The following is a 57,671-nucleotide window of genomic DNA, read 5'->3' as shown; positions in this document are numbered from 1 at the left end:
GCCGACACCGACCTCGGACACGAGTTTCACGTGAATCCGTGCACCGGGGTTGGCGTTCTTCAGATCGTGGATCAGCTGAGCGAGGTCCTCGATCGAGTAGATGTCGTGGTGCGGCGGCGGCGAGATCAGACCGACGCCGGGTGTGGAGTGCCGGACCTCGGCGACCCACGGGTACACCTTGTGCGCGGGCAGCTGGCCACCCTCGCCAGGCTTGGCACCCTGGGCCATCTTGATCTGGATGTCCGTGCAGTTGGTCAGGTAGTGCGACGTGACACCGAAGCGTCCCGACGCGACCTGCTTGATCGCACTGCGTCGCCAATCGCCGTTCTCGTCGGGCTCGAAGCGCGACACACTTTCGCCGCCCTCACCGGAGTTCGAACGACCGCCGAGGCGGTTCATCGCGATGGCGAGCGTCTCGTGCGCTTCGGCGGAGATCGAGCCGTAGCTCATCGCACCCGTCGAGAAGCGTTTGACGATCTCCGACGCGGGCTCGACTTCCTCGATCGGAATCGACTCGCGGGTCTCGGTCTTGAACCGGAACAACCCACGAAGCGACGCCAACTGCTCCGACTGATCGTCGACGAGCTGGGTGTACTCCTTGAAGATGTTGTACTGCCCGGTGCGGGTCGCGTGCTGGAGCTTGAACACCGTGTCCGGGTTGAACAGGTGATACTCGCCCTCGCGGCGCCACTGGTAGTCGCCGCCGGTCTCGAGTTCGCGGTGCGCGCGCTCCTGCCGGTTCTCGAGGAACGCCGTCGCATGCCGTGCCGCGATATCGGTGGCGATCTCATCGAGTCCGATGCCGCCGAGGTGGCTGCGGAGTCCGACGAAGTACTCGTCGACCAATTCCTGCGACAGTCCGATGACCTGGAACAGCTGTGCACCGGTGTACGACGCGACGGTGGAGATGCCCATCTTGGACATCACCTTCAGCACACCCTTGCCGGCAGCCTTGATGTAGTTGTTCACGTAGGTCTGGCGAGCAGACGATGCGGCTTCGCCCTTCGGCAGATCGATCGCTCCGCGATCCAGCATGTCTTCGATCGATTCGAACGCCATGTACGGGTTGATCGCAGCGGCGCCGAAGCCGACCAGCGTCGCCATGTGATGCACCTCGCGGGCGTCACCGGCCTCGATGATCAGACCGACCTTGGTGCGGGTCCGCTCGCGAACAAGATGGTGATGAACGGCGGAGGTCAGCAGCAGCGACGGGATCGGGGCCAGCTTCTCGTTCGACTCCCGGTCGGACAGCACGATGATGCGCGCGCCGCCGTCGATCGCTGCGGAGACCTGAGCCCGAATCGCCTCGAGGGAAGCGCGGAGCCCGTCGCCACCTTCGGCGACCGGGTACAGACCGCGGACGACAACCGAACGCAGACCTTCCTGCGTTCCGTCGTCGTTGATGTGGACCAGCTTCGACAGGTCGTCGTTGTGCAGGATCGGCTGCGGCAGCACGATCTGCTGACACGCTTCGGGTCCCGGGTTCAGGAGGTCGCCCTCGGGTCCGATCGTGCCGCCGAGGCTGGTGACGACCTCTTCGCGGATCGCGTCGAGCGGCGGGTTGGTGACCTGGGCGAACAATTGCTGGAAGTAGTCGAACAGCAGCCGTGGCCGCGTCGACAGCACTGCGACGGGAGTGTCGGTGCCCATCGAGCCGATTGCTTCGGCACCGGTCTTCGCCATCGGCGTGACCAGCAGGTTGAGTTCTTCGTTGGTGTAACCGAAGATCTGCTGGCGGATCAGCACGCGATCGTGGGACATGTGCACGTGCGGACGATCGGGCAGGTCGGCGAGTTCGGTCAGACCCTCGTCGAGCCACTGCTGGTACGGCTGCTCCGAGGCAAGCTGGGCCTTGATCTCGTCGTCGCTGACGATCCGGCCCTGCTCGGTGTCGACCAGGAACATACGACCCGGCTGCAGACGAACCTTCTTGATCACCTTCGCGGGATCGATGTCGAGAACGCCGACCTCGGACGCCATGACGACCAGACCGTCGTCGGTGACCCAGATCCGGCTCGGACGCAGACCGTTGCGGTCCAGCACAGCGCCGACGAGGGTGCCGTCGGTGAAGCAGACCGATGCCGGTCCGTCCCACGGCTCCATCAGCGAGGAGTGGTACTTGTAGAACGCGCGGCGAGCCGGGTCCATGCTCTCGTGACGTTCCCACGCTTCGGGGATCATCATCAGGACCGCGTGCGGCAAACTGCGCCCGCCGAGGTGCAGCAGTTCCAGCACCTCGTCGAACCGGGCGGTATCACTGGCGCCCGGCGTGCAGACGGGGAAGATCTTCTCGAGCGAGTCCTCGCCGAACACACTGGTCTCGATGAGTGCCTCGCGGGCACGCATCCAGTTCTCGTTGCCGGTGACGGTGTTGATTTCGCCGTTGTGGGCGACGCGGCGGAACGGGTGCGCGAGCGGCCACGACGGGAACGTGTTGGTGGAGAAGCGCGAGTGAACCAGGCCCAACGCGCTTTCGAGCCGATCGTCCTGCAGATCCAGGTAGAACGCCTTCAGCTGCGGCGTCGTCAACATGCCCTTGTAGACGAAGGTGCGTCCGGACAGGCTCGGGAAGTAGACGGTCTCACTGCCGGTGGCACCACGGCCTGCGCCGTCGGTACCGAGTTCGTGTTCGGCACGCTTACGGATGACGTAGGCACGGCGTTCGAGTTCCATGCCGGTGACAGGGGTGCGCGAACCAGGCTTGGGGCCGATGAAAACCTGCCGGAACGTCGGCATCGCGTCGCGGGCAAGGGCGCCGAGCGAGGATTCGTCGGTCGGCACTTCGCGCCAGCCGAGAACGGCCAGGCCTTCTTCGACGACGATCTGCTCGACACCGATGGCGGCCTTGGCCGCTTCTGCGCGGGCCTGCGGCAAGAACGCGATGCCCGTTGCGTAGGAACCTTCCGGCGGCAGCTCGAAGTCGAGGATCGCACGGAAGAACGTATCGGGGACCTGCAGCAGAATTCCTGCACCGTCACCGGTGTTGGGCTCTGCGCCTGCTGCGCCACGGTGCTCGAGGTTGACCAGGGCCGTGATGGCCTTGTCGACGATGTCTCGGCTGCGACGTCCATGCATATCGACGACAAACGCGACACCACACGAATCGTGCTCGTTCGCCGGGTCGTAGAGGCCTTGACGGCCTGGAGGTTGCTTCATACCTAGCCTTCGTATGGCATCGACGACCAGCGGCTCTGATGGTCATCCCAGTGCAGTTATGGCCCTGAGTTCTTCACGCAGGGGCAATGCGGGGTGTAGACACGCGTCACGCGCTCGACACCTCCGATCAGCTTTCGGCCGCTCGGATGCCGGACTACCTGATTCCGGCGTAAGAGGAAACGATAAGTCAGAACAGGGGCCCAGTACCAACTTAGGGCCGCCTTATTACCCGCGCGAGCTGGGGCTACTCGACGCGAGATCGCATTTTGTGCGACCCAGGGGCAAGTGTAATGCGCTATTGTCCCCGCTTCTTACCGTGACTTCGTAAGCAAGGACGTCGCGAGGTCGGAGATCAACGGTCGTGGGTCGAAATCCGGCGCAGGCATCGTCAATTGATGGAGGATCGCACCGTCCAGGTAATCCATCAAGATCACCGCGTGCGCGGCCGGGTCGTCGGACAACTCGCCGAGGAGTCCTTCCACCCACTCGACCAGGGCTCGGCGGGCAAGAAGAAGCGGCGCCTGCATCGATTCGGTCGTCGCCGATTCGAGCATCAGGGTGTAGCGCGCCGTCGTCCGGACCCTGTCCGCCTCGACGGAATGCAGTGCCCACGCTGTCGTGGCGTCTATCAACTCGCCGATCGATTGTGGCGTCGGTAACCGACTCAGGCGTTCCCAATCGACCTTGTCCCGCTCGACGAGGCGATCGACCACTCCGACGAGGAGCGCCTCGCGCGTACGGAAGTAATTGGAGGAGGTTCCGGTCGGAACGCCGGCAACATCGTCGACACCGCGATGGGTCAGCCCTTTGCTTCCTCGTGTGCCGAGGACTTCGATCGCTGCGTCGACGACGATCTCGCGCTTTGTTGCCATATCCGAAGACTACATAAGTAGTAGGGACGTAATTGCGACGGTGACCACCGACGACGCCTAAGGTGAGCACGGTGAACGATCGCCCCCACACGGCCGGTCGGCCCGCGACCTGGCGCGGAGTCGCATTGGCGATCGTGATTCTGTTGGTCGCCGCGACTGTCGCGGCGACCTGGCAGGCGCGGCAGCAGATCCGTGCAGCCCAGGATTCCCGACTCGCCTACGAGGCGACCCGGATCGACGACGCCCTGGAACAGCGGATGCGCGCGTACTCGCAAGTTCTCCTAGGCGGTTTTGCCTTGTTCCGCGGATCCAAAGCGGTCACGCTCGACGAATGGGTTGCGTACGTAGCTGCGCTCAACCTGTCCGAGCGGTATCCGGGCGTCAAATCGTTGTCGTTCGCCCCGGCGGTGCCCGCTGACCGACTCGATGCGTTCGTCGCGGACGTCCGACGCACACCGGTACCGCCCGAGTTTCCCGATCCGAAGGTGTTCACCGAGTTCACCCCGCGCTCCCCGACCGGTATCCCGTCGTCGCCGCCGGTGCACTCACCGATTCTGTATGTAGCGCCGACGACTCCGGAAAACGTCCGAGTGATCGGCGTCGACATGATGCAGGACCCCACGCGACGCGCTGCGATGGAGAAGGCCGCCTCGACCAACAGGACGACGCTGACCCCCAAGTTGCGGCTGGCCGGAGAGGTGGACGAGTCCGCCGGCTTCATCGTCTATCTCGCGGTCAAGCGGAAGGGCGAGCTGCTCGGCTGGCTCACCGCCGCATTCCGGGCGGAGGAATTTATGGGAGGACTGCTCGGCGACGCGCTGCCACCCATCGATTTCGACATCAAGGACGACGCGGGCAAGTTGCTCTATTCCACCGCAGGTGTCTATGCCGACGGCGCACCGCGCCCCTTGCCCGACTCCGACGGTCGGCCGTCCCTCACCAGGGCACAGAATCTGTCCGGGTATCCGTGGACGGTCCGCTACGTGGCCTCCACCACGTTTGCGACAACGGCGGACAAGGTGACGCCGTGGGCGACGGCAATCGCGGGTGGGGTCGTCACTCTGCTTGTTCTAGCGGTCACGCTCACCGGCGCTGGTTGGCGTCGCGAAGCTCTTCGTCTCGCGTCGCAGACCGAGGCTCTGCAGAAGTCGGAGGCCGCCGTTCGGCACCTCGCCACACACGATCCGTTGACCGGACTGCCGAACAGAATGCTGTTTCTCGAACGCCTCGAGTCGGCTTTGCAATCGACCGAGCCAACGGCCGGATTCACCCTTGCCTACGTGGATATCGACGGGTTCAAGGCTGTCAACGACACCTACGGTCACCGCGCCGGCGACGAGTTGCTGCAAGCCATCGCCGGACGTCTGCTTTCGCGGGTCCGCGATACCGACACCGTCGCGCGGATCGGCGGCGACGAGTTCGCGATTCTCATCGTCGACGACAAGTCCGGCAGCGATGTTGCGGACGTTGCCGGCGATATCGGCAACGACGTCGTGGCTCGGCTCGGCGAGCCGTACGCCCTGGAAGCGATCGGGGACGGCACGACCGTGTCGATAGGTGCGAGCGTCGGCATGGCGTTGTATCCGTACGACGGAAGCGTCGGCGACGACCTCGTCCATGCGGCCGATTCTGCGATGCTGCGAGCCAAACGCTCGGGCCGAGGACGCGCGGCGTTGGCAGGTTCGGAGCAGTTGCCGAGCTCACTCTGACGTCTTCACTACATCGGTAGTATTTCTACTACAAAAGTAGTATCCTGGTGTTCATGACCAGATCAGCAGCAATCATCGGCGGCGGCATCGGCGGACTCGCCACCGCCAACTATCTCCACCAGCACGGCTGGACCGTCGACGTCTTCGAACGCGCCGATGCACTGCCGACGTCGGGAACCGCTCTCGGCATGTGGCCGGAGGCGCTGACCGCACTCGACGGCATCGGGCACGGAGACGCCGTCCGCTCGATCGGAAGCCGGCAACAGCACGGCCAGTTCCGGCGCCCGGACGGGTCCGTCATCGCCGACATCACCACCAGCGAGGGCACGTCGGTACTGATATCCCGACCGCCGCTGCTCGCCACCCTGGCAAGCGGCCTACCCGATGGGGTCGTGAAGTTCTCGACCACGATCGAGTCCGTCGCCGACCTCGGCGGCTACGACGTGATCGTCGGAGCGGACGGAGTGAACAGCCGCGTCCGGACCGCGGTCGTCGGGCAGCGCGTCGATCCGATCTACGTCGGAGTGAGCGCATTGGTCGGTCGAGCTCCTGGCACGACGGATACCGTCGCCGAAACCTGGGGTGAGGGCAAGATCTTCGGTGTCTCGCCGCGCGACGGCAACCTGACGAACTGGTTCGCTGCCTATCGCGAGGATCCCGACGCCGAGCCGCCGACGGAACCTCTCGAATTTTTGAAGGAGAACTTCGGCCGCTGGCACGCCGACGTGACGGACGCACTCGGCCGTATAGACGCGACGTCGATCATCCACTACCGGATCAAGCGGATGCCGAAGTTGGGCTCCTACATCAACGGCAACGTGGTCCTGATCGGCGACGCCGCACATGCGATGCCGCCCAACCTCGGCCGCGGTGCCTGCGAAACGATCATCGACTCCATCGCGCTCGGGCGCGCACTCGACGAGCATGACGTCGAGAAGGGTCTGCGGCGGTACGACTCGGAGCGACGTAAGGCGACTCAGAAGCTGGTGACAGGCGCGACGTTGATGAATCACGTCGCCATGAGCACCCGCTTTACCGCGGCACGCGACGTTGCGCTGCGGATAGCGACGCGGTTTGCATGAGGCGCCCAAATTCAGCGCGCAGACAACCTCCAGCATGCGTCAAGTAGGTGTTTACGCGCACTAACAGGCACTGTGAAGCTGCCCACAAGACAGTTCGATGACTTCTGCCTCGGGATTGCACCTGTCACCCTGAGACAACCGCAGACGATGATTCGGAGTCACGAATGAGCAGACACAAGGCAACGCCCGAGCCTGGCTCGACAGTGCTCGGCAACTCGCTGACCTGGCTCGGAGGCGGGCACGTCGATAGCTCGAGCAGCGCACACGAGCGGTCGTCGTACGAGGTCGCAGGCTTGGTCGTCGTGCTGAACGCACTTCTAGCCTGGCTCGTCACGACCGTCGCCGTCGCCGCTTCGACAACCGTTTCCGTCTTCGCGATCATCCCTTTCACCCTTGTTGTCGGACTGCTGGTCGGCGCCCTGGCACGATCGCTCGCCAGCGGTCGCCAGACTCGGATGGTCGGCCTGATCGGCCGCGGCGTCGTCGCGCTTTTCATCGGCGTGATCCTCGGCGAACTCGCAGCTATCGCAATTTTCAGCGGCGCGGTCGACCGTGAACTCGACCAGCAGGCCGTCGAAAGAACCGCAACAGCTCCGGCAGTCGTGCAGTCCGCTGCCGCGCTCGACCAACTTCGTGACGAACGCCGCAACTTGGACAGCAACGTCGATGCCGCCCGTAACTACATGAACGAGGCGTACGTCCGAGCGCAGTGCGAATTCAACCCAGCACCGACCTGCCCGCCCGGCATCACCGGCGTCCCCGGCGTAGGCCCCGAGACGCGCACCGCCAACGAAATCTTCGTCGACGCCCGCGATGCGCTTGCACTGGCCGAATCCAATCGCGATCGTCAAGCCTCCTCGCTCGACACCGAAATCGCACAGAACGAGACAGCACTCTCCGCTGCCAAGGCCGCTGCGCCGTCCGACGTCGATCGTGGACTCAGCGGCCGCTGGACGGCGATGCACGACTACACCGCCGCCAACGTCGGCGCCTTGCTGCTACGCCTGCTGACCATCGCGTTCTTCGCGATCATGACGCTGCTCCCCCTGATCCTGAAGCTGTGGCGCGGCGAAACGACGCTCGACCGCCACTCCGCTGCCGACGAAGTTCGCCAACGCGCGGAACTCGAAGCCGACACCGAGATCGCCCTCAAACGCGCAGCGGTCCGCGCCGAGGCCGAAAAACTTTGGGCAGAACAGAAATTGACGTCGGCACGGTTCGCCGCAGAGGCCGAGACCGCCATCGAGCGCGAACAACAGCGCCGCCGCGTCGCCGCCGTGTACGACGATCAGCTCGACGCGCCGTACTCACGCAACGCACCACTCCCCTCGGCGTTCGATCGCCCGCTCGCGGCACTGCCCGTCGGGACGCCGATCGCGGACAGCATCGAGGCCGAGCTTGCCGAAGAGTCCGCGGCCGCAGCGCCTCTCGACTACGTGCCCGGACGCGAACCCGTCCGAAATCTGCCTGCGGTGCTACCGCCGGCAAAGCTCGAACCGAAGCGCGCCGAACCCGCAAAGCCGCCGTCGGTCGGACTGCCGAGCTTCAACCCGATTCCCGACATCACGCGTGCCGTCACCGGCATCGTCAAGCCGTTCGTTCCGCCGGTGCTCTCGCGGACGTTGTCGACCGCGAACCGCATCCGCACGTCGCGCTCGGTGTTCGAGGAGTTCGAAGAGATCAAGTTCTCGTTCTCCCGCAAGCGCACGGTCACCATGGACGAGCAGCAGCCCGAGCCGGAACCCCAGCAGCTCTACTCGGAGGCGCCCGAACAGGTTGCCGCCCAGACGAGCACGGCGCTTCCTCGCATCGTGACCCATCGAGTCGAGCAGCCTCGCCAGGACGCGCGCTACGGGATCGGCCAGCGTTCCTGGGATGCCGACCCGCTCGACGCCGGCTACCCGGAGGACTTCTCCCGCTCACTGAGCGGGCGGGACGGCGGTCGCCATCGCGAGTTGGTCGAGCGCGACGGTCCGGCGGCACTCGACGAACGTGAGGGTCCGCGCGAGTTGCATTAGGTTGTCGCGTGGCGAGGTCTGGACCGAGGAGCGAAACGGCGAAGCCGGAGCGACGAGGGAAGACATCGCCGAAAGGCGCACCAAACCCCGACCGAGCGAAGGCGAGGTCCAATGTCTTTGGCGCGAAGGCGAGGTCAAATGTCACTGCCCCTGCGGTAGCTTCGCACTCCCCTTCTTGGCGGGCTTGCCCGACGGCGGCGGAACCATTGGACCGATGTCGCCGTCGGGTGCGTCGTCGAGGTCGACCATGACGGGTGCGTGGTCGCTCGGGCCGGTTCCCTTGCGTGCCAGCCGGTCCACCCAGGCAGCCTTGACCCGATCTGCGACCGCCCCGGAAGCCAACTGCAGGTCGATCCGCATACCGAGGTCTTTGTGGAACATGCCCGCGCGGTAGTCCCAGTAGGTGAAGACGCGCTCGTTCGGCCAGCGTTCCCTGACGACGTCGCGTAGGCCGAGGGCGTGCAGGTCGGCGAGTGCTTGCCGCTCGGGTGCGGTGACGTGGGTTTGCCCGATGTAGGCCTCGGGATCGAAGAGGTCGGCGTCGGCGGGCGCGATGTTGATGTCACCACACACCAGTACGTCGGTCGGTCCCTTTTCGACGACGTCACGCAGGGTCGCGAGCCAGGCGAGTTTGTATTTGTAATGGTCCGAGTCGGGGGTCCGGCCGTTGGGCACATAGAGCGAGTGCACTCGGATGCCGCCGCACGTTGCGGAGACGGCGCGCGCCTCTGGGTGCGGAAAGCCGGGCGCACCGGGTAGACCGACTACGACGTCGTCGAGTCCGACCTTCGACAGGATCGCGACACCGTTCCACTGCAGTTCGCCGTTGAGTGCAACTTCGTAGCCTCGACCTGCGAGTTCGTCGCCGAGCAGCGCCGTGAACGCGTCGTCGGCAAGTTTCGTTTCCTGCAGACACACGACGTCGGGTTTGCGTTGATCGAGCCACGGGAGCAGGCGCGGGACGCGCTGTTTGACCGAGTTCACATTCCAGGTAGCAATTCGCACAGCCTCAACGGTAGTGGGAAGTTTTCGGCCGGCAAGATCGTTAGCACTGCATACAACAGGCGGACCCGCATGGTTTCTGGGATCATCACGTCGGAAGAAGGGGGTCGGAATGTCGAACACGACGTTCACGAAGTTTGTCGCGCTCGGCGATTCGTTCACCGAGGGCGTCGGCGATCTGTCGCCGGAGAGTCCGAACGGGGTGCTCGGCTGGGCCGATCGGACCGCGTACGAACTTGCGCGCACGATGCCGGACCTCGGCTACGCGAACCTCGCTATTCGTGGGCACGTCTTGGCCCAAGTCATCGACGCGCAGCTGGAACCGGCGTTGGCCATGCAGCCCGACCTCGTCGCCATTTCTGCCGGCGGCAACGACATCCTGCGACCGAGCGTGGACCTCGATTCGTTGATGGAGCGCTACGACTCGACGATCGCCAAGCTCGCCGGCACGGGCGCTCGGGTCATCGTGTTCACAACCTTCGACGGTTCCTTCGACGCGCTGTACAAGCGGCTGCGTGGTCGAGCGGCGACGTACAACGAATACCTGCGTGGGATCGCGGACGACCACGGTGCCGAGATCGTCGATTTCTGGCGGATGAAGGATTTTTCGGATCGGCGGATGTGGTCCACGGATCGGTTGCACCTCAACGAGATCGGTCATACCCGGATGGCGGCCGAGGTGCTCGACGTGATCGGTGTTCCACATGACCTGCGGCCACCCCCGTTTCCGCCTCTGACCGAACGGACTCGCGGCGAGATTCGGCGTGAAGATCTCGAGTGGACGCGCGACACGCTCATTCCATGGATCGGACGCCGAATCCGAGGCGTCTCGACCGGCGACGGCCTGCCCGCGAAGTACGCGGACCTGTTCCCAGCGATGCAGTTGCCGGTCGGACAGCGCGAACTCCGAACCGAGCAGGCGACTGCGTCAGCTGGGTGAATCCCGGTGTTGACGTAAGATCGGAATCGGTGTTCACTTCTTGGTGTGGCGTATAGACGTACCCCGGAGGTCCAGCGAAACCTGGATGCCAAACGTGATCGGCTGATCGAGTCCGCGATTGCGCTCGTTGCCGAACACGGCTACGGCGAATGCTCGATCGCAGCCGTCGCGCAGCGGTCCGAGGTCGGCACGGGAACCGTTTATCGCCATTTCGCAAACAAGGGCGAACTTTTCGCCGAGGTTTTCCGCATCGTATGTAGCCGGGAAGTCGCGGCTGCGATCGCAGCCGGTACCGCGGCGCACGAAGTGCACGGAACCTACGTCTCGTCCGTCACCGCGTCGGTCGCCACCTTCGCCGAACGCGCGCTTCGGGCGCCGACCCTCGCCTATGCGCTGCTGGCCGAACCGGTCGATCCACAGGTGGACGCAGAGCGGTTGCTGTTTCGCGAGTCGTACCGGAACGCGTTGGCAGTGGCCATCGACGCGGCCGTCGGCGCGGGCGAAATACCACCGCAACCAGCGCAGATCACAGCGGCGTGCATCGTCGGCGCGATCGGCGAAGCGTTGATCCTTCCGCTCGCGATCGGCAACGCCGAACCAACAACTGTCGAGTCCTTTCTCACCTTCACCCTTCGCTCACTTGGGAGTTCTTATGAAAACAGCGTCGAAAGCAACACACGAGGTCTTCAACCAGGTACCGCAGCTGATCGACTTCGACGCGGCTGACTACCCGCCGCTCTTGGAGGCGTTCGCGCGGGAAGGCGCGCAGAACGCAGTCGAGGAACTGCACAAGGTCGGCCGCCTTGCCGGCAGCGCGGAGGCAATTGCCTGGGGCGACCTCGCCGAAGCACATCCGCCGGTTCTGCAGACGCACGACCGCTACGGTCACCGCATCGACGAGGTCGCCTACGACCCCGCGTACCACCGGCTGATGACGACCGCGGTCGAACTCGGCTTGCACGGCGCCCCTTGGGCGGACCCGGATCCGAACGCACACCTCATCCGGGCGGGCAAGATGGCCGTCTGGGGGCAGACCGATGCGGGGCACGGCTGTCCGATCTCGATGACCTACGCCGTCGTCCCAGCGCTTCGGCACAACTCCGACCTCGCGTCGCAGTACGAGCCGCTGCTCACCAGCCGCACCTACGATCCGAAACTGCGCGCGCCGCTGAGCAAGTCCGGCCTCATCGCCGGCATGTCGATGACGGAGAAGCAGGGCGGCTCGGACGTTCGCGCCGGGACGACACAGGCCGTCCCGCAGTCCGACGGCAGTTACCTGATCACCGGACACAAGTGGTTCACATCCGCTCCGATGTCCGACGTCTTCCTCGTGCTCGCCCAAGCGCCCGGCGGCCTGTCCTGCTTCTTCCTCCCCCGGATCCTGCCCGACGGCACGCGCAACGCGATGTACTTGCAGCGGCTCAAGGACAAGCTCGGCAATCACTCGAACGCGAGCAGCGAGGTCGAATACGACGAGGCCGTCGCGTGGCTCGTCGGCGAAGAAGGGCGCGGCGTTCCGACGATCGTCGAGATGGTCAACATGACGCGCCTCGACTGCACGATCGCGTCGGCGACATCGATGCGCGTCGGCACCGCGCAGGCCGCGCATCACGCGACGCATCGCAGCGCGTTCGGTGCAAACCTCGTCGACCAGCCACTTATGCGCAATGTGCTCGCCGATCTCGCCGTCGAGGCCGAGGCGTCGACGACGGTCGCGATGTGGCTCGCGGCGCTGACCGACCGCGCAGAGTCGGGCGACAAGGACGCCGCGGCACTGCGCCGGATCTCGCTCGCCGTGAGTAAGTACTACGTCTGTAAACGCGGACCGATCCACGCGGCCGAGGCGCTCGAATGCCTCGGCGGCAACGGCTACGTCGAAGAATCGCGCATGCCGCGGCTCTACCGCGAGGCACCGCTGATGTCGGTGTGGGAGGGATCGGGCAACGTCGCGGCGCTCGACACCCTCCGCGCCATGGCGAAGCAGCCGGAATCGTTGCAGGTTTTCCTCGACGAACTCGACAGCACGGCAGGTGTCGATGCCCGACTCGATGCCGCGGTCGCCGGCCTGAAGCAGTCGTTCTCCGACTTCGACACGATTCAATACCGTGCCCGACGTGTTGTCGGTGAGATGGCGCTGGCCTTGCAGGGATCGCTTCTCGTCCGGTTCGGTCATCCCGCCGTGGCCGACGCATTTTGTGCAACGCGGCTCGGCGCCGATTGGGGCAGTGTGTTCGGCACCTTGCCGACCGGCATCGACGTCGCATCCATCATCGAGCGGGCGACCCCGAAGGTCGGCTCCTAGCTCCTGGCCGAAACTGCGGAGCCAATGTCGCAGCAGTACCGCTATGCGGAACGAATGTCACATCGGCTCCGCACCTTCGCTGCTAGAGTGCTTAGGCAAGCCTAAGGTAAACTTCACTCTCGTGAACCGATCAGTTGCGACGCGCCATCAGGACGTCTATTCGTTTCGACCGGGCGCGACGTGCGTGACGACTCCGCGAGCGGCGATCCTGCTCGCGCCGCCGCACAAGGAGAAGTTGCCGGGGGTGACGCCGGCGCAACTGCAAGCACTCAAAACGCTCAACCTCGGGCCGGCCACGCTCGACGACCTGTCCCCTGCCGATGCCGACGTCGACACACTTGTCGGATCCCTCGCAGGGCGTGGTTGGCTCGCGATCACGGTCCGCTTCGACGGCGCCGACCTCTATACGATCCGCCCCTTCGCAACACCGCCCCCTCGACCCGAGTTCGTCGAGGAAGGCCGCACGCTGTCGAAGTTCACGATCATGCGACGCGACACAGGCAACATCGTGGCTGAGAATCCAATGTCGTGGTGCGACATCGATATTCACGATCCGCGCGTGCTCGAAGTCGTATCGGGTCTCGCGTCGCCCGCGGAACCCGCTCTGCCTGAGGATGTTTCGACGCGCCTCGCGTCGGACCTGAAATGGGCACGGCATACCGTCGTCGACGCCGAGTCCGAGGACGACGAATTTCGTACGCGCAGCTGGAATCCGCACGAACTGTGGTTTCACCGGCGCAGCAATCTCAGCGAGCGCGTCCTGACGTGGGAGACATTCGGCCCGACGCGCTGGGCCGACGGTGAATTCCCACCACTGCCCGCGCGCAAAGACAACTACCCGGGCGAGGCGATCGAACTCGCCACTCCCGACATCGAGGACCTCCGAGCCGTCGACCCGAGCCTCACCGACGTCCTCGAGGACCGAGTTTCGTGCCGAGACTTCGACGACGCCGCACCGATCACGCTCGACCGGCTCGGCGAGCTACTGTTCAGGACGGTCCGCACCAAGAGCGTCCGGACAGCCAAGGGCGTCGAATATCTTTCTCGCCCTTACCCTTCCGGCGGTGCTGTACACGAACTCGAGTTCTACCCCGTTGTCCGAAACGTCGCCGGTCTGGCGTCGGGGATGTATCACTACGACTCGTTCGATCACGTCCTTCGGCCCGTAGCCGACGACCAGGTGGTCGAACGGTTGCTACGGACGTCGTCGCTGACGCTGTCGCAGGGCCAGTTGCCGCAGGTACTGATCGTCATCGCCGCACGGTCCGGTCGTTTGATGTGGACCTACGAGCAGGTTCCCTACGCGATCATCCTCAAGCACGTCGGCGTCGTGTTGCAGACGATCTACCTGGTCGCGACGGCGATGGGACTCGGTGCGGTTGCGCAGGGCTACGGCGACACAACAGCTTTCAACGAAGCTGCCGGCGTCGACGAATTGGAAGAATGCAACGTCGGCAGCATCGTGATCGGCGCGCCGAAGCGCTAGTTTCGTGGCCTCAATTGGCTGGAAAGACCGTCTTGTCCCACGTGATCGAGCCGTCCGCATCGGTGACGAACTGCCCGTCGCACGTTCCGTCGAGCGCGGTGACAACTGCGTTCTGCACACGCTCGTCCGACGGTTCGACGATGTGCGCCAAGTTGGGGATCGGGGTGACGCGGCACTGTCCGCCGTCGAGGCGACCGTCCGCGAACTCCTCCGCACTGCGAATGGAGTAAAACTTCGTCGCGCCAGGGGTGTCGTCACCTTTGTTGAGGTCGGCCATGAACTGCGTGAACGGGCAGCCATCGAAACCGAAGCCGGGCAACTGAAGGCATCCACCCGGCGTCCCGTACTGCGGTGACCCGATGGCGATGTAGTTGTCGACGACATCGGCCCCACCCAGATTTTTGATGTAGTTCCGGGAGTTGAGGCCGCCGTAGCTGTGCGCGACGATCGACAGTGATTCGACCTCGACGCCCGCCGTCGCACGGTCGGCAGCGGCCTTGATCTGCTGGCTTTCCTTCACGAGATCGAGCCCGCCCGTCGGCACCGGATAGACGGTGTAGCCGAGCGCGGTGAGTTTGGCGTCGAGGCCATTGTACTGGTCGAGCGACGTTGTGCCGGGCACTGGCTCCTGGCCGGGGACGAGCAGCACGATTCGTTGACCCTCGGGCGCAGCGGTAGCGACGGGCGCGGCGAGTGCCGTTGCGCACCCGACAACCGCAACCGTGAGGCAGGAAGTTAGTGCAGCCTTAGTAAACGTCATGGCGCGAACGATAGCGAGTGCGGGCGCGACTTTCAATATGGACGAAACCGGCACCTGAACTGGTGTTTCAGCGGACGATAAGACGTCGGACAGGACGGAAACGGAAGCTTGATCGCACAACCCCCGACCTGACCGAACAGCCGTCGACCCAAGAGGAACTCCCATGTCCACAATCCGAATCAGACTGCGTCCCATCATCTTCGCCCTCGTCGCGCTCGCCGCTGCGCTGGCGTTGATCGGCACTGGAACCGCCGCCGCGCAGCCGACGCTCGACCGTATTCAGTTCGCTCCGGGCGCGAACGGCGCGTCCGTCGCCGGCTCCATCGTGCGCGGGGACACCAACGCGTTCCTCGTCGAAGCATCCGCAGGTCAGACTATGACGATCGATATCTCCTCCGTCGAAGCCAACGCCGTGTTCGCGGTCTACGGCCCGAACGGCGACGAGCTGCGCTTCGAGCAGGTCAGCGCCACGATCGTGTTGCCTGCATCCGGCGACTACCTGATCGACGTCGGATCGGTTCGCGGGAATACGACATACGAGCTGTACGTGACGATCACCTGATTCGACCGACGCGGTTCATCGCGGGCGCACCCGATCGATTAAGATAGGCTGTCCTTAGTCCAGATCGAATCGGAGCTTCCCCGCGATGAACTTGGGTACAACACACGTCCTCAAACGTGAACTGGTCGACGTGCCCGCCGCTGTACGTGCTGCACCGGCACCGTGCGTGCCCACCTTCGCGGACCCATTCGCCCTTCGACTCGTCGACCCCGACACCGACGATCCCGAGCTGATCGCGTCCTGGATGTCGCGCCCGCATCTGGCGGAAACTTGGGAACAGCCCTGGTCGGCAGCGCAGTACCGCATCGACAGCCAGGCGCGGTTGGCCGGAACCTACTCTCGCCCATGCATTCTCAGCTACGACGGCAACGAGATCGCGTACGTGGAGTTGTACCGCGCGGCAAAGGACGAATGCGGTGCCATCTACAACTCCGACCCGTGGGACATGGGTTTCCACATCGCGACCGCAGACACGACGTTGCTCGGCAAAGGCATCGTAAGCGAGTGGATGGCCGATCTCGCGGAACGGATCTGGGCGCTGGAACCCCTGTGCACCCGCATCGTCGTCGACCCCGACTACCGCAATATGCCCATGCGCAAGGCACTGACCAAGCGTGGCTACGAGGATCTCGGCGAGTTCGATGTCCGCCCTGACCGCCGAATTGCGCTCTTCGCAAAATCGAGGCCGCTCCGCGGCTCGTGAGTCCTTTTGGAGGGCAGAACCACCGAAAAGACTCACGAGCGGCGTAGCTGCCTGCGGTAGGGTCGGGCCAAGGAATGAACGCCTACGGGGTCAGGAGAGTTCATGAAGGTCATCGTCGCCGGCGCTAGCGGAACAATCGGAACGCCTTTGGTTGCGGCACTTAAACATTCGGGTCACGACGTGCTCGGCATCTCCCGCACCGAGGGCGGCGCCGAAGCAGTCCGAGGACTCGGTGCCGACGCGGTCGTTGCAGACGTGCTCGACCGCGACGCTCTGCTGCGGGTACTGGACGGCACCTCGGCAGACGCCGTGATTCACGAGGCGACAGCTCTGAAGCATCCGCCGACCCACTATCGCGGCCGTGGCATCACCGACACGAACAAGCTACGTACAAGCGGCACAGGCAATCTCGTCGAAGCCGCACGGTTGGCGGGCGCCAAGAAGTTCGTGACGCAATCGATGATCTTCGGATACGGCTTCGTCGATCACGGCACAACGACCATCACCGAGGACGCGCCGTTCGGTGAACCGCGCGGCACGAAGTCCGATCCCGCCACGGCCGCGTTCCGGTCCGCTGAGGAGCAGGCGTTTTCGGCGCCGGGCATCGATGGCGTCGCGGTCCGCTACGGCTTCGTCTACGGCCCTGGTCCCGCCTCGGGAAAAATCATGAAGATGCTGCGCACCAGGATGTTTCCCATTCCACGCGGCGAGGGTGGCACGTTCGGTTGGATCTACGTCGACGACGCGGCGGCCGCGACGGTGGCCGCGCTCGAGCACGGGCGGGGCGGGGCGGCGTACAACATCGTCGACGACGAACCAGCGACGTGGGGCGACGTCTTCGACGCGATGGCGTCGGCCATAGGCGCACCACGGCCGCTGCGTCTCCCCCAGTTCATGCTGAGAATGTCGACGCCGTTCTTCGCCGAGCAGATGATCGACACGTCGATGCGCGTGTCCAATGCCAAGGCCAAGGCAGACCTCGGCTGGACGCCGTCGAAACCGACGTTCCGCGAGGGTGTAGCAGCGCTGACCTGACCTAGCTCACCGGCCGCAGCACTCGCGAAACTCGCACCGGCAGACCCCCTTTCGGATGCAGCGCGGGTATTCCCACTGGCGTGAGTGCATCGTAGTCCGGGGTGATCGCGACCGTACGGAGCAGTTCGACCAGCAGCACCTTCAGTTGTTGCACCGCGAAGATGAAGCCGATGCAACGCCTGAATCCGCCGCCGAACGGCACGTACGCATAGGGATCCGGCTTCGCTTCGAACCACCGCTCCGGTCGAAATACCTCGGGTTCGTCCCACACATCGGCAAGCCGGTGTGTGACGTACGGCGAATAGAGGATCATCGTGCCCGCCGGAACCGTCGAACCGGCAAAGTCGAAGGCATCCACCACCTTTCGGGCACTGATAGCAGTGGGTGGCCACAGGCGCAGCGTTTCGTTGACTATCGCGTCCAGGTACGGCATTTGCGTGAGTAGTTCGATCGTCAATCGTTGCGCACCGACGACCCTGTCGATTTCCGACAGTGCTGCCTCGCGAACAGAACTGCTCGACATCAGCTCGTGCAGCGCCCACACAGACGCGCTGCTGATCGTGTCGTAGGACGCTGCAACGAGACTGACGACCTGATCTCGGATCTCGATGTCGGTCAAAGCTGGTTGGCCCGCTTCGTTTTCGGCCTCCAGCAAGGCATCGAGCACGTCGTTCGATGCTCTGCCTGTCTGCGCGCGTCGTCTGGTGATCTCAGCGTTGACGATGGCGTCCGTGCGACTCCGAGCCTGTTTTGCGCGGTGCCAACGCGTCCACGGCAAGTCGATCTTGTACTGGTTCCACATCGGCTGATTGACGAATGCAATCGTGATGTCGAGGGATCGTCCGAGTTCGCCTGCGGTATCCATGGCATCACCGAACAGGCAGCGGACCGTCGTACTTCGGATCGGGCGTCGCAGCGCCTCCAGGGCGTTGATCGTCGTGCCCGCCTGCCAGGTCCGGAATTCCCTGCCGAACTCGTCGATCATCACGTCGAGATAGGCGTGAATTCGCTTGGCGGCAAACGCTGCCTGCACTGCGTGCCGTCGCCGACGATGCTCCTCGCCGTCGCTGACGATCATCGCCGTCTCACCGTCGACCGGAATCAGGATCGACATGGCTTCGCGATACCGGAGCGAGTCGATTCCGTCGGACAGCACGAAACGATTGGCTTCCGGCCCGAGCATCGCGATGTACTTGAACGGACCGAAACCGACTCGTGCGATCGGCCCGTACCGAGTGTGGACGTCCATCAGTCCGTCGGTAGGTGAGGTCGCCATCGAGCGCGCGTCTCGCACGAACTCCCACGGCCAACGTGGCCCGGCCAATTTCATCGCTTCAATCCTGACGTCGTAGCGGGTTGTTCTGTTCAGCGTGCCTGCGAATGCTCTCGCTCGAGCTTGTCCTTGGCCAACTGCAGCTCTTCACGTACCAACCGCGGCATCGTTCGCCGCAGAAACGGTTCCATGAACCAGCGGAACGGCGTGCGAATCGCAAAGCGCTCCGACCTCAGTACTTCGGTACCGCCGGGCACAGGGGTGCATTCGAAACTCCCCTCGTAATGCGTCACCACTCGGATCAGCCGATTGTGTGGCGCGGGTGACATCACTATGTCCACGCGTTCGCCGGGTGTAAGTCGCTCTTGGGCAACCATTTTCGTGCCACGTAGGCCACCGAGCCGCGGCCGGAAGGCGAATTCGGTGAGGTTGCGCTCGCGCCGCACCCACAGGACCGGTCGAATCTTCTCGTCGATCTCGGCGTATCGCTCGATGTCCATGACGAAGTCGAGGACGACCTCGGGCGGCACCGCAATGAATTGCGTTGTGTGTGCATCGAATACCCGCGTCGGTGTCGTCATGCGGACACCGGACTCACCTCGATGTACGCCGCGTCCGCGTACACCTTTGCAACGGTCCGGTCGTAGATCTTGCGCCCGAGACTGTAGCGGGAGACGAGGAGGGCTTCGGCTGCGACGTTCTCCGATGGCTCCATGATTCGCGCTGTCGCCGCCAACGCCTGACCGATCGGTTTGCCTCGCATCGTGCACGCCGCGATGACCACGTCGGGGTTGTTGAGAATTCGCTTGACCTTGTAGGAATCGAGTCCTGTCCGGATGATCGCCCGCCCATCGTGCAGTGCGAACCACATCGGCGACGGCACCGCTTCACCGTTCTTCCTGAAGGTGATCAGCAGTCCATACTTGTGTCGGGCGAGGCTTGCCAGGGTTCCGGCAGCAACGGCCGGACCTGGTTCGAACGATCCCGGGTGCCGCCACCAGTCGTAACTGCGCAGCACCCATTCTTCGAGTTTTGCGCGATCGAAGCGCGGTGGACTTTTGGTCGGTCGTGTCATTGCAGTGCTCCGTTCTCGAATGTCGCCGGGTGCCGGCGGTAGGTCTGTTCCTCAGTTCGATGCCGTGACGACCTCGATCAGGTCGTAGCTGACCGCGCCCTCCGGCTCGTCGACCGTTTTCGACCGCACGTCGACAAACTTCGCGCCCTCCTGCGCGGCCAGGTCTTCCAGCTCACGCCGCCCAGCGCGACTGCTGAGCGCAAGCAGCACCCGTCCGCGATCGGACACGAAATTCCTTGCTTCCCTGAGGAATCTGCGATGCGCGGCATAACCGGGGTCGACATAGGCGAGTTCGTGAACACTCTGCAACGCAAGCGTCGGCGGTGCCCAGACATTGTTGGAGTGCCAGTAGATCGTGTCGAAGCGAAGGTCGGGAGACAGACCATCGAAGAGATCGCTGTGCACGGTGGTGACTCGGTCCGCCACCCCGAAACGTCGTACGTTGCGTTCGGTGTTCGCGACCGCAGCGGGGTTGATGTCCGTCGCAACGACCGAGCGGCAACCACCGAGTGCCGCTTTGACGGCGATCATGCCGATACCGGAACCGATTTCGAGAAAGGTCTCGCCCTCCGTGAAGTCCAGAAGGTCGATGTGCGCAAGGGTCGACCTCGTGTCTGCCGGCGAGAAGACATCTTCGAGCAGGGTCCACTCGTCACCGCCGACGACGATCTCGTTGTCGCCCGAATTGCGTTCGCGGCTGAACTTGCTGCGCTCGAGTGACTTCGTGTAGTCGTACATCGTGTTTGAGCCTTTCAGGTGGTCGAATTCGAGATGCTCATCCCGGAAGAACGTCGAACTGGTTGGGGAGTCCGGCACGGAACCTGTCCTCGTCGATTCGGCGTAGCGGTTCGAGTTCCGGAGGGTGGTAGTCGGGCCAGATGTGCGCACGTGGCGCGTCCGACCCCGACGCGTCGAGAATCGCGTTGACAGCGACTCGGGCCGATTCGTTTGCCCCCTCCATCGAGCGAGCGTCCGCATTGGTCTTGACATAGTCACCGGCGAGCAGCAGGTTCGGAACGGCCGTGCGTGAGTTGGGCCGAAGCTCCCACGAGCCAACGGAATTGAGCAACATCGGCGTCTCGTTGGTGAGTTGCCTACCATCGAAGACGATGGCCGGGTCGAGATGCCACGAGTGCAGATCGCTGTCGCGCAACAGAATTCGATCGCCTTGGTTCAGGTGGGCCTTCACCTGCTCGAAGACGTCCCGCGCAATTTCCTCCCTCGAACATTCAGCAGCAGGCTTTCCATACACGATCCCCGGTGACCGCCAGTCGGAAATGTTGAGCGACAGCACGTCGTTGACCTGGCCGTCGCCGTAGTCACGGGCGAGGTCGCGGTGCGGCCAGAACTGCGCCTGATGCAGCGCTCCCAACCCCCACGGCGAATCGAGAAACCCGATGTGCCCCGGACTGAAGGTATTCCGATTGCGCAGGAAGAACTGAATGCCGCACTCCCATGCGAACTTCAGTCGGCTCATGCGCCCGAGGTCGGGATCGGCCGCGAGAACATCGGCCGACCACAGTTTCTGCACCCGGTCGGCGGGTATGGCCGACACGTAGTAGTCCGCCTCCACTCGGGTCGTGCCGTCGTCCGCGCCGTGCACGGCGGCGCCGACCACGCGGCCGCCGGCGATATCGAGTGCCTCGACGGAAGTCTTCATTCGAAACTCGACGCCGAGGGAGCGCAGATGTTCGACCCACGGATGGATCCAGGCTTCGTTTGTCGGGCCGTCGAGCACCCGGTCGGGTGGACCCTCGGCGCCGCGTCCGAGCAGGTTGAGCATAAATCCGACGACCCACCGCGCGACGGTCCGCGAACTCGCGAAGTATTCGTCGGATCCGAAGATCTGCGGTGGAAACCGCGATGCGAGATCCTGATACGCGCGCGGTTTACCTTCGGCGTGAACGTATTCCCGCCAGGTGACGTGCTCCCACTGCCCGAGTCGCCGGGCCTCCGAGCTGGTTAGGTAGACCCAGATGCGCGCGACGAAGCCGACGAATTCGGCGGGCACCGTCGACCCGAGTCCAAGCAATTGTGCGAGCGCCGATGCCATCGTGACCGGATCGAGCAGGCGGGTGTCCTTCGACAGATATGGGACCGGCACCGTCGCGTCGTCGCGTCCCATCCAGGACAGCTGCACCGACGAGGTGGCCAGCAAGTTGTCCCATACGCCGTTCACGTTCGTGCCGTACGGAATTCGGCGCATGGTGTCGGGCACATGATTGAGGAAGCCCTGGAAGATCCGTAGCCCGTGCTCGCCGGGCAGCGGCCTTCGACCGTCTCTCCCGGTGTCGGGCACTTCCATACTTCGTGCTTTGCCGCCGAACTCGTCCGTCCGTTCGTAGACTGTCACGCGGTAGCCGCGCTCGGCCAGCTCGTGGGCAGTGGTCAAGCCCGCGATGCCTGCGCCGAACACCGCGACCCGACCCACCCCACCTGTCGACCCCGGTGCGGCGGCGGCACGCCCTGTGGGCAGCAACAACCCGAGTCCGGTTGCCGCAGTCCCGGCGAGTACCGCCCTTCTGCTGACCTGCTGCGGATCCGCTCCGCTCATCCCGACACGCTTTCGGATCGAGGTAGCTCGTGTCTGTTTCGGACGACGTCGTAGTTCTCGACATCGAAGTGAGCCAACGACTTTCGCAGCTTGGCCGTCGACCACGGCCACGTGACGAAGTTCTTGCCGTGCTCGTCGATGTAGAAACTGGCGCAGCCGCCGGTGTTGTACACGCTGTTGCCGAGATCGCGCTGAACACGTTCGTTGAATGCCGCGAAGTGCTGTTCGATCACCTCGAGCGCCTCGACGCCACTGGACCGCGTCAACCGAATCGCGTCGATGACGTAGTCGATCTGCGACTCCGCCAGAGACAGCAGCGAGTTGTACATGACGATGTTCGGTCCGAGCAGCAGATACGCGTTCGGTGCGCTCGGAACGGTTGTGGCGAGGTACGCCTCGGGGCTCGTCCGGTCCCACTGCTCCGACAGCGTCGACCCGCCGCGAACCCGAATTCGCTTCGCTATCGGCGGATACCGTAGTTCGAATCCAGTGGCGAAAACGATGACGTCGACGAACTTCTCGGTGCCGTCGGCAGCGATCAATTTATCGCCATCGACCGCCGTCAACGCGTGCGGAAGCAGCGTGACATTGGATCTGGACAAAGCCGGTAGGTAGGTGTTGGACAACAGCAACCGCTTGCAGCCGATCGTGAAGTCCGGTGTCAGCATGGCGCGCAGCGTTGGATCGGGAACTTGCGATCGCAGCTGGCCGCGGCCGACCGGACCGAGCAGTCGAGCGGTCCGCTCCCGCCGCATGACGAGCGCGAGCGTGCGCAAGATGACGTCGCACACGAAACGCAGGAACCATTGCGCCGCGGGAACCAGCCGGAAGAACGTCTGTACGAAACTCGGGATCGGGAAATCGAGCCGCGGGATAACCCACGCGGGAGTGCGCTGAAAGACGATCAGCTCGTCGACGACGGACGCGATCTCGGGCACGATCTGCACCGACGAACAACCCGTGCCGATCACCGCCACCCGTTTGTCGGCAAGATCGATGTCGTGATTCCAGGTGGCGGAGTGGAATTTCGTACCGGTGAAGGTCTCCAGCCCCGGCAGCGGTGGGAACTTCGGCTCCGTCAGTAGACCGGTTGCGAAGACGACGTGTCGCGCGAGATAGGTGCCGCGGGTCGTCTGCATCGTCCACTGTCTGTCTGCGTCCGACCAGCTTGCGTCGAGCAGCTCCGTTCCGAAGCGGAGCCGCTCGGCGATACCGAATTCGACTACGGTGTCCTCGATGTAGGCCAGCACCTCGGGCTGGCTTGCGAAGTTCCTGCTCCACTTGGGGTTCGGGTTGAAAGTAAAGCAGTACACGGCCGAGGGGATGTCGACGCCACATCCGGGATAGGTGTTCTCCCGCCACGTTCCGCCGACTCGATCCGCCTTTTCGAGCACGACGAAGTCGTCGATCCCTGCCCGATCCAGCTTCACCGCCGCAGCAATACCGGAGAGCCCCGAACCGACGATGACAACTTCGTGCACCTGCAGACCCAGGGAGTCCTCGAATTCTGCTGTGCTGCTGCGGTTATCGGGCACGCTCCACCTCCGGTTCAGCTTCGGACAGGCCGATCTTGTCGTGCAGACGCGCAAGCGGCGCGGGCGCCCACCAGTTGTAGCGGCCCATCAATTGCATAAATGCCGGCACCAGCACGCTGCGCACAAGGGTTGCGTCCACCACAACCATGAGCGCGAGGCCAAGGCCGAACATCTGAATGAACGACACCTGCGACGTGACGAGCGCAGACAGGACGACAGCCATCAAAATCGCTGCAGCAGTGATGATCCTGCCCGTCCGTGCCATGCCCAAAGCGACGGCGCGGGAGCTGTCCTGCGCCGAACGTGACGACTTCAGCCATTCCTCCCGGATCCGCGACAGGATGAAGATCTCGTAGTCCATCGACATGCCGAAGGCGAGGCAGAACATCAGCACAGGTATGACGGTGTTCAAATAGCCGGTCGGTGTGAAGCCGAGCAACCCTGACAGGTGCCCTTCCTGGAAGATCCACACCAGGGCACCGAACGTCGCTGATAGCGAAAGCGTGTTCACCACAATCGCTTTGATCGGCAACACGATGCTGCCGGTGAACAGGAACAGGACGACGAAGATTGCAAGTGCGATCCATGCGAGAGCCAGTGGCAGGCGCCCCGCGATCGCGGCGATCGTGTCGTCGTTCTTGGCTGCCGGACCGGTGAACAGCACCTCGGCCGGCGGCGGCACCGCGCGCAGCCGCTCGAGCAACTCGCCACCCTCGGCGCCGAACGGGGGCACCTTCGTGGCTACCGTAAGGAACGTTCCTTCGGCGTCGCGCAAACCTTCGGGCGCCGACGCAGCACGGAAACCGGAGACGTACGTACCTGCCGCCGATGCCACACCTACCACGCCGTCCACTTCCGACAGCGCCTGCGCGTACGGTCCCGGGTCGCCGGTGAAGTCGGGCAGTAGAGCCAGCGCCGACGCCGTAGCGTCCTGGTTGAAGTCGGTTCGCAGACTGTCGCCGACCTGCCTGCTCGACGCTTGGTCCCCGATGGCTCGATCGTCGGCGAAGCCGAGCTGAACCGACAGGAACGGGGCGCCGAGGAAGAGCAGGACGATAATCACTGCGACGGCAGCGACAGCAGGAAATTTGTTGACACGCATGACGATTCGATACCAGAGGCTCTCCTCGGGTACCACGGTGCGTTTCGGCGATCGGCCGAACCACTTCAGCGCCGGAGTGCGCAGGTCGAGAGCGTTCACTCTCGTTCCGAGCAGTTTGAGAATGGCAGGCATCAAGACGAGCGCGGCAACCGCCGCCGCGCCGACGACCGCCATCCCGGCGTAGGCGAACGACCTGAGGAAGTAGAGGGGGAAGATCAGCAGTGCCGACATCGACAGCATGACCGGCAAGGCCGAGAAGAGCACTGTGCGTCCCGCGGTACGAACAGTGCGCTCGATTGCGGTATCGACGTCGTGACCGGCCTGGAGCTCCTCACGGAAACGGCTGACCATGAACAGGCTGTAATCGATGGCGAGCGCCATGCCGAGAGCGGTCGTCATATTCAGCGCATAGAACGACATGTCGGTGAATACCGAAAGGCCGCGCAGGATTCCGACGGTAGTCAGGATCGAAAAGATTCCTATAGCGAGCGGCAGCATGGCTGCGACGAGGCTGCCGAAGATCCAGACGAGCAGTATGCCGGTGATCGGAATCGCGACCGCCTCGGCGACGAGCAGATCCTTGGTGACCTGATCGGTCACCTCTTGATAACCGACAGCTTCACCGCCCGCTCGCACGGTGATGCCGTCTCGCACCCCGGAGAGTTCGTCGGCGATCTTCTCGGCTCGTGCCATCGCAGTCTTGTCGTCGCCGTCGATCTTCGCAGCGATAATCGCACTCGTCGAATCGGTGCTGCGCAGTGCGATCGCGAGATCCGGCGGCGCCTCCCAGTAGGACTGGACGCTGGAGACGCCATCGCTCGCACGAAGCTCGTCGGTGAGTTCGTTGCCGAAGCTTCGGGTCTCCGCGGTGTCGAGGCCTGCGGGAGCGTCGACGAGAAGCACCAGGTTCGGAGCTCCGATTCCGAAACGTTCGTCGAGAATCTGCGACGCGCGGGTCGATTCCGCATCGGGATCTTCGAAACCACCCTGGCCGAGGTGATCCATGACGGTCGCCCCGGCCACACCGCAGAGGATCGCGATGGCGAACATGAAAGCCAATACGTATTTGGGCGCCCGGATCGACAGCCTCGCAATCTGATTCAGCATGGTCGGCCGACCGAGTCCCGCACCGCAACGCTGCCGTCGCGATAACGTGCGACCAGTGGGTCCGCACAGTCGTCGCCGGGCCCGCAGAGCAGACGACGGACCGCTGCCTCGAGTATCGCGGAGCCGTCCCGGGAGAGAATCGATTCGGCGTGGAACTGAATGGACTCGAACGTGTCGCCACGCAACGCGTGCACCTCTTTCGTCTGAGCTTTTCGGCTGACCTGAACCCTGCCCGCGAGATCCGAGTCGAAGCTGTCGGTGTCGCATTCGGCGACGAAAGTGTTGTAGAAGCCGACGCGCGCGGGCACGCCGAACAGCGAAATATCCCGTCCAGCACCCTGATTCGGCTCCGGGAGCCTCCCTAGCCGCAGGCCGAGCACCGAGCAGAGGATCTGGTGGCTCAAGCACACGGCCAAGAGCCGATCCGAGCGTGCGAGCGCGTCGGCAACCAACCTGTGCATGGCTGCGATACGCGGATTGCTCAGTGCCCGTGGGTCGCCCGGACCAGGTCCGAGTACCACCAGGTCGTAGTCCTGCACCGCGAAAGTGTCGTCGTAGCGAAGAAAAGTCACTGCCAACCCGAGTGCCCGCAGTTCGCTCGCCAACATTGCGGTGAAGTTGTCTTCCGCGTCGATCAGCAAAGCGTGATTGCCCGCGATCCCGGACAGCTCCGCCGAACGCGTCTCCGGGTCGGCGAACCAGAACGGTGAAGCGAGCGTGTTGCGCTCCCGCAATGCGTCGCGCACACACGTCTGACCTGACAGATGCGAGTGCGCTGCCGCAGTCACCCTGCCGAGCAGCGCGGCAGCCTTGACCCGGGTCTCGTTCATTTCTTGACGCGGATTCGAATGGCGCACGAGCGTCGATCCGACCGCGATCCGCGCCCGGCCGAGCTCGTCCAGCATCGCGGTCCGAATGAGAATGGTCGAATCCATGCGGATCGCACCTGCCGGATCGTGGTCGACGAGCGCCATTGCTCCGCTGTAGTAACCGCGACCCGACGTTTCGTACTTCTTGATCACCCTGCTCGCGTTCTCCAGCGGGCTGCCCATCACCGTCGGTGCGAACATGGTCTCCCGCAACACATCCGCGACCGTTCGCGAGGTTCGGCCGCGCAGCAGATATTCGGTGTGCGACAGATGCGCCATCTCCTTGAGGAACGGGCCTGCGACCTTGCCACCGGCGTCGCACAGCCTCGACATCATCTTCAGTTCCTCGTCGACGACCATGAACAGTTCGTCGGTCTCCTTGTTGTCGGAGAGAAAATCGAGCACGCCTGCCACAGTCGCTCCGGCGGGTGGATACCGGTAGGTTCCGCTGATCGGATTCATCGACACGTAGCCGTCGTGCAACGTGACGTGCGCCTCCGGGCTCGCGCCGACGAACGTCCGAGTGCCGGTGTGCACGATGAACGTCCAGTAGGAACCATGCTCGTTGAGCAGCAAGCTCTTGAAGACACTCAACGCCGTCCCTACCGGGTCGGCACCGACCGATCCGACGAGCGACCGGCTGATGACGAAGTTCGATCCCTCCCCTGCGCCGATTTCGTCGGCGATGACATTGGCAACGATCTGTTCGTAGTCGTCGTCGGAGACGTCGAACTCGAAGTCGTCGAACGAGACCGGGTCGGTACGAATCGCGGCGAGGACCACGTCACGGCTCACGGCGTCTCGCTCGGTGACCGTCATCGCCAACAGCGGCGAACGATCGTCGATGCAGGGGTAGCCGCGCTCCCGGATCTGCCGATATGGCAGCAGCACAAGGACATCCGAGTCGGCGGTTAGGTCCGTCAGGTCGTCGATCTCGTCAAGGACGGAGACCGATCCGAGCAGGATCTCCAGCTCGGTACCGTTGGTTTGCGGCCGGTGCAGGATGGCGAACGGCGGCGGTTCCTGCGACGTGACGGCATTCAGCGCTGTCGCACCGGCCCGGCGGCCGTCGTCGGTCATCTCACGCCTCCTTACTCCCCGCCACGATCGCGGTGTTGCTCAGCGCCGACGCGATTCGATCGGTCGACTGCACCATCGCGCAGCGCGACGCCGCGTATTCGAGAGTCATGACGTGATCCGCTCGGGTGAAGTCAGCTATCGCATCGGAGACGAGGAACGTCTCGACATCGTGGGAGAACGCGTCACACGCCGTCATCAGAATCCCGACGTGCGCGTAGACACCACACACGATCATCTGGTCGCGCCCACAATCACGAAGGCGGGCGGCGAGATCGGACTTGTGGAAGGCGCTGTAGCGCCACTTGGTGAAGACCCAGTCCTCCTCGCGCGGGGTCAGCTCAGGAATGATCTCCCGGTCGGACTCGTCCACCGACATGCCGTCACCCCAGAAGTCACGCAACAACCCCCGCTGTTCTCGAGTCATGCCACCCGGCTGAGCGGTATAGGCAATGACGACGCCTGCGGCAGCGCACACGTCACGCAGGTGTGTGATGTTCGCGAGCAGCTCGTCGAACAACGGAGACTGCCGTCCGAAAGGACGTAGAAAGTACTGCTGCATATCGTGAATCAACAGCACGGCGCGATGTGGCTCCAGCGTCCAGTCGACCGTGTTCACCGGCAGTTCGGCGTGTGCCGGCATGCCGTAGGAACCGACTGTCGGTATTCCCGTCATTGTTGTCCGCTCGCTTTCGTATCGTCTCGGTGCCCCGGCATTGCTACTCAGGCTCCGAGAGTTGCGCCGCCGTCGACGGTCAGGTCGCCCATCGTGATGTGTTTGGCTTCGTCGGAAAGCAGGAACAGCACAGCGTCGGCGATGTCGTCCGGTTGGGCGATACGTCCGAGCGGTATGCCGAGTCGAAACCGTTGCAGGTCACCGTCGATCGTGGCGCGCGACCGATCTTGTCCGTCCCAGCTCACCCGCAACATGTCGGTGTCCGTCGAACCAGGTGACACCACATTGCAGCGGATACCGAAGCGAGCGACCTCGAGTGCCGTGCATTTCGTGAACATCGTCGACGCTGCTTTTGAGGCCGCGTATGCGGTCAGCGCCACCCGCGGAGTCTTGGCAGCGTTCGACGACACCGTGACGAGCGAGCCGGCTCGCCGTGGAATCATCCTGCGCAGTACCGCGCTCGTAGCCACGAAAACGCCGGTTGTGTTGACCGCGAACGTCGCATCCCAATCGCCGTCGGACAGCTCCGCTGCCTCGCCTGTGAACATGACACCGGCCGCATTGACCAGGTGCTCGATCGGCCCGATGGTGGATTCGACCGTGTCGACGATCCGCTCGATGTCGGTCCGCTTGCTGACGTCGCCCAGCATCGGGATCACGCGGTCGGTTGCCGACGCGGCTTTGTCGGGCTCGGCCGCGTCGATCGCGACGACCGTCGTACCGAGTTCGCCGAGTCGTCGAGCGATCGTCGCACCGATGCCTCTGGCACCGCCGGTGACAACGGCGACCCCGGGCCTCGGATCACGCTCGGTCTGCACATCGGTCACGACGCGCTACCGGTGCCCGGTGTTGCGGTCAGCAACTTGGCCAACGCTAGCCGCTGCACCTTCGCCGTTGCGGTGCGCGGCAGTTGCGCAAGCGGTAGCTGCACCGGTTCGCGCATCTGCGGTAGATCGGCGATGGCGGCGTGCCACTGCGCCAGATCCAGTGGCGACTCGTCTCGGGTCACGACGACTGGAGTCGGCACGCCGCTGTCGTCGGCAATCACGACGATCTCCAGCAAGGCATCCATCCGAGCCAGCACGGTGTCCTCGATCGCCAAGGTGCTTCCGAAGCCTGCGATCGTGTCCACCTCCCGATCGAGCAGATGCAGACAGCCCCACTTCGTTCGATAGCCGACGTCGCCCATTCGCCACCAACCGTCGGTCAGCTGTCGCCTGTAGCGGTCGTCCTCACCGAGATAGGTGAGCGCGCGACCGTCGCTGCGTATTTCGACGTATCCCGGCTGTGCTTCCGTCGGCCGCTTGCCGTCGGCACCGACGACCCGAAGCCCGGTCATACCGGCGAACGGAAACCCGACGCAACGCCAGTCCGCGTCGATGCCGCGCTTTCGGGTGCTGACCCGGCCCACCGTCGGACCGATTTCGCTCTGCCCGTACAGCTGGATGTGAATCGGATTCTTCCGCTCGGAGGCTGCGAGGAGTTCCACAACCGTCCGTGGGTGGATCGCATCGAAGGTCGTACTCAGGCAGTTGAGATTTGCAAGCGGTCCGCGCGGATCCTTGGTCAGCGGCTCCCATGCGACGATCGCGTTCGGATGGGCTTCGATGATGCCCGGCTTCGTACGCGCAAGGATCTCGGCGACGTGGCTCGAATCCGGATCGCGGATGATCACGATCGGAAAGCCGCGCGCGAGCGCGATCGCAAGTGCGGTCACCAGTCGTGAGTGCACGAAGGAGACGTGTATCGCGACTGTCTCGCGGCGTCTGATCAATGCTCGCGCACCCACAGCCTGCGGTCGATAACGCGCCTGCAGTGTCTTTGCCGTGTGGACGACAAGTTTCGGTACGCCGGTCGTTCCGGACGTGTGTGTGATCAACGCGGGCAGCGACGGATCGGGGCGAATCGGCGCTACCGGATTGCGCTCGCCGTCGAGGTCGAGGCGTAGCGCGGCGTCGCCATCGCTCGATGCGAGCAGGACAGCGCGAGCGTGCTGTTTGGTCTCCTCGGTCAGTACTTCGGCGAACTTTCCACCGTCGGTGATCAGGTACGGCCAATCGCAGCGGCGCAACAATTCGGCGACCACATCGCCTTTGAGAGCTGGCGACAGATTCACCGGCACCGCGCCTACGCGCGACACCGCGCAGGCGAGCAGAAAGATGTCGAACCCGTCCTGCTTGAAGATCGCGACCTTGTCACCGGGTCGCACTCCGGCCGCGACAAGCGCTGTTGCGGCTCTGGCCACGATGTCCGCACAGTCGCCGACCGTCAGCTCACTGCCGCGGCCTGGATCGAGGTCGAGCACATGGTCGAGGGTGACCGTGAGATCCGGATTTCGCTGTGCCGCCTGCTCGAACAGTCCGCCGATGAACAGGCCACGATTGCCGATGCGCTGCAGAATCATTTCGGGCTCCCCGACTCGAGCGCTGTCTTGATCCCGCGCAGTGTCTCGCCGATGTCGCCGGCGATCTTGGCGCCCCAATCGGAGATGAATTGCTGCTCGGATTCGGGATCCATGTCGGCCATGATGCCCCTCATGCCCTCGGTCAACCGTCCCATCCAAAACCTATGGGTGAGAATGCTTCCCGTGCCATCAGCGGAGATTTCGTAGGACCACACACTCTCCTGGGTGTTGCCTGCGGAATCGCGCATTGCCCACCGGAAGACCTCGGGTCGGACTGCCTCTACGACTTCCGATTCCGTACTCCAGTCGCCTCTGACGACAGGCGCCCACTCGACGACGGTCGGTTCACGGTGATTGTTTCCGCGGAACACCGATCCGACCTGACCGGCGGCGCCGACGATCCACGTGCCACCGCCACACTCGGGGCTCCACTGTCCACTCGCGGCAAGATCGGTGACGCAGTCGAACACTCGCTCCGGCGGTTGGTCGATGCGGATGTCGCCCAGTACGTGAAACGTCTGGACCTGCGACGTTTGCTCGGTCAATTTGCCTCCTCGGTGACAAGCCGCATATCTCTGTGCAAGAAGTGCCAGACCGTGTGATAGCTGTCGAGCAGCGGTGACGCGACGAAATCCCAGTTCTGCCTTGCGATTTCGTCGACGGCTGCTCTGAAGCGACCAGGATAGGCAGTCCACAGCGGTGTCGAATCCGCTATCCGCTCCAGCAATTCGTCGACCTCGCCGTGAAAATCGACGAGCGCGCGGGCATTCGCGTCCGAACGATCACGTTGAAATGCCGTGACCACAACCTTGAGACGCCTGTCGAAGGACTCGAACTCGGCGAGCAGCGGCTTGGTCGCCGTACGTGTCGAGTCGAGCAGCCCCGCCAGTCGGTCGGATGCTTCGCTCCTGCCGAGCGCGGTCAAACCGTAGACCTCGCCGCGCGGGGTACGCGTTGCCGTGAAGAGCGAATCGTTGCCGAGCACCGATTCGTCGTCGATCGTCGCTGTTCGCTCGGTCGCGGGCAGCCAAGCGCCGAGTCGGTCGGCACTCACCCAGCCCGCGACCCGGATGGCGTGCAGAATTCTCAGCTCGGGAGTTACGACGGTCATCGAGCGATCTCCTTTGCTGCCCACTTCGCAGCGGCGCGGACCGCGAGCACAGTGCCCACGCCGCGCCTGGCTTCTGGTTTTGCGATCACGTATTCGACGAAACAGTCCGGTAGGTCGGCGGTCACGGCGTCGGCGCAGTCGAAGGCGACGCGGTGACCTGCCGCGGCGAGGCGCTCCGCGGCGTCTCGCTCTCCGGTGATGACCAGGGTGGCGGCAGGAATCGGCGCGCCGGTAGCTGTCGCGACGATCGCGTTCGGTTCGACCGCGAGCACAGCGGCGAGGGTCGGTTTGATTCGCGCCTCGATCGCCTCGTCTGCGAACAGGTCCGACGGGAACTCGACCGTGGCTCCGGCAAGGCGCTCGACGACGCCCTGCCATACGCGACCGGTCGTGCCGCACACCGTCACCGTCGCACCTGCCGATGGCGCGGCCGTGGAGAACGAGGCTCCGACAACGGCCGGAATGCCGAGTTCGCGGGCGACGACGGCCGCGTGTGAACCGGCGCCACCCTCCACCGTGACGACGGCAACGGAAGAGACCATGCCGAGGAAGTCTTCGGGTTCGGTGCGTGGCCGCAGCAGCACGAGCGGCTCACCCCCACCTGCCAGCGCGGCTTCGGTCGTGGTGACGACACGTCCTGTGGCGACGCCTGCCGACGCCCCGACTCCGATCGCAAGCAGGCGTCCGCGATCCGGGTCGGCAACGCTCGGCGATTCGCCGAACAGGGCATCGATATCGAGTCGCGCCAAGGCGATCTGCCTACCGATCAGACCCGTCCGCCACCCTGCGATCGTGACCGTGTTACGAACCTGACCGGTCGTCACGGCAGGTCGCAACTGCACGATCCACCCTGTGCCGTTCTCGACGACGAACTCCACCTCTACGGCGACGGTCTGCCATTCGTACATCTCGGTGACGACCCCGGCAAGCTCGTCGTATGCGGTCCAACTGTCGTCTCGCAATGCCGAGATCGGCAGCGGCGTCGTGGTTCCTGAAACAAGCGACTCCCCCGTGCTCGCTCGCAGGTACTCACCGTGCAGGCCTGCCACGCCGGTGAGCGGATCGTGGCTGAAGACCACGCCACTGCCCGACGCCCCCACACCGGTGCCGTATGCCAACACCTGAACGACGACGGCCGTGGCCACGTGCTCGGAAATGCCGTTGGCTCTTCGATATTCGCGCGCCCTTGCGTTGTCCCACGACGCGAACACCGCCTCGACGGCGAGGCGGACCTGAGCTGCGGGCGAGGAGGGAAAATTCGTACCGCTGTGCTCTTCGTACAACGCGACAAGCCTGCGATAGTCGGCGACCGGATCGACCGCGTCGCTCGGATTGCCCGGCACACAGCCCGCAACGTGCGAGCACAGGTTCGCGACTCCCCCGAGAACGACCTGCCACGCTGCGGATTCGGTGCCGAGACGCCCGCTGAGCGCGGCGACGTTTCGGTCCGTGAGACCGACGCCGAGCAAGGTGTCCATCATGCCGGGCATGCTCACAGCCGGGCTGGATCTGACGGCGAAACCCACGGCGAGTTCGTCGACCCCGGATTCGACTGCGGCGGCGACGAGTTCGTCGACCAAGCGCGCTGCCAGCGCCGGCGGCACCCTGCCGTCGACCAGGTCCGCGGCGCGCACGACCCGAAACGGCGGGACCCGGAAGCCCCGTTCGACCAGGCGAGTGAGAAAGAACCCCTTGCCACCCAACTCGTCTCGCGAGTCGGGCACCCGCAGCTGGGAATCAGCGACTGACAAGTTCATCAGCCACCCTTCGTTCCGCGAAGCGCGACTGCGCGCCTACGAACACCGCGCGCATCTCCGTTGCACCGGACTCGAGCTCATCCCAGAGCACGGCACGCTTGGGTTTCCCACTCGTTGTGCGAGGCACCGCGAGCGGCGCGACGAATGCCAGTGCTGCGTTCGCGGCGTCGATGCCCAACTTGGTCAGCACGCCGACCGCCTGATCGACCTTCTCGGCTGCGACGCGTTGCTGGAACACCACGAGTGCTGCCGCTCTGCCTACCGAGCCGACATCGCGGAGTACGACGATCACTTTGTCGTGCTTGATGTTCAGTCGTTCCGCTATCGCGATTTCCGCATCTTCGGCCAACACGAACGAGCCGTTGATCTTCACCGAGTTCCCGACGCGACCGATCACGTACAACTCGCCGTCCAGGCGGAGCCCGAGGTCGCCGGTTCGGTAGCGAGGCAGCTGATCGGGTGGACCGTCGCCGAGGTAGCCGCTGAAGATCGCAGGTGAGGACACCTCGATCTCGCCGACACAGCCATCGGGCAACACCTGTCCGTCGGTAGCGATGATCGCGACGGCGGCACCTGGCAGCTCGCGCCCGCAGGAGACGACGTGATTGACCTCCTCGACACCGCTACCCACGCCGGTCGAGGTCGAGACGAACTCCGAAAGCGACTGTTTCCGAACGATTCTGGCTTCGTCGCTCGCCCGCATGCTGCTGAAGTCGAGCGTCAGCGCAGTAGGTTCCTCGCCAGGACCCGTCGTGGTGATGGCCAAGGTCGTCTCGGCCATCCCGTAACCGGGCTTGATCGTCTCGGGCTTGAAGCCGTAGGGCGCGAGCAGTTCGTAGAACGCACGCAGGGCCCGAAAATTGATCCGATCCGACCCGACGATCAGCGTTCGCCACGTCGAGAAATCCATGCCGACGAGGCTCCGCTCACTCACGAGCCTGACGATGCGCTCCACCGCGAAGTTCGGCATCGCGGAGTGGTGCAGGCCGTGGCGCCCGAACAGTTCGAGCCACAGTGCGGGCCGCCGAACGAAGTGCTCCGGCCGCATGAGCCAGACATCCTGGCCGTAGGTGATCGGTGACATGAAGGTTCCGATCAAGCCCATGTCGTGATGCAACGGCAGCCACGAACCGAAGGTCTGGCTGTGCGCGGTCCGCCCGTGCTCGCCGTCCTGATGGAAGACCGACTTCAACATGGCGATGTGCGCTAGCACAGCCCCTGCGCTCAACCGGACCCCTCGCGGCGCACTCGTCGAACCCGACGTGAACTGAATGATGGCGGTCTCGCCCCCGCGCGCTGGCGTCAGCTCGATCGTCGACCGATCTCGCACCTCGTCGGCAACATCGATAAGCATCGGTGCCCCGATGAAGTCCGTCCGCTCGACCTCCGCGAGTGCGCCCGCTTCGCCTACCACCGCCGTCGCGTCGAGCGCGGACAGCAAGGCACCGACGTACTCACGGTGTGCCAGGTTGCCGGTGAGCCCAACCGGTGCGACGGCCGTTGGAACTGCTCCGATGGCCAGCGTTGCGAAGAAGTACCGCGCAAAATCGACTCCGGTGGGCAGAATCAGCGCGACCCGATCTCCGCGGCCGATCCCTTTGCCTCGCAACGATTCCGCAACACCCCGAGTCTTGGCAGCGAGGTCGTCGTAGGACAACCGCGACCAGTCACCGTCGTCGTAGAACGCAATGCTGCCACCCTCGGCTTCCCGGAAGGCGATCCAATCGACAATCGATTCCATGGTGTTGTCCCCGCTGCATCGTTACTCGGTCGGTACCCGTCGGTCGGTCAGTTTCCGGCTACGCCCACGCGCGCGGTAGCTGCGCTGGATCAGCGCCACAAGATCGCCGACGGTTGTGATGTCGAAGACCTCGGGGTTGTCGATCAGCTCGATTCCGTACTCCTCTTCGACCAGCGTCATCGCTTCCATCAGGGAGAGTGAATCGATGTCGATGTCGTCCCGGACGGAATCGGTGAGGCGCAGGTCCGGACGCGGACGCCCCTTCCCGAGCTTGTCCTCGATCACCGAGAGGACTTCCTCCGGATCCGAAACCCGATCGTGAAAGCCGTTGCTGCTACTCACAGAATTCGCACCTCTCCGCTATCGCCGTTTACATAGACGCGCTGACCGGACTTGATGTCTCGCGCGATCGGATGCGAAACGACGGCGGGCACGCCGAGTTCGCGGCAGATGATCGCGACGTGGGAGTACTGGCTGCCGCGGGCCGTCACGACAGCGCCGATGAACGGCAGCATCGGGATGATGTTGGCGTCGGCACTCTCGCAGACGAGCACCGCGCCCGGCTGCTCGGGAATTTCGTCGATCTCGATAGCGACGCCGTCGCAGATCCCGGCCGAGACACCTCGTGGCACACGCCGGGGTTGGTGGGCCTGCGACGCTCCCGGGGCGAGATCGAGGTAGTCCGGCATATCCACCCCGAGTGCCTCCTCGCACGACACCCGGCGACGTTCGATTTCCTCTTTGCCTGGCACCACGTTTCGCAACTCCGCCATGGACAGGTAGGGCCAGTCCGCGTCGTCGACCCCTCGCAGCGCTGCGAGCCGGGGCACGAAGCGTCGATGCGCATGCAAAATGCGCATACAGAGGGATTTGCTGTACTCGCGAAGAGCCATGACGTCGCCGAGCAACAACACCGATGCGTCGATCGCGCGGCCCCGAGCCGAGTCGTACATCCCGACGAGGGCCTCCCGCGGTGAGACGTCGTGAAACTCTCGATCACTTGTCGCAGGTGGTCTGATCGGCGTCATCGCGTAGTCCGCCCATGGCAATGCCGTATCGGCGATCTCGTAGAACGGCTCGCTGACGAATCGTCCCGGCCCGTTCTCGACCGAGCTCAGCGCGAACAGTCGACCCCACGGCAGTTCCGCGGGCTCCTTGAGCCAGTTCGCCATCGCGATGCCCTTACCTGCGAGGCGGCCGACGACTTTGCGCTGCAGAACCTCCGCTGCGACAGCGCCCGAGCTGCTGACGATGTGCAGGTGCCACGCACGCTCGAGCAACGCGTTACCCGCCGCGGCGAGTTCGCCGATCCGCCAATCCGCATCGGTCGTCACGGCGGCGTCGACATCGTGTTCGAACCCGAACACTCGCTGCTCGAGTTCCATGAGGCGAGGCCGCAGCGACACGAGTTCGCGCATCATGCGAACGCTCGACCTGCGGCGCTTGATCCGTCCCGACTCCGCTCCGAGCCCGGACCGCGGCGGCTCGATTCCTTCGAAGAACGCCGCCGTGATATCGACAGGGGTGAGCAGGTCGACCTGTTCGGCCACATAGCAGTACGCGGTCAGATTGTGGTACGGCCGGCAACTGAAGTACCCCGTGAAGACGTAGTTCGAGCCGGTAGCCCAGGACGGATTGTCGAGGATGTCGCCGACGAACAGTCGACTGCCAAGTTCCATCGGCCTGCCGACGAGCGACCACGACATCGGGGACAACCGCTGCGGAGCGATCTCGGCGAAGTTGCCCGCCGAATACACCTGCATGGTCGGATGTTGCAGCGTGTCGGTACGGCAATGCTGATAGTCGTTCACCTGCGTTGTCATCGCTGTCCACCGATACCCGTCAACGCGAGCCCCGATTCCCGCAGAGCACGTCCTGTTGCAACGACGTAGTCGGGATCGGCGGGGGTGTCTGGAATCGGCATCCGTTCCCGAACATTGTCGTCGAACGTGAACAGAGGCCGGACATAGTCGACGATGGCAGGTTCGACACCGAACCGTTTCGCGGCGGCGCGTTGGAGCCAGCGCGGTCCGACGCCGTCCACGATCTTCGGCACAACACCCCACGGCCTGCACAGCTGCTCGAGAATCGCCGCGAGCGTCGGCAGTTCCGGGTCGAAATACGTTGTGGCCTTTGGTGGTTTCTGCGCTGTCGCAAGATCGCGGACAACTTCCGCCGCAAGTGCGACATCGCACGCATAGATCGGGAAGTCACCACGCGCTTCGAGTACGGCGGGCAAACCCGCGAGCAGATGCGGCAACGCTGCGATCGGTCCGCCCTGCAACGGAATCACATCGGCGGGTGCTGCTCCGAGCAGCGGACCGATCCGCAGGATCGATACGGGAACCCGCGTCTCGCGTCGGGCGATGAGCTCGCCGCGATACTTCGCGTACTCGTAGAAGTTGCGGAACGACTGGCCGCGGGCAAGATCGCGGTTGGTGATCGCACCCTTCGCACGGCCGAGGGCGACCACAGAGGATACGTACACGACGCGCGTAACGGAGTCGATGCGCGCGGCAAGATCGAGTACGTTTCGGGTGCCCGTGACATGGGTGTCGATGACCGACGTCGTATCCATTTCGACCGACCCGAAGCAGCTGACAACGACCTCGACACCATCGAACATTCCTTCGGCCTCGTCACCGAGTCCCATGCTCGGAGAGAGCACGTTGCCGACGACGCCAGTTCCGAAATGTGCGCGGCCGCTTCTACTCAGGGCGAGGACCTCGTGGCCCGCTGCGTCGAGAACCTGGCAGACGGCGTAACCGAGATAGCCGGATGCGCCGACGACGAGAATTTTCACTCGAACCTCCCCATCGGCAGTTCTGCAAAGGTCGCTGCCGGGCGGACGTAATCGAGGTCGAATGCGATTTCGATGATCTCCTCCAACGTGACGGCGGGATACCAGCCGTCGGCCAGTTCCACCAACCGCGTTCGTTCGAATATTCGATCGAGCGACACGTAACGCAGGCCGTACAACCGATTGCCGAGCTCTCGGTTCCAGCGGGCGTAGCGCAGTCCGACGTTCTCGGCCATCCGGAGCAACTTGTCCGGTGCTGTGACCAAACGCGGTGTCCGATAGCGGTTTCCGATGTCCTTGGACGCAAGCATTGTCATCAGCGCTACCAGCGTCGGCGCGTTTTCGCCCGCGCACAGGTGCGTGATCACCCCACCTCGCCAGTGTTCGAAATCGTCGCGGAGTCCGTGCGCGATCATCCGAAGAATGCCCTCTCCGACCAGATTTCGCGGCAGTGTGTCGACGCGCGCACCTGCTCGCACCGGCAGCACCGGCAGTTCGCCCTTCGACAGCGGTGACGCGAGCTGATAGAGCGAGCTCAACCGCGTCGTCGACTTCGTGATCGAACTGCCGATGACGGCCCCGATACGGGCGATCAGCACTGGATGTCCCGAGTTGCGTGCTTCGCGCATCAGGTGCTGCTCGGCATACCACTTGCTGACTTCGTAAGGCGTGCGATTCTCCTGCGGCGGCTGCAAAGCCTCCGGAATGTTTCCGTCCTGCAACCCCGCAACGTAGACAGTGCTGGCGTGGACGTACGGGACTGTGTAGCCGTACGCCTGGGACAGGTGCTGCGCGTAGCGCAGACCGTTCACTGCTCCCATGTAGTTGACGCGGTCCATATCCTTCTGTGACGCGGCCCAGTCGGTGACGCCCGCGAAATTGATGACCGCGGCGACCTTGCCGACGTCGATATCGTCGTCGGCCAATCCCCAGGAATCCGCCGTCACATCGCCGACGACCTGCACCATCCTCGCGCCGAGATTGCTCAGGTTGGAGCGCAACCTGCGACGCACCAGCGCGACCAGCTCGACGTCGTCGGCGTAGTCGTGAGCGACCGCTTCGATCAGGCCCTGGCCTACCTGTCCGCTGAGCCCGGTGACGAGCAATCTAGTTCCACGGGGCATCCTCTGAGCACAGTCCGTCATTGCGAAATCGTCACCAACCGGTCGTACAGACTCGAATCACCACACATGGAATCGGCGATGATGGCGAGCATCATCTCGTCGGTGCCACCGGCGATCCGCCCGACGCGGCTGTCGATCCAGAATTGCCCGATCGGAGTTTCCTGTGGCAGGTAGGCGACGCCGCCGAACACCTGCATCGCGTCGCTCATGATGCGTTCGCCGGTTCGAGCCGCACGCAGCTTGAGCGAGGCGATGCGGGAGATCGAACGTCGATCGAGACCTTCGGTCATCAGGTCGCGTGCCAACGAGGTGACCGCGCCCTTGAGCACGTCGATCTCGGCCTGACCCTCGGCCATGCGGAAGGCGAGATATTGGTGATCACGCAGCCGTTTGCCGAACTGGATCCGGCGCTCGGAATGCTCGACGGCCAACGAGATCGCCGCCTGGCAGCCTGCGACGAGCTGAGCAGCGATGGACAAGCGTTCGAAAGACAGACCGTAATTCAAATTCAGCAGTCCGAGACCGACTCTGCCGAGTACCGCCTCGCCCGGCAATTCGATATCGACGAAGTCGAGAACAACGGTATCGAGTATGTGTGTGCCGAGTTTGTCGTGCTCTCTGATCAGCTCGGTATCTGCGAGCGGAACGACAAACGTCGCATTTCTATCCGAGATCGTGCCGTCAGGTCTTGTAACTCTGCACAGAACAATCGCAAAGTCGGCTACGGCGCCGAGGGACACGTATTTCTTACGCCCGGACACGACCCAACCATCGCCGGTTCTGCGCGCGAGTGTTGTTACCGAAGAAAGGTCGCTTCCTGCGTGCGCCTCGCTCGCCGCGACGCACCCGACGGCTCGACCAGCAAGTGCGTCGTCACGGACTTCGCGCAGATAGTCGTTGGTGCCGAACCGGTGCAGCATCGACAGCACAGTCTCGCAATGGACCGACACTCCACTCGCGACGCCCGTGGGAACACGGGTGACGAGTTCCTCACCCAATCGGATTCCGAACTCGACATCGCCTGCAGGACAACCAAGTTCAGTATCCGAGTCCCACCGCCTGCGGATTACGCCGCTAGCGCCGAGGCTTTCGAGTACCGAACGTGGAAAGCGCGACGACCCCAGCTCTCCTGCAACGCAAGCAACCGCCTTCTCGACGAGGGCAGGCAGTTCGTCGTGGCCGAGCGCGTCTCGCGTCATCGACTGCGATGTCAACTGTTCTCCAAACACGTTGCATACCTGGACAATTGGAAAATGACAGAGAGCTACTCTTGGCATAGGAAAGTAGTGCCCTGGACAGCGAACGACGATGTTCGTCAACGACACAGGGGAACGCGCGCAGCGACGCTAGGCGAGCACCCCGATACTCGAAACTTCAATCAGCTTGCACACGAACATGTCTCGCGGCGACCAGCACAGCCGGCCGATCGAACCGAACAGACAAGGACGTAGGGAACGACGTGATCGTTCGACTCCCGTCGAGGATTCATCGGCCCTGGAACAGGAAGATCAACTCGCGTCGACCACCCGATCCGATGCCCTTTCGACGCTACGTCATCGGCTGCAGAATGTAGCCATCTTCACACCACTGAGACAAAATTTCCGTGCGCCGACGATCTTCGGGCGGACTCGTTCCTCTTACGGCAGGGCCATTCCGTAACAGTGTCGGATTTTCGACAAAGTGGCTGACTTTGTATCGGTCCGGAACGGTCGGATTAGGCCGAGGCAAACAGACCGCGAGTACAGCGCACCGCTGCAGGAGAATTCCTCACGCCCTTTCGCATCCGAGGCATGGACAGGTGCGAATTGATGCGTAAGAATGCTAGCGACAAGGCGATCTGGGCGCCTTCCATTGGGACCGAAATCGGCGTCCGTCCAATTCACTTAGTACTTACGCTGGCATCCCATTCCGCGGTGCCACGATGCGAGGGTGGTTCACGTGATCTACGACCAATTGCAAGCGCTTCCCGACGACTCGGAACCCTGGATCGTCGACCACACCCCCATCGCGGTCGAGGTGTCCGATACCCAGCTTCGGACGCGCGCCGTCGCCGACAGCGCGGCACGTACGGCGACACTGTTCGCCAATGGTGGCCTGCGGGCAGGCACCTACTGTGTGGTCTGGCTGGAAGCGCCCGTCGACATCCTCATTGCCTGCGCCGCCATCTCTGCGACGGGCGCCACGCCGATCATGATCAGCCCCGCGATGACCAGCTCCATCCTCGCCGCAACCTTGCACGACGTGCCTGGGATCGTCGCCATCGTCGCCGCGGATCAACGCTTCGCCGAATGCGCCGCCGTCGTCCCCGACGCAAAGCACTACGACTGGCGCGCCGTCGTCGAGGAGGCCGCCGGGCAACCACCACTCTCGAAGGCCGTCGAGCGCGGTCTCGACGAGCCGTACATCGTGACACACACATCGGGAACGACCGGCGTTCCCAAACTCGTGGAGTACACGGCGCGCAGTATCGATTACGACAGCAAGGTGCAAGCCCTCCTGCATTGGGGCGCCCGGTTGCGAGGCTACTGCGGTGTCGGTGTCTCGCCCGTCCACGGTCGCTCGGTGGTGGGCATCTCAGCGGCACTGCGCCGCAAAGCACCGCTGCTGTTCCTGCAGAACAGCACCACAGAAGAAGTCGAACGCGCCCTCAAGCGCTACCGGCCGATGTATCTGGAGGCGCACCCGTACAACTTCCGGGCGTGGCAGCACCTCGGCGCTACCGGCGCGTTCAAGTCGGTTCGCTTCTACGCCACCAGCTTCGACGTCATTCATCCGGACACGGTCAAAGCACTTCTCGACGGCTCCAAGTATCGCCTCGCGCTCTACGCAGAGGTCTACGGCCAGTCCGAATCCGGAGCGATCGCATCCCGACTGCATCTCAAAGGTCTTCGGGCTCTGCGCCGCAGGCACCGCAGCAAAGCACTCCCCGGACACCCCGTCGGCAGCCCGGTTCCGTACTGCAAGGTGCGCATCCTCGACGAGGACGGGAACAAGGTCTCGCGTGGCACGCCGGGCCGCATCGTTGTTCGCACCCCTGTCCACATATCGCGATACCTGAACCGCAAAGACATCGCCGCTCGCCACTACCCGGCCGACGGCTGGTGGGACACAGGCGACATCGGTATTCGCTCGAAACTCGGATTCCTGACCCTCATCGACCGACAGGTCGACAGGCTATCGCTCGCGCCGAGTGGCATCGCGATCGAAGACATGCTGCTCGACAAGTTCCCCGAATTCCTCGAACTGGTCATCCTCGAAGTCGACGGTCGGCTGATACCCATTCTGTCCCTCCGAGACGGTGAGCGGCTCGACACCGTCAAGTGGGCTGATGCGACACGCGAGGTCGAGCACCTCGATCCGCCGGTCGTCATACCCGACGCCCAGTTCCCCCGCACGATCACCGGGAAGATTCGGCGAATCGAACTCAGAGATAAGGCCCGGCACGGCGAAATACCAGTCAGCGCCTGAACTTCCTCTGATCACCCGCCGATAGAACAAAGAGGATCCGTAGCTGCTGTGGCATCGACGACTCAGGCAACATCCACGACGCGCCCTTCGCGAAAATTGCTCGCCTACCTGCAACTCGGCAAAGCGCGGATCTATCACCACAGCTACGGCTGGCTGCTTGCCATACTCCTGCTCAACCTCGACGGCTACCTCGACCGGTCCAGCGTGGTTCCTCTGCTCCTCGCCTTGCTGACCCTGCAGCTCGTGCAGTGGAGCGCGGGTGCCGCCGACGACATCGGCGGCTTCCGTGACGGTAGCGACGCACGTAACTATGCGGGCCGGCCTGCGGTCACCGTTGCCAAGAAGCCGTTGCTCACAGGCGCACTCTCCGAGGCCGAGGCAGTCAGGTTCGCCGTCACCATGTGGGTGGGGGCGGTTGTCACGGCAGCATTGGCGGCCCTGACCTACGACGGTCCGGTGTCGATCGCGCTCGTGCTGACGTTTCTGATCGGCCACATCTGGGCGTCGCAGTACTCGTGGGGTCTCAAAGTCAGCTATGTCCCACTTGGCCTCGAGGCGACGATCTTCGTCATCACCGGGTTCACCGCGTTGCTTCCGTACTGGTTGATCGCGGGGCAGCTCAACGCCGAGATTCTGCTTGTCTTCACCATTTTCGGCCTGTGGTTCCTGATGGTCGTCGAGTACGGCAACGCCTCCGACCGCGAGGGTGACGCGGCCGTCAACCGGCGCACGCTGGCAGTGGTGCTGTCGCCGCGGACCTATCAGGTATTGCTGGCAGCGCTGCTGGTCGCGAACATCGTGCTGCTCGCCGTCCTGTTCACCTCGACCCGAATCGCCGCTGTCGGCGCGCTTGCGGTTCTACCACTCGTCGCACTCCAGCTCGCTCAGCTGTATTTCGGCGCCATCCGACAAGACTGGCGGCGCGCGCGTTTCATGGGGATCCTCTCGCTCGATCTCGGCAGTATCGGCCTCGGAGTTGCGTTGCTGATTTCATGAGTCCGCGTGCGGAGGGCGGTCGAACATGACTCAGCACAGGATGGCCGCCGCGTTCATCACGTGTCGCGGCTCCGCGGACAACATAGTGTTCGGCGAGCTCGCGATACCCACGCTCGGTCCGAAGGACGTGCTGGTCCGCGTGTCTTACGCCGCGGTGAACGCAGTCGACACCTTCGTCCGGTCCGGCGCCTACCGGACCTCGATCGAGTTCCCCTTCGTGGTTGGACGCGATGCCGTCGGCACCGTCGTCGAGTGCGGATCGGCAGTGGTCGGGTTCGAGCCGGGCATGCAGGTGTGGAGCAACAGCCTCGGCTACGACGGCAGACAGGGCAGTGCAGCCGAGTACGCCGCCATCCCGATGCAGCGTCTCTACCGTCTGCCCGACTCCGTCGACCCCGCGCACGCGGCGGCGCTGGCGCACCCCGTTGCCACGGCCTACCTCGCGTTGCGCAGCTGCGGACTTCGCAACGGCGACACCGTCGTCGTGTCGGGGGCAGCAGGCAACGTTGGCAGTGCACTCGTCGCCATGGCCGTTCGGATCGGCGCCAGAGTCGTGGCGACCGCCGCAGCGTTCGACGCGCACCACTGCCGCAGCATCGGCGCCGACGTCGTACTCGACTCCAGGGACCCCGACCTTTCAGAGCGAATCGCAGCCGTCGCGCCGGGCGGCGCCGATGTCTTCGTTGCCACGCACCCCGCAATCAGCGGAACCGACATCGACCTGCTCGCCGAGCGCGGCCGACTCCTCGTCATCGCAGGCGCGCGGACACAAGTCGACTTCGCGCTCGGGGCGCTCTACATGCGGTCACGCTCGATCCACGGTTTCGCCATCTCGACTGCGACACCCGACGAACTCGCAGAGGCGGCGGCGATACTCGACGCCGTTCTCGTCGACGGCACCGTTACGCCACGACGCGTCGAGGTACTTCCGCTCGCCGCCGCTGCCGCGGCGCACAAGCGGATCGAGCGCGACGGTCAGCACGGCACCCGCATACTGCTCGAACCCGGCCGCTGAGGCAGTCGAGCAGCCGCGCACAGCGCTCCTACGAGGTCGACGCAGCCGCCACACCCGGTCGTGGCTCGCGTGCTGCGGGCGAGCGCGGCCACCGTGTCCTCGCCGCGCATGATCGCAGCCGTCACTGCACCTTTGCTGATCGAGTTGCAGCGGCAGACAAGCGCGTCGTCGGGCATCCTTGGCAAATCGGCGTCCGCAGGGACCGCGCCGCGGCCGACCAGTAGCGCGAGCCGATCGCTCGGCACCACGGTCTGGCGGTCGTAAAGTTGCGCAACCGTTCCCGCTGCGTGCGGGGTGTTGATCAGCAGCGCACCGACCAGCCTGTCGTCGGCGATGACAAGCTTGGCGTACGTGCCACGTGCCGAATCCGCGATCGACACCACCTCGTGAGATCGGCTGTTCGTTTCGGCGTCGATCAGGCCCATCGATGCCAAGTCGATGCCGTGCGCTTTCACCCTCACAACATTGTCGGTACCGAGGTATCGCGAACCGATGTCGCGCTCGGAGATCAGATCGGCGACCACGTCCGCCTGCTCCCACGCAGGGCGAACCAGTCCATTGACGATGCCGCGATGTTCGGCGCAATCCCCGATCGCCCACACCTTGGCCGTATCGGTCCGCAGACAGTCGTCGACCGTGATCCCGCGATCGGTTCCGATCCCCGCCCTTGCGGCCAGTTCCACGTCGGGTCGCACTCCCGCCGACAGCAACACCAGGTCTGCTCCCAGCCGCGTTCCGTCGTCGAGCGTCAGTTCGCTGTCTGCGAAAGAGGCTGCAATTCTTCCTAATTCGAGTCGCAGACCGATCTGCTCGAGCGTGCGCGCAAGGACCGCACCGCCGACGGCATCGGTCTGGCGTGCCAGCGGCGAGTCGCACACATCGACTACGGCAACATCGACCGACCGGCTCCGCAGGGCGCACGCCACCTCGAGTCCGAGCAGACCAGCGCCGACGACGACAACCCGAAGCCCCGGCTCCAACTGTGCGGCAATACGTTTGCAGTCATCCAACGTCCGGTAGACGACCACTCCTCGCGCCGCCGAGCCGTCCGCTCGGTACACGCCGCGGATCCTCGGCAGACAGGGGACGGCTCCCGTCGCGAGGACGAGTTCGTCGTACTCGACCAGCGAACCGTCCGAACATCGCACCGATCGTGCCGCAACATCGAGGTCGACAGCTTTGACCCCGATGCGGACATCGATGTCGTTCGCACGCCACCAGTCAGCGGGCCGCAACGTAGCGTCGTCGACCGTCATCGTTCCGGTGAGGATGTGGGACAACATAATTCGGTTGTATCCCGGATGCTGCTCGGCACCGATCACGATGATCCGCAGCGCCGCCGCGCAAGGATCGCGATACCGAAGCTCCTCGGCAAGCCGAGCACCCGCCATCCCGTTCCCGACGATCACCACCCGCTTCAGCATGTCGTTGCCGCTTCCAAGCGCACAACGCACGACTTGAACTCGGGCATCCGACTCGTTGGATCCAGCGCGGTGCTCGTCACCAGATTTGCTCGAGCGGCACCGGGGAAGTGGAACGGAAGAAAGACTGTGTCGGGCCTCATCGACTCGTCGCAGCGGACCACGCCTACGGTCACACCACGGCGGCCGACGACCCTGGCCAGATCGCCGTTTGCCAGGCCCGCGCGCTGCGCTGTGTCGGGGTGCACCTGCACGAACATCTCGCCTGCGCTGCTGCGTAGTTCGTCGACCCGCCTGGTTTGCGATCCGGACTGGTAGTGCGCCTGGATCCGGCCCGTCGTCGCAACGAGCGGGAAGGTCGCGTCGACGGTCTCGGCAGCGCCACGATGCCTCGGTCCGACGAACCTCGCCCTACCGTCCGGCGTAGAGAAACCGTCGAGAAACATCCGCGGCGTGCCGGGATGGCCCGCATCAGGGCATGGCCAGTGCACGGCCTGTTCCCGATCGAGTCGGTCGTAGTCGATCCCCGAATAGTCGGCAGCTCCACCTGCAGAAGCTCGCCCGATCTCGTCGAAGACCGCCCGGGGTTCCGTCGCGAACCGATTTGCCGGCTGACCGAGCCTGATCGCAAGTGCAGCAAGCACTTCCAGATCCGATCGCGGACCTACGGGCGGAGCGACGGCCCGACGACGCCGAAGCACCCTCCCTTCGAGGCTCGTCGTTGTGCCGTCCTCCTCCGCCCACTGCAGCACGGGAAGAACGACATCGGCGACGGCAGCTGTCTCGGATAGCACAAAATCCGATACGACCAGCAGATCGAGCGCGGCGAGTCGGTCGACTATCCGTTGGCTGCGCGGCGCCGACACGACGAGGTTGGAGCCGTGCACGAGCAACACTCGAGGACCGTCCGCAGCACCGAGCGCGTCGAGCAGCTCGTACGCACTCTTCCCCGGACCGGGAAGTAGGTCGGGGTCGACGCCCCACACTGCTGCGACGTGTCGTCTAGCGGCCGGATCGACGATCGCTCGGTAGCCAGGCAGTTGGTCGGCCTTCTGCCCGAGCTCGCGACCACCCTGCCCGTTGCCCTGTCCGGTGATGGTTCCGTAGCCACTTCGTTCGCGGCCCGGCAGTCCGAGCGCGAGCGCAAGCGCGATGATCGCCGACACGGTGTCGGTACCTGTCGCATGTTGCTCCGCGCCGCGGCCGGACAGTATGTAGGCACCTCGGTCGCGTTGCCTGGCATCGGCAACGATTGCGACGGCACGTCGGATCCGGTCGATCGGTACGCCCGTCACACGTTCGGTCCGCTCCGGCCACCATTCCCCTGCCGCAACGCGTGCTGCATCGAAACCTGTTGTTCGAGTATCGATATAGGCGCGATCGAGGTAGCCCTCGACAAGTGCAACCCGGAGCATCCCGAGTGCCAGCGGCAGATCGGTACCGACACTCGGCTGCAGATGTATACCGCCGCCGGCGAGCGCGCGTTCGGCCGTCGGCGTGCGCCGCGGATCGACGACGATCAGTCCGCCACGATCGGCTGCCGCGGCGACGTGGCGAACGAGTGGCGGCATCGTCTCGGCGATATTGGCACCGAAGAGCAGGATCGCGTGCGCCGTAGTCAGATCGGACACCGGAAACGGCAGACCACGATCGACGCCGAAGGACTTGATCGAAGCGGCAGCAGCAGAAGACATGCAGAACCTGCCGTTGTAATCGATGTTCGCCGTGCCGAGCGCTACGCGGGCGAACTTGCCGAGGGTGTAGGCCTTTTCGTTGGTGAGCGCACCTCCCCCGAATACGGCGACTGCATCGGCACCGCCGCTCTCGCGTGCGCGCCGGACGCCGTCGGCCACCACATCGAGCGCTGTCTCCCAATCGGTCGGCTGCAGTGTGCCGGCTACTCGAACGAGCGGGGTGAGAAGGCGATCAGGGATTCGCAGCAATTCGGCGCTCGTCCAACCTTTCTGGCAGAGGCCACCCTGATTCGTCGGAAACGACCGGCCACCGACCTGCACCGTCTGCGCCGGTGCGATGGCGTCGTCGTCGCGCGTCAGTGTCATCGCACACTGCAGACCGCAGTAGGGGCAGTGCGTTGGCGTTTCGACCGAACGTGAACTCATACCCGCGTGATGCTGGACAGGGCTCGCTCGGCGACCAATCCATCGTCGCCGGTCATCGAATCGACCGCGCGCCGACGCAGAAAGACGTACCAGGTGACGATCGCGCACAGCAGATAGAAGCCCGCGAACACGAAGAACGCGTCGGTCGCCGACTTGGCAGCACCGCTGTACGAGATGCGCAGCACGACATTGATCAACACGCCTCCGATGGCCCCGATCGCACCCGCAAAGCCGATCAATGCACCGGCCATCGACCGCGACCACGCAGCGCGCTCGTTCGGTGTGCGGTCGGAAAGTCGCCATGACCTGACTTCGAACACCGCCGGAATCATCTTGTAGGTCGACCCGTTTCCGACACCGGACAGGATGAACAGAACGATGAAGGCCAACACGTAGACCGCCATCACGCCGCCACCGGTCGCCCCGGATGTGTTGTCGTCGACCGAGCTTGCGACAACGAGCGCGCCCGCGGCAACAAGCATCGCGACGAAGGTATAGAACGTGACCCGTCCGCCGCCGATACGGTCGGACAGCTTACCGCCGAGGGGCCGCGACAACGATCCGAGAAGTGGTCCGACGAAGGCGATCTGCGCCGCATGCAGTGCGGCTTGCGCAGGTGTTTCACCGGAAGCGACGAAGTTGATCTGGAGCAGTTGCCCGAAGGCGAAGCTGTAGCCGATGAACGATCCGAACGTTCCGATGTACAGCAGGCTGATCACCCACGAATGACCGAACCGAAGGGCGTTTACCATCACTCGTGGACTCAGGTCCTGCCCGGACAGGTTGTCCATGAATGCCGCAGCAGCGATCGAGGCAGCAGCGATCAGAACGAGATAGACCGCGCAGACGACGGACGGTGCGGCGTCGCCGACCGCCGACAGCGCGAGCAGACCGACGATCTGGATGGCCGGCACACCGAGATTCCCGCCGCCTGCGTTGAGGCCAAGCGCCCAGCCCTTCAGCCGCTGTGGGTAGAAGGAGTTGATGTTCGTCATCGACGACGCGAAGTTTCCACCACCGAATCCCGCTAGCGCGGCGACGAAAAGCCAAGTGGTGTATGAAGTTTCAGGGTGCAAGATGAAGTACAGAGCCAACAGCGTCGGTACCGCAAGAATTGCGGCGCTGACTATGGTCCAGTTCCTGCCGCCGAACTTCGCAGGCGCGAAGGTATAGGCGAGGCGGAGTATGGCACCGGTAAGTGTCGGAACCGCCAACAGCAAGAACTTGCCGCCCGTATCGATTCCGTACTTGTCGACGGGCATGAACAGCACCATCACCGACCAGATGGACCACACCGAGAAGCCGACGTGCTCGGCGAAGATCGAATAGATCAGATTTCGCTTGGCCACCCTGGCGCCGCCGTTGTTCCAGCGTTCGACGTCTTCGGGATCCCAGTCCGCGATCCACCGCCGCTCCCGCAACCTCCAACGACCGCCCTGTGTGTCCGCTTCGCCGGATACCGGAGACAAAGCACGCTCCCTTCGCACGTGGCCACCACCAAGCAAGAGACGAGCCGGGTACTGGACACCGCAGCGAGAGATCCGAGGACGCTGCGTCGCGACATCAGAAGCGCTGACTCACAGTACGACTCGTTGAAAACGTACCGCACGACGATTGCGGTACGACAGCCTTCGCTGGCCCCGGTGCACAACGGCGAAAGATTTCCGATCGCCCGGTCGTGCGACCGATGACTTACCTGACGATGATCGTCCGGTTGTGCCAGCCGGTCGACCCACCAGGAATCGGCGGCGTCCGCTCTTCGGTCTGCGTATTGCCGTCGAGGTCGGTCGCTCGAACTTCGATCACGTGGTTGCCGGCGGCCGCATCCCACTCGTAGGTCCATTGGCGCCACGTGTCGATCGAATACTCGGGCGCGAGAACTGCCTGCTGCCACTGCTGCTTGTCCACCCGGATCTCGACCTTCTCGATACCGCGCCGCTGGGCCCATGCCGTTCCCGCGACAACCACCCGACCGGCAGGGACGGGCGCAAGCGCCGCAGGGACGTCGATCCGAGAGGCCGTCTTGATCGGCGCCTGCGCACCCCAACCGCGTTTCGTCCAGTACGCCTCGGCCTTGTCGAAGCGAGTCAACTCCCAGTCGACAACCCACTTCGTTGCCGACACGAAGCCGTACAGCCCGGGAACGACCTGGCGGACGGGGTAACCGTGCTCGAGGGGCAGCGGTTGTCCGTTCATCGAGACGGCGAGAATCGCGTCGCGGCCGTCGCGCAGTGCCGCAACGGGCGTTCCACTGGTCCACCCGTCGACACTGGTGGAGAGCAGCATGTCGGCTTCGGGGTCGACACCTGCCTCGTCCAGCAGATCCTTGATCGCATAACCGATCCACGTCGCGTTGCCCGCGAGCGGACCGCCGACCTCGTTGGACACACAGGTCAACGTGATCGTGCGCTCCATTGCGGTGCGAGCGACAAGATCGTCCCAGTTCAACGTGATCTCGCGGTCGACCATGCCGTGAATGCGCAGCTGCCAGTCGTCGCGGACCAACTTGGGGACCTGCAACGCTGTGTCGATTCGATAGAACGTCTCGTTCGGGGTGAGGAAGGTCGTCGACCCGGGAACGTTGATATCGGTGCCCGCAGCGATCGGCTTTGCCTTGTTCGTCACCGACGGCAGTCGGAAGTTGGCGCGGTCTGCGACGACGTCGGTCAGTCGCGCACCGATGTAGCGTCCAGCGACACCGATCGCGACAGCAGCCGCTGCGATGCCGGTGCCGAGGACCAGGAACTTGCGGCGCGGCAGGCGGGACTCCGAAACCGGTTTGAAATCCTCGTCTTTCGGCGCAACCGAGGTCAGGGCGCCGATGAGCAATCGCAGAACCAAGATTCCGAACACGACGCCGACGATGCTCGGGATCGCGAACGTCCAGTCCGACGTGATGCGTTGTTGCGACGCGTAGACGGCGACGAGTCCGAGCACGATCAACGCGACGCTGCCCAGCGGGCGACGCGGTCGTTCGATCAGTCCGATCACCGCACCGATCAGCACCATCGCAATGGACATTCCGATGAACAGCGCGGGCTTGTCGTTGGTTCCGAAGGTCTCGATCGCGAACTCGCGCGCGAACTCCGGAGCCCGATCGACCGTCACGTTGCCGACCGCGAAGAACGGCGAACTGTTCGGATCGATGGGGACCGCGGCAAGTTCACCGACCCCGAGCACCACACCGGCTGCGATGATTCCCGAAAGCCCACGGGCAACGAATCGTCGCCTTGGACGGGTCTCTGCGACCTCTGGTGGTGCCTGCGTGGTCATCGGTCCCTCGGCGGTCGGTTGTAGTGAAAGTGGGTGACTGTCCTTCGTTACACATAGACCTCCGGGATTGCTTTCAGGCGCAAAGCATTTGGATACGTCTGCTTTCTCAGGAGATCCTCAGGGAGTTTTTCGAAATCGGACATACCGATACCCATCCCTTTTGCCGACTGAGACGAATGCTTCACGAACAGCGGCGGCGATCAAGCGCCCGTCGTAGCCAATGAAAGAGGACATACAAGATGCGAATCCAACGCAAGATCGCCATTGCAAGCATCGCAGCGCTCGGCGTTGTAGGACTTTCGGCATGCTCGGACGACAGCAGCAGCGACAGCGCCGATGCGACCACCACGGCCGCCGCGGCAGCAACCAGCGAATCAATGTCGACGTCTTCGGCAGCAGATCCGGCCGCAGGACTCGTCGGCCCCGGCTGTGCCGGTTACGCCGCACAGGTTCCGAGCGGTGCAGGCTCCGTTTCGGGCATGGCAGCTGATCCGGTCGCCACCGCGGCCTCCAACAACCCGCTCCTGACGACCCTCGTTGCAGCGGTCTCCGGCCAGCTCAACCCCGGCGTCAACCTCGTCGACACGCTCAACGGCGGCGAGTTCACTGTCTTCGCACCCGTCGACGACGCATTCAAGGCTGTCGACCCGGCCACGATCGAGACGCTGAAGACCGATTCAGCGCTGCTCACCAAGATCCTGACCTACCACGTCGTCCCCGGCCAGATCGCGCCTGACGCAATCGCCGGATCGCAGACCACCGTCGAAGGCCAGCCCGTCGAGGTCACCGGCTCGGGCGATGCACTGAAGGTCAACGGAGCTTCGGTCATCTGTGGTGGCGTCAAGACCGCCAACGCGACCGTTTACCTGATCGACCAGGTCCTCACCCCGCCGGCTGCCTGATCAGCTGACGTTCGACCTAGCAAAGGCCGCGAACTCCGAAAGGGGTTCGCGGCCTTTGTCGTTGGTAGTCGCTAGAGGCTGTGGCACAAAAAGAAATCGTGAAGAGTTACTCCCTCTCAGAGGGTGCAACTCTTCACGATTCCGGGTCGGTGCAGGAACTACAGGCGCCCCATCGCGAAGTCCGCTCCTGCGATTGCCATCCCGTTGAATCCGTAGAGGACGTGCAGCGGGTTGGGCTGGCCGACGCCCGAGCCGTCACAGATCGTGTCGCCGGGGATGCAGTAGTCGATGGTCTTCGCGGCGTACGCCGGTCCGACGACGACCGGCGGTGCACCGATGTCGCGCATCCAGCGGTCGGACGGCTTGGCATACAGCACGACTGCCGCGACATTGTCTGCTACGTCCGCCGAGATGGGCGGTGGGACAGCGGCCGCATACTCGGGCTTGACGCCTGCAGGCAGACCGTCCATGACGGCGAACCCGGCGACTACAGCACCCTGAGAGTATCCGCCGAGCACGATCTTGGTTCCCGGGCAGCTGGCTGCCATGAACTCGAGGTGCCCCTGCGCGTCCCTGATCCCGTCAAGGACGGTGCGAGCGAAGGGAATCGGATTGTTGAAGTCGGCGCTCGCCTGGTAGTTCACGGCATACGTGCCGACCGACTTACCGGGCGAGCGCAGCCGCACCGACTCGGCGAAGGCAGTGCCGGTGATTCCGAGTCCCGCAGGCTCGGCGGTACCTCGCGCGAACACCACCTCGACGTCTGGGCACGGTGCTGCCATCGCCGACTGGGCGGGCAAACTGAGCGGCATCGCCAAGGCCGCGAAAGCGGCACACACGATCGGCGCAAAAGAGCGGGCGGTCATCTTGCGTAGGTTACCGGTCATACCCGCCAACTACCCACTGTTGGCGAAATCTAATCGCCGCCAAAACGATGCAGCACCCAGCGATCTGCGAAACGAACTGGACCAATGCATACGCGGCACTGGTCGCGATAGACGACGCCCTCAAGCACGCCGTCGCCGGACGGCCGTGCATCATTGTGCAGGTGAGCGACGTGGATCGGACACTGAACTTCGGTCGATGGCTTGAAGCGCTCGACGCCCTTACCGGTTCTCCCGACCTGATTCGAGCGTGGCAGGAGCAGAGATTTCGGTTTGCATACCGGATTGGCGAACTGCTTACTCAACAGACTGACAACAGGCCGTCTCCTGCTGGGCCTGCCGTGTATGGAGTCTTTGTCCGCGGAGCGGGGCTTGCCTATGTTGGTCAAACGCTCGATGCGCGCCGGCGCCTCCGTGACCTGCCAATCGGTGAGAGTCACCACCTGGCCAATACAATTCCGCCCGAACTGTGGGAGCGGGTCGTTGTCGTTGAATGGCCTCGGCTACTGAGCAACGTAAATGCCGCTGAGCGCGCGGCAGCCGACGGATTGGGGAGAGAAATTTTGAGCGCGACACCGGCCCCGCCCGCGTAGCTGGGGAATTTCCTCACTTGAACATCACCGGATGCATCTGCATTCTCTGTCCTCGACCAAAACAGAGAGCACGTTTGCCAAGAACTTCCCGCACAGGGGCAGTGGTTCGTATCGTTCGACGTCATGTCGGCACGAGTAACCGTAGTTGGTACCGGATATCTCGGTGCTACACATGCGGCGTGCATGGCGGAGCTTGGGCACGATGTCCTTGCTGTGGACACGGATCCGTCAAAGATCAATCTTCTCCGCACGGGCCGTGCGCCGTTCTTTGAACCTCATCTCGATGAGGTTCTGCAGAGAAATATTGCAGCCGGACGGCTGCACTTCAGTACATCGTACGATGCCGTCGGCACTTGGGGCGCAATCCATTTTATCTGCGTTGGCACACCTCAACTCGATCCGCTTGGAACTTCCGATCTAAGCCAAATCCGCGCCACGATCGATGCGCTCTCAGCACGGATCACTGTCCCATCTGTGATACTCGGCAAATCCACAGTGCCAGTAGGTACAGCCCGACATCTGATTGAACGTATCAAGGACACCGCATCGGCCGAGGCTGACATCGAACTCGCATGGAATCCGGAGTTCCTCCGCGAGGGCCACGCGGTACGTGACACTTTATCTCCGACTCGGATTGTTCTCGGCACCGAGAATCGCACGAACATCCGCGCGGAGCGGTTAGCGCGAACAATCTATCGCCTGCTGCTCGCGCGCCAGATCCCTATGGTTGTCACCGATCTGGAAACTGCCGAACTCACGAAAACAGCAGCTAATTCCTTTCTGGCAACCAAAATCTCGTTCATCAATGCGATGGCGGAGCTATGTGACGCTGCTGGTGCCGACGTCTCGGTGCTCGCAGATGCCCTCGGCTACGATCCGCGGATCGGGCGTATGCACCTGGGCGCTGGCCTGGGATACGGCGGCGGTTGCTTGCCGAAGGACTTGCACGCCTTAGTGGCAAAGGCTGATGAGCTCGGGATCGTGTCAATTGCGCGTCTCTTGCACGACGTCGAGCAGATCAACCTTCGCGCACGCGCACGAACGACTCATCTGGCCATTGCTGCGTGCGGCGGCACATCGCGCGACAGAAGCATCGCTGTTCTCGGAGCCGCATTCAAACCGGGCACTGACGATATACGCAACTCGCCCGCGCTCGACGTCGCCGAGGATCTCAGAAGACTTGGCGCCACAGTCACAGTCTTCGATCCACAGGCGATGTCTAAGTCTCGCAATGCTTTTCCAGAGCTTAAGTACGCTCGTTCAACGGCGCTCGCGTGCAGGAACGCCGACGCGATACTCGTGCTTACGGACTGGCCCGAGTTCTCCGCAATGCTTCCCGGCGACCTCGAAGCCGTCGTTCGGGGTAAGGCGATCGTGGACGGACGCAACTGCCTCGATCCCCTGACGTGGCGCGCAGCAGGGTGGTCATATAGCGCACTGGGCCGAATGGGCTTCAGCGGCTCGACTGCGGAGCGCCGAGCGCACGCCGACCCCGACGGGGCGCTGAATCCGTAACCTGGGCACATGAGCCTCTCCGATCCCCGCAGAGCCAGTCCCGAGCCACGGCCGGTGCGCAATCGTATTGCTGCCCTTCGGCATAGAAAAGGGGTCTCACGCCGCCAGCTTGCGGATGCCTTGAGCGTGCACTACCAGACGATCGGATACCTCGAACGCGAACTGGCCAGTCCAAGCCTCTTCCATGCACTTCAAATCGCCAAGTATTTCGACGTTCCGATCGCCGACGTCTTCTACATGTCGGAACCAGCCGACACCGGAGCCGCGCAACTTGCAGAGTAGCGCCGCCGAGTTGGCTTTTCGCACTTGCGGTCCGACGGATTCCGATCACCATGGACATATGCGAATCGACGACACGGCGTGCGTTGTCGGAGGTGGAATCGGCGGTCTTGCGACTGCGCTCGCACTTCATCGAAAGGGTTGGGATGTCACCGTGCTGGAGCGTGGAGCCGAACTTCGAGCCTCAGGGGGAGGCATTGGACTTACTCCCAACGGGCTGCTCGGCCTCGATGCGATCGGCATCGGTGATAAAGTTCGTGCCTGCTCCGTCGTCCAAGAGCACGGCGGAATTCGAAACCCGCGCGGCAAATGGTTGGCGAAAACAGATCTCGACTTCGTGGAATCGCGTTTCGGTGTCGGCATTCGAGCCCTTCTGAGGGCAGATCTGCTGAGCGCGTTGCACTCAGCTCTCCCCGCTGGGTCGGTGAGATTCCAAAGCTCTGTCATCGGAGTGCAGGGCGGTGGCTCGGCATTTCCAGCTGTGGTCACTACGTCATCTGGCGATTCTTTCGAGTCAGATATCATCGTCGGCGCCGATGGCATTCGCTCGTCTGTCCGTTCTTTTGTCGAACCGACACATCCGGGAATTCGGAGTTGCGCCAGTAGGAGTTGGCGGTTCGTTGTTCCCAGAAGTGGGTTGGACGTGGTGGCCGGCGAAACTTGGGGTACTGGTGCACGCTTCTCGATCTTGCCTATTTCCGACGACATGGTGCACTGCTCCGCGATCTTGCGTTCTTCTGACGACTCGGGGTCTGCGACAACCGCCGCGATCTTGGCCGCCGCGTACGGGGACTGGCATGACCCGATCCCTTCGCTAATTGCCAGATCGACGGCGGCGGAGCCGTACTACACATGTATCGAGGAACTTACGAGACCGCTCAGCAAGTTTTACTTCCGACGCATGGTCGTGGTCGGCGACGCAGCACACGCGATGACTCCGAACGTCGGTTCCGCGAACCTCGCCATTGAAGACGCCATCGAACTCGCGCATGTATTAGGCCAGCCAGGCGCGCAGAGATCTGCTGCTCTAGTCGAATACGACCGGCTCCGACGCCGACGAACGACCGCGCTCGGTCGTCTCTCTCGGCGGACCGGATCGGTTGCCGAGTGCACTTCGCCTGTGGCAGTTGCAATTCGCGACACAGCTATTCGTCTGGGCGGGCGTATTCCAAAGCCGTTGACAGCGCGCAGTCTCGATCGGGTAATCGGTTGGCGTCCGCCGGTGTGCTCGTGAATGTCGACTTCGGAGATATCACGTGGGCGGTTGGTGCGTGCAGCGCGCATCAGTCGCTGCTCGACCGCAACGACAGGTAGCTAGCCTGCCGCTTTCACGGTAATTCCTTCGGAGTTGGTGTCGTACATGAAGAAAGGTG

47 protein-coding genes (1 of these 47 running past the window's edge) are annotated in these 57,671 nt (G+C 63.7%); 17 read left to right on the top strand and 30 right to left on the bottom strand.

What is annotated here, in order from left to right:
• On the bottom strand, window positions 1-3,156 hold the 5' portion of the coding sequence (gene gltB, locus ACHIRB_RS04805; RefSeq protein ID WP_395117540.1) for a glutamate synthase large subunit. 1,461 nt of this gene lie to the left of the window's left edge; only the first 3,156 of its 4,617 coding nucleotides appear in the window; it begins with the start codon at window positions 3,154-3,156; the stop codon falls past the left edge of the window.
• A 311-nt stretch (window positions 3,157-3,467) separates the two neighbouring features.
• Window positions 3,468-4,028, bottom strand: a complete 561-nt coding sequence (locus ACHIRB_RS04800) for a TetR/AcrR family transcriptional regulator (protein WP_395117534.1) — start codon at window positions 4,026-4,028, stop codon at window positions 3,468-3,470.
• Between the two features lie 71 nt (window positions 4,029-4,099).
• On the opposite strand from ACHIRB_RS04800, the gene ACHIRB_RS04795 reads away from it, so the two are divergent.
• The 3 genes from ACHIRB_RS04795 to ACHIRB_RS04785 all read left to right on the top strand — a co-directional run bounded on the left by ACHIRB_RS04795 (window position 4,100) and on the right by ACHIRB_RS04785 (window position 8,837).
• A complete protein-coding gene (locus tag ACHIRB_RS04795; RefSeq protein WP_395125152.1) occupies window positions 4,100-5,737 on the top strand; it encodes a CHASE domain-containing protein in 1,638 nt (545 codons plus the stop codon).
• A gap of 53 nt (window positions 5,738-5,790) precedes the next feature.
• Entirely contained in the window at window positions 5,791-6,819 is a 1,029-nt protein-coding gene (locus tag ACHIRB_RS04790; RefSeq protein ID WP_395125153.1) for an FAD-dependent oxidoreductase, read from the top strand.
• Window positions 6,820-6,983: 164 nt separating this feature from the next.
• Window positions 6,984-8,837, top strand: coding sequence for a DUF4407 domain-containing protein (locus ACHIRB_RS04785; protein WP_395125154.1), 1,854 nt, complete (start codon window positions 6,984-6,986; stop codon window positions 8,835-8,837).
• Between the two features lie 141 nt (window positions 8,838-8,978).
• Here ACHIRB_RS04785 and ACHIRB_RS04780 read toward each other — a convergent pair whose 3' ends face one another.
• Window positions 8,979-9,842: an exodeoxyribonuclease III gene (locus ACHIRB_RS04780; protein ID WP_395125155.1), complete on the bottom strand. Its 864-nt coding sequence runs from the start codon at window positions 9,840-9,842 to the stop codon at window positions 8,979-8,981.
• 109 nt (window positions 9,843-9,951) lie between these two features.
• Here ACHIRB_RS04780 and ACHIRB_RS04775 point away from each other — a divergent pair, with 109 nt between their 5' ends.
• From ACHIRB_RS04775 to ACHIRB_RS04760, 4 genes are all read left to right on the top strand, one after another.
• Window positions 9,952-10,779: an SGNH/GDSL hydrolase family protein gene (locus ACHIRB_RS04775; RefSeq protein ID WP_395125156.1), complete on the top strand. Its 828-nt coding sequence runs from the start codon at window positions 9,952-9,954 to the stop codon at window positions 10,777-10,779.
• 45 nt (window positions 10,780-10,824) lie between these two features.
• Window positions 10,825-11,505 carry a TetR/AcrR family transcriptional regulator gene (locus ACHIRB_RS04770; RefSeq protein WP_395125157.1) on the top strand — a complete coding sequence of 227 codons (681 nt, stop codon included), beginning with the start codon at window positions 10,825-10,827 and terminating at the stop codon, window positions 11,503-11,505.
• The gene (locus tag ACHIRB_RS04765) at window positions 11,432-13,081 is read left to right on the top strand and encodes an acyl-CoA dehydrogenase family protein (RefSeq protein ID WP_395125158.1); all 1,650 of its coding nucleotides are present in this window, start codon (window positions 11,432-11,434) and stop codon (window positions 13,079-13,081) included. Before ACHIRB_RS04770 ends, ACHIRB_RS04765 begins: the two co-directional genes overlap by 74 nt.
• A gap of 121 nt (window positions 13,082-13,202) precedes the next feature.
• Entirely contained in the window at window positions 13,203-14,567 is a 1,365-nt protein-coding gene (locus tag ACHIRB_RS04760) for a SagB family peptide dehydrogenase (RefSeq protein WP_395125159.1), read from the top strand.
• A 10-nt stretch (window positions 14,568-14,577) separates the two neighbouring features.
• Here the strand turns inward: ACHIRB_RS04760 and ACHIRB_RS04755 are convergent, their stop codons facing one another.
• A complete protein-coding gene (locus ACHIRB_RS04755; protein WP_395125160.1) occupies window positions 14,578-15,327 on the bottom strand; it encodes an esterase/lipase family protein in 750 nt (249 codons plus the stop codon).
• Window positions 15,328-15,490: 163 nt separating this feature from the next.
• Here ACHIRB_RS04755 and ACHIRB_RS04750 point away from each other — a divergent pair, with 163 nt between their 5' ends.
• The 3 genes from ACHIRB_RS04750 to ACHIRB_RS04740 all read left to right on the top strand — a co-directional run bounded on the left by ACHIRB_RS04750 (window position 15,491) and on the right by ACHIRB_RS04740 (window position 17,627).
• Entirely contained in the window at window positions 15,491-15,889 is a 399-nt protein-coding gene (locus tag ACHIRB_RS04750) for a hypothetical protein (RefSeq protein ID WP_395125161.1), read from the top strand.
• 85 nt (window positions 15,890-15,974) lie between these two features.
• Window positions 15,975-16,592, top strand: a complete 618-nt coding sequence (locus ACHIRB_RS04745; protein ID WP_395125162.1) for a GNAT family N-acetyltransferase — start codon at window positions 15,975-15,977, stop codon at window positions 16,590-16,592.
• A gap of 102 nt (window positions 16,593-16,694) precedes the next feature.
• Window positions 16,695-17,627 carry an NAD-dependent epimerase/dehydratase family protein gene (locus ACHIRB_RS04740; protein ID WP_395125163.1) on the top strand — a complete coding sequence of 311 codons (933 nt, stop codon included), beginning with the start codon at window positions 16,695-16,697 and terminating at the stop codon, window positions 17,625-17,627.
• A gap of 1 nt (window position 17,628) precedes the next feature.
• Here the strand turns inward: ACHIRB_RS04740 and ACHIRB_RS04735 are convergent, their stop codons facing one another.
• From ACHIRB_RS04735 to ACHIRB_RS04640, 20 genes are read right to left on the bottom strand one after another with little or no spacing between them, the layout of a single operon-like run.
• Window positions 17,629-18,957 (bottom strand): cytochrome P450, encoded by a 1,329-nt coding sequence (locus ACHIRB_RS04735; protein ID WP_395125164.1) that lies wholly within the window; start codon window positions 18,955-18,957, stop codon window positions 17,629-17,631.
• Window positions 18,958-18,992: 35 nt separating this feature from the next.
• The gene (locus ACHIRB_RS04730; protein ID WP_395125165.1) at window positions 18,993-19,481 is read right to left on the bottom strand and encodes an SRPBCC family protein; all 489 of its coding nucleotides are present in this window, start codon (window positions 19,479-19,481) and stop codon (window positions 18,993-18,995) included.
• Window positions 19,478-19,975: a PPOX class F420-dependent oxidoreductase gene (locus ACHIRB_RS04725; protein WP_395125166.1), complete on the bottom strand. Its 498-nt coding sequence runs from the start codon at window positions 19,973-19,975 to the stop codon at window positions 19,478-19,480. The genes ACHIRB_RS04730 and ACHIRB_RS04725 overlap by 4 nt, the downstream gene beginning before the upstream one ends.
• Window positions 19,976-20,026: 51 nt before the next feature.
• Window positions 20,027-20,791: a 50S ribosomal protein L11 methyltransferase gene (locus ACHIRB_RS04720; RefSeq protein ID WP_395125167.1), complete on the bottom strand. Its 765-nt coding sequence runs from the start codon at window positions 20,789-20,791 to the stop codon at window positions 20,027-20,029.
• Entirely contained in the window at window positions 20,751-22,529 is a 1,779-nt protein-coding gene (locus ACHIRB_RS04715) for a hydroxysqualene dehydroxylase (RefSeq protein WP_395125168.1), read from the bottom strand. The genes ACHIRB_RS04720 and ACHIRB_RS04715 overlap by 41 nt, the downstream gene beginning before the upstream one ends.
• Window positions 22,526-24,064 carry a flavin-containing monooxygenase gene (locus ACHIRB_RS04710; RefSeq protein WP_395125169.1) on the bottom strand — a complete coding sequence of 513 codons (1,539 nt, stop codon included), beginning with the start codon at window positions 24,062-24,064 and terminating at the stop codon, window positions 22,526-22,528. The genes ACHIRB_RS04715 and ACHIRB_RS04710 overlap by 4 nt, the downstream gene beginning before the upstream one ends.
• On the bottom strand, window positions 24,054-26,273 hold the full coding sequence (locus tag ACHIRB_RS04705) for an MMPL family transporter (RefSeq protein ID WP_395125170.1): 2,220 nt from the start codon (window positions 26,271-26,273) through the stop codon (window positions 24,054-24,056). The genes ACHIRB_RS04710 and ACHIRB_RS04705 overlap by 11 nt, the downstream gene beginning before the upstream one ends.
• Complete coding sequence (locus ACHIRB_RS04700) at window positions 26,267-28,222, bottom strand: anthranilate synthase family protein (RefSeq protein ID WP_395125171.1); 1,956 nt, start codon at window positions 28,220-28,222, stop codon at window positions 26,267-26,269. Before ACHIRB_RS04700 ends, ACHIRB_RS04705 begins: the two co-directional genes overlap by 7 nt.
• A gap of 1 nt (window position 28,223) precedes the next feature.
• Window positions 28,224-28,895 (bottom strand): isochorismatase family protein, encoded by a 672-nt coding sequence (locus ACHIRB_RS04695; RefSeq protein ID WP_395125172.1) that lies wholly within the window; start codon window positions 28,893-28,895, stop codon window positions 28,224-28,226.
• 47 nt (window positions 28,896-28,942) lie between these two features.
• A complete protein-coding gene (locus ACHIRB_RS04690; protein ID WP_395125173.1) occupies window positions 28,943-29,722 on the bottom strand; it encodes a 2,3-dihydro-2,3-dihydroxybenzoate dehydrogenase in 780 nt (259 codons plus the stop codon).
• Window positions 29,719-31,299 carry a class I adenylate-forming enzyme family protein gene (locus ACHIRB_RS04685; RefSeq protein ID WP_395125174.1) on the bottom strand — a complete coding sequence of 527 codons (1,581 nt, stop codon included), beginning with the start codon at window positions 31,297-31,299 and terminating at the stop codon, window positions 29,719-29,721. Before ACHIRB_RS04685 ends, ACHIRB_RS04690 begins: the two co-directional genes overlap by 4 nt.
• Window positions 31,296-31,844, bottom strand: coding sequence for an SRPBCC family protein (locus ACHIRB_RS04680; RefSeq protein ID WP_395125175.1), 549 nt, complete (start codon window positions 31,842-31,844; stop codon window positions 31,296-31,298). Before ACHIRB_RS04680 ends, ACHIRB_RS04685 begins: the two co-directional genes overlap by 4 nt.
• Complete coding sequence (locus tag ACHIRB_RS04675) at window positions 31,841-32,410, bottom strand: hypothetical protein (RefSeq protein ID WP_395125176.1); 570 nt, start codon at window positions 32,408-32,410, stop codon at window positions 31,841-31,843. The genes ACHIRB_RS04680 and ACHIRB_RS04675 overlap by 4 nt, the downstream gene beginning before the upstream one ends.
• Window positions 32,407-34,167 carry a PEP/pyruvate-binding domain-containing protein gene (locus ACHIRB_RS04670; protein ID WP_395125177.1) on the bottom strand — a complete coding sequence of 587 codons (1,761 nt, stop codon included), beginning with the start codon at window positions 34,165-34,167 and terminating at the stop codon, window positions 32,407-32,409. Before ACHIRB_RS04670 ends, ACHIRB_RS04675 begins: the two co-directional genes overlap by 4 nt.
• Entirely contained in the window at window positions 34,148-35,908 is a 1,761-nt protein-coding gene (locus ACHIRB_RS04665) for an AMP-binding protein (RefSeq protein ID WP_395125178.1), read from the bottom strand. Before ACHIRB_RS04665 ends, ACHIRB_RS04670 begins: the two co-directional genes overlap by 20 nt.
• Window positions 35,909-35,929: 21 nt before the next feature.
• Window positions 35,930-36,250 (bottom strand): acyl carrier protein, encoded by a 321-nt coding sequence (locus tag ACHIRB_RS04660; RefSeq protein WP_395125179.1) that lies wholly within the window; start codon window positions 36,248-36,250, stop codon window positions 35,930-35,932.
• Complete coding sequence (locus tag ACHIRB_RS04655) at window positions 36,247-37,731, bottom strand: PEP-utilizing enzyme (RefSeq protein WP_395125180.1); 1,485 nt, start codon at window positions 37,729-37,731, stop codon at window positions 36,247-36,249. Before ACHIRB_RS04655 ends, ACHIRB_RS04660 begins: the two co-directional genes overlap by 4 nt.
• Window positions 37,728-38,711 (bottom strand): NAD-dependent epimerase/dehydratase family protein, encoded by a 984-nt coding sequence (locus ACHIRB_RS04650; protein WP_395125182.1) that lies wholly within the window; start codon window positions 38,709-38,711, stop codon window positions 37,728-37,730. The genes ACHIRB_RS04655 and ACHIRB_RS04650 overlap by 4 nt, the downstream gene beginning before the upstream one ends.
• Window positions 38,708-39,832 carry an SDR family oxidoreductase gene (locus tag ACHIRB_RS04645; RefSeq protein ID WP_395125184.1) on the bottom strand — a complete coding sequence of 375 codons (1,125 nt, stop codon included), beginning with the start codon at window positions 39,830-39,832 and terminating at the stop codon, window positions 38,708-38,710. The genes ACHIRB_RS04650 and ACHIRB_RS04645 overlap by 4 nt, the downstream gene beginning before the upstream one ends.
• A 17-nt stretch (window positions 39,833-39,849) precedes the next feature.
• A complete protein-coding gene (locus ACHIRB_RS04640; protein WP_395125185.1) occupies window positions 39,850-41,046 on the bottom strand; it encodes an acyl-CoA dehydrogenase family protein in 1,197 nt (398 codons plus the stop codon).
• Between the two features lie 724 nt (window positions 41,047-41,770).
• Here ACHIRB_RS04640 and ACHIRB_RS04635 point away from each other — a divergent pair.
• Genes ACHIRB_RS04635 through ACHIRB_RS04625 form a run of 3 tightly spaced genes read left to right on the top strand, consistent with a single transcriptional unit; the run spans window position 41,771 to window position 45,311 of the window.
• Window positions 41,771-43,300: an AMP-binding protein gene (locus ACHIRB_RS04635; RefSeq protein WP_395127621.1), complete on the top strand. Its 1,530-nt coding sequence runs from the start codon at window positions 41,771-41,773 to the stop codon at window positions 43,298-43,300.
• Window positions 43,301-43,348: 48 nt separating this feature from the next.
• The gene (locus tag ACHIRB_RS04630; RefSeq protein ID WP_395125187.1) at window positions 43,349-44,296 is read left to right on the top strand and encodes a UbiA family prenyltransferase; all 948 of its coding nucleotides are present in this window, start codon (window positions 43,349-43,351) and stop codon (window positions 44,294-44,296) included.
• A 25-nt stretch (window positions 44,297-44,321) separates the two neighbouring features.
• Window positions 44,322-45,311 carry an NADPH:quinone reductase gene (locus ACHIRB_RS04625; RefSeq protein WP_395125188.1) on the top strand — a complete coding sequence of 330 codons (990 nt, stop codon included), beginning with the start codon at window positions 44,322-44,324 and terminating at the stop codon, window positions 45,309-45,311.
• On the opposite strand, the gene ACHIRB_RS04620 is transcribed toward ACHIRB_RS04625, so the two are convergent.
• From ACHIRB_RS04620 to ACHIRB_RS04605, 4 genes are all read right to left on the bottom strand, one after another.
• Window positions 45,272-46,735 (bottom strand): FAD-dependent oxidoreductase, encoded by a 1,464-nt coding sequence (locus ACHIRB_RS04620; protein ID WP_395125189.1) that lies wholly within the window; start codon window positions 46,733-46,735, stop codon window positions 45,272-45,274. The genes ACHIRB_RS04625 and ACHIRB_RS04620 overlap by 40 nt on opposite strands.
• Window positions 46,729-48,852 carry a molybdopterin oxidoreductase family protein gene (locus ACHIRB_RS04615; protein WP_395125190.1) on the bottom strand — a complete coding sequence of 708 codons (2,124 nt, stop codon included), beginning with the start codon at window positions 48,850-48,852 and terminating at the stop codon, window positions 46,729-46,731. Before ACHIRB_RS04615 ends, ACHIRB_RS04620 begins: the two co-directional genes overlap by 7 nt.
• Window positions 48,849-50,321, bottom strand: a complete 1,473-nt coding sequence (locus ACHIRB_RS04610) for a nitrate/nitrite transporter (protein WP_395125191.1) — start codon at window positions 50,319-50,321, stop codon at window positions 48,849-48,851. The genes ACHIRB_RS04615 and ACHIRB_RS04610 overlap by 4 nt, the downstream gene beginning before the upstream one ends.
• A 223-nt stretch (window positions 50,322-50,544) precedes the next feature.
• Window positions 50,545-52,125, bottom strand: coding sequence for a molybdopterin-dependent oxidoreductase (locus tag ACHIRB_RS04605; RefSeq protein WP_395125192.1), 1,581 nt, complete (start codon window positions 52,123-52,125; stop codon window positions 50,545-50,547).
• Window positions 52,126-52,364: 239 nt separating this feature from the next.
• On the opposite strand from ACHIRB_RS04605, the gene ACHIRB_RS04600 reads away from it, so the two are divergent.
• Window positions 52,365-53,027 (top strand): fasciclin domain-containing protein, encoded by a 663-nt coding sequence (locus ACHIRB_RS04600; protein ID WP_395117508.1) that lies wholly within the window; start codon window positions 52,365-52,367, stop codon window positions 53,025-53,027.
• Between the two features lie 158 nt (window positions 53,028-53,185).
• On the opposite strand, the gene ACHIRB_RS04595 is transcribed toward ACHIRB_RS04600, so the two are convergent.
• Both ACHIRB_RS04595 and ACHIRB_RS04590 read right to left on the bottom strand, forming a co-directional pair.
• Window positions 53,186-53,893 (bottom strand): cutinase family protein, encoded by a 708-nt coding sequence (locus ACHIRB_RS04595; protein ID WP_395125193.1) that lies wholly within the window; start codon window positions 53,891-53,893, stop codon window positions 53,186-53,188.
• 50 nt (window positions 53,894-53,943) lie between these two features.
• Window positions 53,944-54,351, bottom strand: a complete 408-nt coding sequence (locus ACHIRB_RS04590; RefSeq protein WP_395125194.1) for a hypothetical protein — start codon at window positions 54,349-54,351, stop codon at window positions 53,944-53,946.
• Window positions 54,352-54,627: 276 nt separating this feature from the next.
• On the opposite strand from ACHIRB_RS04590, the gene ACHIRB_RS04585 reads away from it, so the two are divergent.
• Genes ACHIRB_RS04585 through ACHIRB_RS04575 form a run of 3 tightly spaced genes read left to right on the top strand, consistent with a single transcriptional unit; the run spans window position 54,628 to window position 57,532 of the window.
• On the top strand, window positions 54,628-56,019 hold the full coding sequence (locus ACHIRB_RS04585) for a UDP-glucose dehydrogenase family protein (protein WP_395125195.1): 1,392 nt from the start codon (window positions 54,628-54,630) through the stop codon (window positions 56,017-56,019).
• A gap of 9 nt (window positions 56,020-56,028) precedes the next feature.
• On the top strand, window positions 56,029-56,301 hold the full coding sequence (locus tag ACHIRB_RS04580) for a helix-turn-helix transcriptional regulator (RefSeq protein ID WP_395125196.1): 273 nt from the start codon (window positions 56,029-56,031) through the stop codon (window positions 56,299-56,301).
• Window positions 56,204-57,532, top strand: a complete 1,329-nt coding sequence (locus ACHIRB_RS04575) for an FAD-dependent oxidoreductase (protein WP_395127619.1) — start codon at window positions 56,204-56,206, stop codon at window positions 57,530-57,532. The genes ACHIRB_RS04580 and ACHIRB_RS04575 overlap by 98 nt, the downstream gene beginning before the upstream one ends.
• Window positions 57,533-57,671 lie beyond the last annotated feature (139 nt).

Origin of the sequence: Antrihabitans spumae (assembly GCF_043944905.1) — a bacterium.
Lineage (GTDB): Bacteria > Actinomycetota > Actinomycetes > Mycobacteriales > Mycobacteriaceae > Antrihabitans > Antrihabitans spumae.
The sequence above is the reverse complement of the archived record's forward strand: the minus strand, read 5'-3'. Positions and strand labels throughout refer to the sequence as shown.

What these genes read in the sequence shown, in the direction of transcription:
- ACHIRB_RS04790 (WP_395125153.1), top strand. Translation starts at nt 5,791, where the DNA reads ATGACCAGATCAGCAGCAATCATCGGCGGCGGCATCGGCGGACTCGCC.
- ACHIRB_RS04750 (WP_395125161.1), top strand. Translation starts at nt 15,491, where the DNA reads ATGTCCACAATCCGAATCAGACTGCGTCCCATCATCTTCGCCCTCGTC.
- ACHIRB_RS04705 (WP_395125170.1), bottom strand. Translation starts at nt 26,273, where the DNA reads ATGCTGAATCAGATTGCGAGGCTGTCGATCCGGGCGCCCAAATACGTA.
- ACHIRB_RS04600 (WP_395117508.1), top strand. Translation starts at nt 52,365, where the DNA reads ATGCGAATCCAACGCAAGATCGCCATTGCAAGCATCGCAGCGCTCGGC.
- ACHIRB_RS04745 (WP_395125162.1), top strand. Translation starts at nt 15,975, where the DNA reads ATGAACTTGGGTACAACACACGTCCTCAAACGTGAACTGGTCGACGTG.
- ACHIRB_RS04700 (WP_395125171.1), bottom strand. Translation starts at nt 28,222, where the DNA reads ATGACCGACGACGGCCGCCGGGCCGGTGCGACAGCGCTGAATGCCGTC.
- ACHIRB_RS04625 (WP_395125188.1), top strand. Translation starts at nt 44,322, where the DNA reads ATGACTCAGCACAGGATGGCCGCCGCGTTCATCACGTGTCGCGGCTCC.
- ACHIRB_RS04730 (WP_395125165.1), bottom strand. Translation starts at nt 19,481, where the DNA reads ATGACGACACCGACGCGGGTATTCGATGCACACACAACGCAATTCATT.
- ACHIRB_RS04665 (WP_395125178.1), bottom strand. Translation starts at nt 35,908, where the DNA reads ATGGAATCGATTGTCGATTGGATCGCCTTCCGGGAAGCCGAGGGTGGC.
- ACHIRB_RS04775 (WP_395125156.1), top strand. Translation starts at nt 9,952, where the DNA reads ATGTCGAACACGACGTTCACGAAGTTTGTCGCGCTCGGCGATTCGTTC.
- ACHIRB_RS04675 (WP_395125176.1), bottom strand. Translation starts at nt 32,410, where the DNA reads ATGACCGTCGTAACTCCCGAGCTGAGAATTCTGCACGCCATCCGGGTC.
- ACHIRB_RS04605 (WP_395125192.1), bottom strand. Translation starts at nt 52,125, where the DNA reads ATGACCACGCAGGCACCACCAGAGGTCGCAGAGACCCGTCCAAGGCGA.
- ACHIRB_RS04585 (WP_395125195.1), top strand. Translation starts at nt 54,628, where the DNA reads ATGTCGGCACGAGTAACCGTAGTTGGTACCGGATATCTCGGTGCTACA.
- ACHIRB_RS04800 (WP_395117534.1), bottom strand. Translation starts at nt 4,028, where the DNA reads ATGGCAACAAAGCGCGAGATCGTCGTCGACGCAGCGATCGAAGTCCTC.
- ACHIRB_RS04765 (WP_395125158.1), top strand. Translation starts at nt 11,432, where the DNA reads ATGAAAACAGCGTCGAAAGCAACACACGAGGTCTTCAACCAGGTACCG.
- ACHIRB_RS04595 (WP_395125193.1), bottom strand. Translation starts at nt 53,893, where the DNA reads ATGACCGCCCGCTCTTTTGCGCCGATCGTGTGTGCCGCTTTCGCGGCC.
- ACHIRB_RS04645 (WP_395125184.1), bottom strand. Translation starts at nt 39,832, where the DNA reads ATGCCCCGTGGAACTAGATTGCTCGTCACCGGGCTCAGCGGACAGGTA.
- ACHIRB_RS04615 (WP_395125190.1), bottom strand. Translation starts at nt 48,852, where the DNA reads ATGAGTTCACGTTCGGTCGAAACGCCAACGCACTGCCCCTACTGCGGT.
- ACHIRB_RS04670 (WP_395125177.1), bottom strand. Translation starts at nt 34,167, where the DNA reads ATGAACTTGTCAGTCGCTGATTCCCAGCTGCGGGTGCCCGACTCGCGA.
- ACHIRB_RS04695 (WP_395125172.1), bottom strand. Translation starts at nt 28,895, where the DNA reads ATGACGGGAATACCGACAGTCGGTTCCTACGGCATGCCGGCACACGCC.
- ACHIRB_RS04740 (WP_395125163.1), top strand. Translation starts at nt 16,695, where the DNA reads ATGAAGGTCATCGTCGCCGGCGCTAGCGGAACAATCGGAACGCCTTTG.
- ACHIRB_RS04785 (WP_395125154.1), top strand. Translation starts at nt 6,984, where the DNA reads ATGAGCAGACACAAGGCAACGCCCGAGCCTGGCTCGACAGTGCTCGGC.
- ACHIRB_RS04725 (WP_395125166.1), bottom strand. Translation starts at nt 19,975, where the DNA reads ATGACACGACCGACCAAAAGTCCACCGCGCTTCGATCGCGCAAAACTC.
- ACHIRB_RS04575 (WP_395127619.1), top strand. Translation starts at nt 56,204, where the DNA reads ATGCACTTCAAATCGCCAAGTATTTCGACGTTCCGATCGCCGACGTCT.
- ACHIRB_RS04735 (WP_395125164.1), bottom strand. Translation starts at nt 18,957, where the DNA reads ATGAAATTGGCCGGGCCACGTTGGCCGTGGGAGTTCGTGCGAGACGCG.
- ACHIRB_RS04655 (WP_395125180.1), bottom strand. Translation starts at nt 37,731, where the DNA reads ATGACAACGCAGGTGAACGACTATCAGCATTGCCGTACCGACACGCTG.
- ACHIRB_RS04620 (WP_395125189.1), bottom strand. Translation starts at nt 46,735, where the DNA reads ATGCTGAAGCGGGTGGTGATCGTCGGGAACGGGATGGCGGGTGCTCGG.
- ACHIRB_RS04715 (WP_395125168.1), bottom strand. Translation starts at nt 22,529, where the DNA reads ATGAGCGGAGCGGATCCGCAGCAGGTCAGCAGAAGGGCGGTACTCGCC.
- ACHIRB_RS04685 (WP_395125174.1), bottom strand. Translation starts at nt 31,299, where the DNA reads ATGATTCTGCAGCGCATCGGCAATCGTGGCCTGTTCATCGGCGGACTG.
- ACHIRB_RS04580 (WP_395125196.1), top strand. Translation starts at nt 56,029, where the DNA reads ATGAGCCTCTCCGATCCCCGCAGAGCCAGTCCCGAGCCACGGCCGGTG.
- ACHIRB_RS04755 (WP_395125160.1), bottom strand. Translation starts at nt 15,327, where the DNA reads ATGACGTTTACTAAGGCTGCACTAACTTCCTGCCTCACGGTTGCGGTT.